The sequence below is a fragment of the Roseivirga seohaensis genome, assembly GCF_001592945.1.
Classification (GTDB): Bacteria; Bacteroidota; Bacteroidia; order Cytophagales; family Cyclobacteriaceae; genus Roseivirga; species Roseivirga seohaensis.
The window spans coordinates 57546-114307 of sequence record NZ_LRPB01000046.1 but is presented as its reverse complement, the minus strand read 5'-3'; the positions used below and the strand labels follow the sequence as shown (position 1 = coordinate 114307).

59 protein-coding genes (2 of these 59 cut by a window edge) are annotated in these 56762 nt (G+C 39.1%); 29 read left to right on the top strand and 30 right to left on the bottom strand.

Translation table 11 applies throughout. The features are described from left to right. Positions 1-593: the 3' portion of a DUF4197 domain-containing protein gene (locus tag AWW67_RS13340; protein ID WP_062302396.1), read on the top strand. It extends 118 nt beyond the left edge of the window; the window shows 593 of its 711 coding nt (coding positions 119-711); its start codon lies off the left edge, out of view; the stop codon is at positions 591-593. Between the two features lie 111 nt (positions 594-704). Here AWW67_RS13340 and AWW67_RS13335 read toward each other — a convergent pair whose 3' ends face one another. Next, complete coding sequence (locus tag AWW67_RS13335) at positions 705-1340, bottom strand: peroxiredoxin (protein ID WP_062302357.1); 636 nt, start codon at positions 1338-1340, stop codon at positions 705-707. Between the two features lie 205 nt (positions 1341-1545). Further along, on the bottom strand, positions 1546-1932 hold the full coding sequence (locus AWW67_RS13330) for a GtrA family protein (RefSeq protein ID WP_062302356.1): 387 nt from the start codon (positions 1930-1932) through the stop codon (positions 1546-1548). Between the two features lie 112 nt (positions 1933-2044). Here AWW67_RS13330 and AWW67_RS13325 point away from each other — a divergent pair, with 112 nt between their 5' ends. Next, positions 2045-3748: an ArnT family glycosyltransferase gene (locus tag AWW67_RS13325; RefSeq protein ID WP_062302355.1), complete on the top strand. Its 1704-nt coding sequence runs from the start codon at positions 2045-2047 to the stop codon at positions 3746-3748. Between the two features lie 12 nt (positions 3749-3760). Here AWW67_RS13325 and AWW67_RS13320 read toward each other — a convergent pair whose 3' ends face one another. From AWW67_RS13320 to AWW67_RS13310, 5 genes are all read right to left on the bottom strand, one after another. After that, positions 3761-4141 (bottom strand): SdpI family protein, encoded by a 381-nt coding sequence (locus tag AWW67_RS13320; protein WP_062302353.1) that lies wholly within the window; start codon positions 4139-4141, stop codon positions 3761-3763. Further along, entirely contained in the window at positions 4141-4311 is a 171-nt protein-coding gene (locus tag AWW67_RS18635) for a type II toxin-antitoxin system antitoxin (RefSeq protein ID WP_071387139.1), read from the bottom strand. The genes AWW67_RS13320 and AWW67_RS18635 overlap by 1 nt, the downstream gene beginning before the upstream one ends. 5 nt (positions 4312-4316) lie before the next feature. Then, on the bottom strand, positions 4317-4463 hold the full coding sequence (locus AWW67_RS19095) for a hypothetical protein (RefSeq protein WP_176700056.1): 147 nt from the start codon (positions 4461-4463) through the stop codon (positions 4317-4319). Positions 4464-4507: 44 nt separating this feature from the next. Beyond that, positions 4508-5359: an SPFH domain-containing protein gene (locus AWW67_RS13315; protein WP_062302352.1), complete on the bottom strand. Its 852-nt coding sequence runs from the start codon at positions 5357-5359 to the stop codon at positions 4508-4510. 191 nt (positions 5360-5550) lie between these two features. Continuing rightward, the gene (locus tag AWW67_RS13310; RefSeq protein WP_176700055.1) at positions 5551-6408 is read right to left on the bottom strand and encodes a DUF4349 domain-containing protein; all 858 of its coding nucleotides are present in this window, start codon (positions 6406-6408) and stop codon (positions 5551-5553) included. A 39-nt stretch (positions 6409-6447) separates the two neighbouring features. Here AWW67_RS13310 and AWW67_RS13305 point away from each other — a divergent pair, with 39 nt between their 5' ends. The 7 genes from AWW67_RS13305 (at position 6448) to AWW67_RS13275 (ending at position 15327) form a co-directional block, all read left to right on the top strand. Continuing rightward, positions 6448-7551, top strand: a complete 1104-nt coding sequence (locus AWW67_RS13305) for an alanine racemase (protein ID WP_062302349.1) — start codon at positions 6448-6450, stop codon at positions 7549-7551. A gap of 89 nt (positions 7552-7640) precedes the next feature. Beyond that, a complete protein-coding gene (locus AWW67_RS13300) occupies positions 7641-10055 on the top strand; it encodes an ABC transporter permease (protein ID WP_071387141.1) in 2415 nt (804 codons plus the stop codon). Between the two features lie 111 nt (positions 10056-10166). Further along, on the top strand, positions 10167-11162 hold the full coding sequence (locus tag AWW67_RS13295; protein ID WP_062302347.1) for an endonuclease/exonuclease/phosphatase family protein: 996 nt from the start codon (positions 10167-10169) through the stop codon (positions 11160-11162). Between the two features lie 23 nt (positions 11163-11185). Continuing rightward, positions 11186-11374, top strand: coding sequence for a PspC domain-containing protein (locus AWW67_RS13290; RefSeq protein WP_053224232.1), 189 nt, complete (start codon positions 11186-11188; stop codon positions 11372-11374). Positions 11375-11401: 27 nt separating this feature from the next. After that, the gene (locus AWW67_RS13285; protein WP_062302345.1) at positions 11402-13030 is read left to right on the top strand and encodes a hypothetical protein; all 1629 of its coding nucleotides are present in this window, start codon (positions 11402-11404) and stop codon (positions 13028-13030) included. A gap of 8 nt (positions 13031-13038) precedes the next feature. Further along, entirely contained in the window at positions 13039-14403 is a 1365-nt protein-coding gene (locus AWW67_RS13280) for a DUF5723 family protein (RefSeq protein ID WP_062302344.1), read from the top strand. A 129-nt stretch (positions 14404-14532) separates the two neighbouring features. Continuing rightward, a complete protein-coding gene (locus AWW67_RS13275; protein ID WP_062302342.1) occupies positions 14533-15327 on the top strand; it encodes a thymidylate synthase in 795 nt (264 codons plus the stop codon). Here the strand turns inward: AWW67_RS13275 and AWW67_RS13270 are convergent. Next, a complete protein-coding gene (locus AWW67_RS13270) occupies positions 15305-16111 on the bottom strand; it encodes an aminotransferase class IV (protein ID WP_062302341.1) in 807 nt (268 codons plus the stop codon). The two genes, AWW67_RS13275 and AWW67_RS13270, sit on opposite strands and share 23 nt — an antisense overlap. A gap of 82 nt (positions 16112-16193) precedes the next feature. Here AWW67_RS13270 and sdaAB point away from each other — a divergent pair, with 82 nt between their 5' ends. From sdaAB to AWW67_RS13255, 3 genes are read left to right on the top strand one after another with little or no spacing between them, the layout of a single operon-like run. Then, positions 16194-16871, top strand: coding sequence for an L-serine ammonia-lyase, iron-sulfur-dependent subunit beta (gene sdaAB / locus AWW67_RS13265; protein WP_062302340.1), 678 nt, complete (start codon positions 16194-16196; stop codon positions 16869-16871). A gap of 13 nt (positions 16872-16884) precedes the next feature. Next, positions 16885-18333, top strand: a complete 1449-nt coding sequence (locus tag AWW67_RS13260) for a TolC family protein (protein ID WP_062302338.1) — start codon at positions 16885-16887, stop codon at positions 18331-18333. A gap of 1 nt (position 18334) precedes the next feature. Continuing rightward, positions 18335-19702, top strand: a complete 1368-nt coding sequence (locus AWW67_RS13255; protein WP_053224225.1) for an efflux RND transporter periplasmic adaptor subunit — start codon at positions 18335-18337, stop codon at positions 19700-19702. Positions 19703-20015: 313 nt separating this feature from the next. Here AWW67_RS13255 and AWW67_RS13250 read toward each other — a convergent pair whose 3' ends face one another. Then, a complete protein-coding gene (locus AWW67_RS13250; RefSeq protein WP_062302337.1) occupies positions 20016-22478 on the bottom strand; it encodes an ABC transporter permease in 2463 nt (820 codons plus the stop codon). Between the two features lie 288 nt (positions 22479-22766). Then, entirely contained in the window at positions 22767-23981 is a 1215-nt protein-coding gene (locus AWW67_RS13245) for a DEAD/DEAH box helicase (protein ID WP_062302336.1), read from the bottom strand. A 66-nt stretch (positions 23982-24047) separates the two neighbouring features. On the opposite strand from AWW67_RS13245, the gene AWW67_RS13240 reads away from it, so the two are divergent. Then, complete coding sequence (locus tag AWW67_RS13240; protein WP_053224221.1) at positions 24048-24281, top strand: heavy-metal-associated domain-containing protein; 234 nt, start codon at positions 24048-24050, stop codon at positions 24279-24281. Here AWW67_RS13240 and AWW67_RS13235 read toward each other — a convergent pair. The 4 genes from AWW67_RS13235 to AWW67_RS13220 all read right to left on the bottom strand — a co-directional run bounded on the left by AWW67_RS13235 (position 24278) and on the right by AWW67_RS13220 (position 29566). Continuing rightward, a complete protein-coding gene (locus AWW67_RS13235) occupies positions 24278-25735 on the bottom strand; it encodes a TrkH family potassium uptake protein (RefSeq protein WP_062302334.1) in 1458 nt (485 codons plus the stop codon). The genes AWW67_RS13240 and AWW67_RS13235 overlap by 4 nt on opposite strands. A 14-nt stretch (positions 25736-25749) precedes the next feature. Further along, positions 25750-27090, bottom strand: a complete 1341-nt coding sequence (gene trkA, locus AWW67_RS13230) for a Trk system potassium transporter TrkA (RefSeq protein ID WP_062302333.1) — start codon at positions 27088-27090, stop codon at positions 25750-25752. 85 nt (positions 27091-27175) lie between these two features. Beyond that, entirely contained in the window at positions 27176-28330 is a 1155-nt protein-coding gene (locus tag AWW67_RS13225) for a mechanosensitive ion channel family protein (protein ID WP_260311454.1), read from the bottom strand. A gap of 27 nt (positions 28331-28357) precedes the next feature. Then, on the bottom strand, positions 28358-29566 hold the full coding sequence (locus AWW67_RS13220) for an S-adenosylmethionine:tRNA ribosyltransferase-isomerase (RefSeq protein WP_375596904.1): 1209 nt from the start codon (positions 29564-29566) through the stop codon (positions 28358-28360). 102 nt (positions 29567-29668) lie between these two features. On the opposite strand from AWW67_RS13220, the gene AWW67_RS18820 reads away from it, so the two are divergent. After that, the gene (locus tag AWW67_RS18820) at positions 29669-29785 is read left to right on the top strand and encodes a 30S ribosomal protein THX (protein WP_071426786.1); all 117 of its coding nucleotides are present in this window, start codon (positions 29669-29671) and stop codon (positions 29783-29785) included. A 269-nt stretch (positions 29786-30054) separates the two neighbouring features. After that, entirely contained in the window at positions 30055-30396 is a 342-nt protein-coding gene (locus AWW67_RS13210) for a hypothetical protein (RefSeq protein WP_141655458.1), read from the top strand. A gap of 77 nt (positions 30397-30473) precedes the next feature. Here AWW67_RS13210 and AWW67_RS13205 read toward each other — a convergent pair whose 3' ends face one another. The 8 genes from AWW67_RS13205 to AWW67_RS13170 all read right to left on the bottom strand — a co-directional run bounded on the left by AWW67_RS13205 (position 30474) and on the right by AWW67_RS13170 (position 36661). Then, on the bottom strand, positions 30474-31349 hold the full coding sequence (locus AWW67_RS13205) for a 5-oxoprolinase subunit C family protein (RefSeq protein WP_062302328.1): 876 nt from the start codon (positions 31347-31349) through the stop codon (positions 30474-30476). Further along, complete coding sequence (gene pxpB / locus AWW67_RS13200) at positions 31342-32049, bottom strand: 5-oxoprolinase subunit PxpB (RefSeq protein ID WP_062302326.1); 708 nt, start codon at positions 32047-32049, stop codon at positions 31342-31344. Before pxpB ends, AWW67_RS13205 begins: the two co-directional genes overlap by 8 nt. Then, entirely contained in the window at positions 32046-32810 is a 765-nt protein-coding gene (locus AWW67_RS13195) for a LamB/YcsF family protein (protein ID WP_062302325.1), read from the bottom strand. The genes pxpB and AWW67_RS13195 overlap by 4 nt, the downstream gene beginning before the upstream one ends. After that, complete coding sequence (locus AWW67_RS13190) at positions 32807-33280, bottom strand: nuclear transport factor 2 family protein (protein WP_062302324.1); 474 nt, start codon at positions 33278-33280, stop codon at positions 32807-32809. Before AWW67_RS13190 ends, AWW67_RS13195 begins: the two co-directional genes overlap by 4 nt. A gap of 19 nt (positions 33281-33299) precedes the next feature. Further along, the gene (locus AWW67_RS13185; RefSeq protein WP_053224213.1) at positions 33300-34289 is read right to left on the bottom strand and encodes an NAD-dependent epimerase/dehydratase family protein; all 990 of its coding nucleotides are present in this window, start codon (positions 34287-34289) and stop codon (positions 33300-33302) included. 53 nt (positions 34290-34342) lie between these two features. Beyond that, on the bottom strand, positions 34343-34714 hold the full coding sequence (locus AWW67_RS13180; protein ID WP_053224212.1) for a hypothetical protein: 372 nt from the start codon (positions 34712-34714) through the stop codon (positions 34343-34345). Positions 34715-34823: 109 nt separating this feature from the next. Continuing rightward, the gene (locus AWW67_RS13175) at positions 34824-35891 is read right to left on the bottom strand and encodes a D-alanine--D-alanine ligase family protein (RefSeq protein WP_053224211.1); all 1068 of its coding nucleotides are present in this window, start codon (positions 35889-35891) and stop codon (positions 34824-34826) included. 104 nt (positions 35892-35995) lie between these two features. Continuing rightward, positions 35996-36661: an SRPBCC family protein gene (locus AWW67_RS13170; protein WP_062302322.1), complete on the bottom strand. Its 666-nt coding sequence runs from the start codon at positions 36659-36661 to the stop codon at positions 35996-35998. 93 nt (positions 36662-36754) lie between these two features. Between AWW67_RS13170 and AWW67_RS13165 the strand changes: the two genes are divergently transcribed. From AWW67_RS13165 to AWW67_RS13155, 3 genes are all read left to right on the top strand, one after another. Continuing rightward, on the top strand, positions 36755-38050 hold the full coding sequence (locus AWW67_RS13165; RefSeq protein WP_071387138.1) for an NRAMP family divalent metal transporter: 1296 nt from the start codon (positions 36755-36757) through the stop codon (positions 38048-38050). Between the two features lie 17 nt (positions 38051-38067). Continuing rightward, the gene (locus AWW67_RS13160) at positions 38068-38574 is read left to right on the top strand and encodes a hypothetical protein (RefSeq protein WP_062302321.1); all 507 of its coding nucleotides are present in this window, start codon (positions 38068-38070) and stop codon (positions 38572-38574) included. A 107-nt stretch (positions 38575-38681) separates the two neighbouring features. Continuing rightward, complete coding sequence (locus tag AWW67_RS13155) at positions 38682-39572, top strand: endonuclease/exonuclease/phosphatase family protein (protein WP_176700054.1); 891 nt, start codon at positions 38682-38684, stop codon at positions 39570-39572. Between the two features lie 82 nt (positions 39573-39654). Here the strand turns inward: AWW67_RS13155 and AWW67_RS13150 are convergent, their stop codons facing one another. Both AWW67_RS13150 and AWW67_RS13145 read right to left on the bottom strand, forming a co-directional pair. Then, positions 39655-40236, bottom strand: a complete 582-nt coding sequence (locus tag AWW67_RS13150) for a MiaE family protein (protein ID WP_062302318.1) — start codon at positions 40234-40236, stop codon at positions 39655-39657. A gap of 67 nt (positions 40237-40303) precedes the next feature. Next, a complete protein-coding gene (locus tag AWW67_RS13145; RefSeq protein ID WP_062302317.1) occupies positions 40304-41161 on the bottom strand; it encodes a M28 family metallopeptidase in 858 nt (285 codons plus the stop codon). Positions 41162-41478: 317 nt separating this feature from the next. On the opposite strand from AWW67_RS13145, the gene AWW67_RS13140 reads away from it, so the two are divergent. From AWW67_RS13140 to AWW67_RS13095, 10 genes are all read left to right on the top strand, one after another. Then, positions 41479-42888, top strand: coding sequence for an anthranilate synthase component I family protein (locus AWW67_RS13140; protein ID WP_062302315.1), 1410 nt, complete (start codon positions 41479-41481; stop codon positions 42886-42888). A gap of 62 nt (positions 42889-42950) precedes the next feature. Next, on the top strand, positions 42951-43322 hold the full coding sequence (locus AWW67_RS13135; protein WP_053224269.1) for a four helix bundle protein: 372 nt from the start codon (positions 42951-42953) through the stop codon (positions 43320-43322). A gap of 49 nt (positions 43323-43371) precedes the next feature. Further along, positions 43372-44001, top strand: coding sequence for an anthranilate synthase component II (locus AWW67_RS13130; protein ID WP_062302314.1), 630 nt, complete (start codon positions 43372-43374; stop codon positions 43999-44001). 39 nt (positions 44002-44040) lie between these two features. Then, the gene (gene trpD, locus AWW67_RS13125) at positions 44041-45027 is read left to right on the top strand and encodes an anthranilate phosphoribosyltransferase (protein WP_062302312.1); all 987 of its coding nucleotides are present in this window, start codon (positions 44041-44043) and stop codon (positions 45025-45027) included. Between the two features lie 91 nt (positions 45028-45118). Next, complete coding sequence (gene trpC / locus AWW67_RS13120; RefSeq protein WP_062302311.1) at positions 45119-45919, top strand: indole-3-glycerol phosphate synthase TrpC; 801 nt, start codon at positions 45119-45121, stop codon at positions 45917-45919. A 161-nt stretch (positions 45920-46080) separates the two neighbouring features. After that, a complete protein-coding gene (locus AWW67_RS13115; RefSeq protein ID WP_062302309.1) occupies positions 46081-46695 on the top strand; it encodes a phosphoribosylanthranilate isomerase in 615 nt (204 codons plus the stop codon). A 340-nt stretch (positions 46696-47035) separates the two neighbouring features. Further along, positions 47036-48217 (top strand): tryptophan synthase subunit beta, encoded by a 1182-nt coding sequence (gene trpB / locus AWW67_RS13110; RefSeq protein ID WP_062302308.1) that lies wholly within the window; start codon positions 47036-47038, stop codon positions 48215-48217. 75 nt (positions 48218-48292) lie between these two features. Continuing rightward, on the top strand, positions 48293-49066 hold the full coding sequence (gene trpA, locus AWW67_RS13105) for a tryptophan synthase subunit alpha (RefSeq protein WP_062302307.1): 774 nt from the start codon (positions 48293-48295) through the stop codon (positions 49064-49066). A gap of 134 nt (positions 49067-49200) precedes the next feature. Then, positions 49201-50211 (top strand): 3-deoxy-7-phosphoheptulonate synthase, encoded by a 1011-nt coding sequence (gene aroF / locus AWW67_RS13100; protein ID WP_062302305.1) that lies wholly within the window; start codon positions 49201-49203, stop codon positions 50209-50211. A gap of 118 nt (positions 50212-50329) precedes the next feature. Continuing rightward, the gene (locus AWW67_RS13095) at positions 50330-50893 is read left to right on the top strand and encodes a hypothetical protein (RefSeq protein WP_141655457.1); all 564 of its coding nucleotides are present in this window, start codon (positions 50330-50332) and stop codon (positions 50891-50893) included. Between the two features lie 46 nt (positions 50894-50939). Here the strand turns inward: AWW67_RS13095 and AWW67_RS13090 are convergent, their stop codons facing one another. Further along, positions 50940-51365, bottom strand: coding sequence for a response regulator (locus AWW67_RS13090; RefSeq protein ID WP_062302302.1), 426 nt, complete (start codon positions 51363-51365; stop codon positions 50940-50942). Between the two features lie 4 nt (positions 51366-51369). Continuing rightward, positions 51370-52569 (bottom strand): sensor histidine kinase, encoded by a 1200-nt coding sequence (locus tag AWW67_RS13085; RefSeq protein WP_062302300.1) that lies wholly within the window; start codon positions 52567-52569, stop codon positions 51370-51372. A gap of 325 nt (positions 52570-52894) precedes the next feature. On the opposite strand from AWW67_RS13085, the gene AWW67_RS13080 reads away from it, so the two are divergent. Then, positions 52895-54343 carry a DEAD/DEAH box helicase gene (locus tag AWW67_RS13080; RefSeq protein ID WP_082794047.1) on the top strand — a complete coding sequence of 483 codons (1449 nt, stop codon included), beginning with the start codon at positions 52895-52897 and terminating at the stop codon, positions 54341-54343. Positions 54344-54447: 104 nt separating this feature from the next. Here the strand turns inward: AWW67_RS13080 and AWW67_RS13075 are convergent, their stop codons facing one another. The 4 genes in view from AWW67_RS13075 to AWW67_RS13060 are tightly spaced (each overlapping or abutting the next) and all read right to left on the bottom strand, a layout consistent with a single transcriptional unit that may run on beyond the window. Beyond that, positions 54448-55152 (bottom strand): hypothetical protein, encoded by a 705-nt coding sequence (locus AWW67_RS13075; RefSeq protein ID WP_062302299.1) that lies wholly within the window; start codon positions 55150-55152, stop codon positions 54448-54450. Next, complete coding sequence (locus AWW67_RS13070; protein WP_062302297.1) at positions 55145-55825, bottom strand: hypothetical protein; 681 nt, start codon at positions 55823-55825, stop codon at positions 55145-55147. Before AWW67_RS13070 ends, AWW67_RS13075 begins: the two co-directional genes overlap by 8 nt. Further along, complete coding sequence (locus AWW67_RS13065; protein WP_141655456.1) at positions 55809-56456, bottom strand: hypothetical protein; 648 nt, start codon at positions 56454-56456, stop codon at positions 55809-55811. Before AWW67_RS13065 ends, AWW67_RS13070 begins: the two co-directional genes overlap by 17 nt. Further along, a protein-coding gene (locus tag AWW67_RS13060; RefSeq protein WP_062302294.1) for a hypothetical protein crosses the window boundary here: on the bottom strand, positions 56453-56762 show its 3' end. 371 nt of this gene lie beyond the right edge of the window; 310 of the gene's 681 nt are visible here — the last part of the coding sequence; the start codon falls outside the window, past its right edge; it ends in the stop codon at positions 56453-56455. Before AWW67_RS13060 ends, AWW67_RS13065 begins: the two co-directional genes overlap by 4 nt.

The window sequence follows — 56762 nt, the reverse complement described above, 5'->3', positions numbered from 1 at the left end:
AAGAAGCGGCCAATGCGCTTAAAGAAGCTTTGGAGCAAGGTACTTCAAAAGGGGTTGATATACTTTCTAAAGTAGATGGTTATTATAAAAACCCTGAAATCAAGATTCCTTTTCCGCAAGAGGCGCAAGCGGTTGAAAGTAAGCTAAGAGCACTCGGTTTGGGGAATCAAGTTGATCAAGCGGTGGAGTCTTTGAACCGTGCAGCAGAAAATGCTGCCTATGAAGCCAAGGATATTTTTATTGCGGCCATTAAATCTCTCACCATTAACGATGCTATAAACATTGTAAAAGGTGATAAAGATGCGGCTACTCAATTTTTAGAGCGAGAAACAACCACTTCGCTAGAAGGAAAATTTAACCCAATTATAGAGGCGTCACTGCAAAAGGTAAATGCTACTAAATATTGGTCAGATGTAATGGGTACTTACAACAAGGTGCCATTTGTGAAGAAAGTAGAAACGGATTTAACGGCTTATGTTACTGCAAAAGCCATTGATGGCTTGTTCGTGATGATTGCCAAAGAAGAGCTTAATATCAGAGAGAATGCTGGGGCTCGTACTTCGGAATTACTTAAAAAGGTTTTTGGGAAATAATCAAGCTACTAGTCGTCCTGATTCCAAAGTCTCGGAAGTCTTAATATCCTTTTTTGTGACAATGAATAAATTAAAGGACTTCATTTTGAAGTCCTTTAATTTTGCCCAAACTTACTTATTTGGCTGTGGTGTGTATCGTAAATAAGGTTTTACTACACGGTGCCCTTTAGGGAATTTCGCAGGAATATCTTCCGTAGCGATAGCAGGAGAGACCACCGTGTCTTCTCCATCTTTCCAATCGGCAGGGGTAGCAACACTATAATTTGCTGTCAGTTGAAGAGAGTCGATTACCCTCAAAAGTTCGTGAAAGTTTCGGCCAGTAGAAGCTGGATATGTCAAGGTCAGTTTTACCTTTTTGTCTGGTCCAATAATAAATACAGAACGCACCGTTAACGTATCGTTTGCATTGGGGTGAATCATGTCGTACAAATTGGCTACGGTTTTATCTTCATCGGCAATGATGGGGAAGTCAACAGTGGTGTTTTGAGTTTCCTCAATGTCTTTAACCCAGCCTTTGTGCGACTCCAGTCCGTCAACCGAAACCGCTAAAACCTTTACATTGCGCTTCTCAAATTCTGATTTAAGTTGCGCGGTTCTGCCTAATTCAGTGGTGCAAACGGGTGTATAATCTGCCGGGTGTGAAAACAGCATTCCCCAGCTGTTGCCCAACCACTCATGAAAATTAATGGTGCCCTCAGTAGTCTCTGCTTTAAAATCTGGGGCAATGTCTCCTAATCTAATGCTCATTTCATTTGCGTTTTATAGTGAACTAATCAATACGCAAATCTAAATATTTTGATTAATAAATATAAAGTCTATCGAAAAAGTAGGGTAATAAAATTTAAGAAAACATACTCAATCGGAGAAAGGCTGTTTTGTTTAAAGTTTGCATGAAAGAGAGAGGCCAGCTAAGATTAAAGCAATTCTGATTTTTATAGCTCTTAAAACAGGATTAATTGGCAACAAAAGTGAAGTTGTAATTGGCGATGAAATTCCATAACACCACAATTCCTATGGCTACTAATTTCGCCCAATAAAAGCTTATTTCTTTCTTATTAACCAATAAGTAGATGATTAAATTGTTGATAACAAGGCCAATAAGGGCAATGAGAATATACTTTGAGAATTGAGTGACCGCATATGGATTGGTGTCCTGAAAAGTCCAGGTTTTGTTGAGTAAATAATTGGAGGTAGCGGCAAATACAAAGCCGAGGCTATTGGCGAAATATTTATTTAAGCGCAGTTTTTCTTTTGTTAAAAAAGTGATGCAGAAATCTATAGCGAGGCCAGAAAGGCCTACTGCGCTGAATTTTAAAAATTTGAAGCCTAATTCAAACATGAAGTATGCTGAGGTCTGATTTTTTAGGTTAAGTCAAATACAAATATGCTGAACAATTTTCGTAACGCGAAAACTTGTACTTTTGAACTCCCATTTAAACTTGACTATTGGAATGACTTCACTGGATACGCAGCAGAACGGTAAACATGAACGGTTCTTTTTCTATTTTTTAATCCTTTGGACAATTGCAGGCCTAATACAAAACTATTTTACAGAGGTAAGTGGTGAAGAGGCTTATTATTGGTTGTTTTCTCAGTTTTTAGATTGGAGTTACCTAGATCATCCGCCTATGGTAGGGGTGGTTACCGCTCCTGGTTATTGGCTTTTTCCGAACGATATGGGCTTGAGAATGGGAATGTTGATTACGAACATTCTTACCATTATTGTGCTGCGCAGAACACTAGAAGTTAACGATGATAAGCTCTTTGTCTGGATGATGCTGGGGCTACTGCCTTTTCACCTAGGTGCTTTATTGGTAAAAACAGATGTGCCTCTTTTATTCTTTACAGCCACTTTCTTCTATTTCTATAAACAATATTTAAAAGAAGATAATTGGAAAACCGTAGTGCTTTTGGCTTTAAACATTGCCTTGGTGATGATGAGCAAGTACCATGGCGTTTTGGTGGTCTTCTTTACCGTGCTTTCCAATTTGGGGCTATTTAAGAAGAAATCATTTTGGGCCATTGTAGGTTTAACAGTAGTATTCATGCTGCCACATACCTATTGGCAGTATTCTCACGATTTTGCGAGTATTAAATTCCACCTGTACAATCGTATTGATTTAGGTTTCAGTTTCGGTACAATCCTTTATTATATCAGTATTCAACCGCTTGTTTTTGGTCCTCTAATTGGCGTAATGCTATTTGCAGCGGCTTATAAGCACAAGACTGAATCGGCTTTTCATAGAGCGCTAAAATTCAATATTGTTGGGGTGCTTATCTTCTTCTTAATTTCTGCTTTTAGGGTAGAAGTTCACAAGCACTGGACAAGTGTAGTTATGATTCCATTAATTCTTTTAGGGCATGAATATATTTCTAGCCGTGAAAATTGGAGAAAGTGGATGATGAAGCTGTGCGTGATTTCATTGGTGTTATTTATTCCCGCGCGTATTTATTTGATGTATGATTTTCTTCCTTCAAAATGGACTGAGGGATGGGACGTACTTCATGGCTGGGATGGCTGGGCCGAAGAAGTAGAAGACCTTTCTGGTGGACTTCCCATTGTGTTTATAAACCACTATGAGCGTGCTTCGAGATATAGTTATCTGACTGGCGATATTGTTCATTGTTATAACACTTTTGATTACAGAGAAACGCAGCACGATTTATGGCCGTTGGAAGAGAATTTACAAGGCAAAACCATTTTTTTAATAGATAGGCATAACCGTAAAGGGGAGTATGAAACTTTTACTACTTCAATTGGTAAGGGAATTCATTACAGGGTAGTAGAGAATTTCAGGTCGTTTAGAAATGTGAATGTTGAAGTAGATAAACTTGATGACAATGAGTTTAGGCCTGGTGAAGAGGTAACGCTTAACATTACCATGAAAAACAACTACGATTATGCGGTTGATTTTTCTGACGTGAATGGAAGGGAAGTTTATCTAAATGCGCATATCCTAGAAGGGTTAAACCCAATACAAACCGATGTACACGAGCTATTGAAAATTAGTCTTGCACCTGGCGAAGAGTTGATTAAAACGGTAACAGTGAAACTGCCTGATATTGAGGGTAAATTCGATTTGCGCTTTTCTATTCAGGTAGAAGGAATTGAAGCACCAATTAATGGAAGAAAACAGCGGGTGATTATTAAATAATCACCCCTGCTTTTAGTTTCCTCTAATAATGGTTTTAGATTTTGGATTGCCTTTTTTGTCGAATCGCTTTTTAAGTTCTAATTCAGTGAGTATAATTACTACTGCCAAACCTATTACTAATACTCCTGATGTAATGAGTATTGATGCATCGGGAGGAACCGTAAAATAAGTAATCACTTGGGTTAATAATGTGGCGCCCGAAGACCAAAGCATGAGGTTAGCACTATAAGGCTGGGCAAAATCCCATGCTTCTTTACTCCTCAACGAGGCCGGAGTTCTATACCCCACAAATGTGTTTGGGTATTCTGATACGACCAATTTCATCAATACTGCGGGTAGTATGACGGTAAATGCGATCACCAAGTGTACTATGAGCAATTCATTTCCTTCCATTATTCTTCATTTTTAGATTTGTTTTTTAATCTGCCAGCGTCTTTCAATGCCTTATTGATCAACCACTCCAACTGCCCATTTGTACTACGAAATTCGTCCGCAGCCCACTTTTCAACAGCCCCCAATAGTTCAGGGTCAAGTCGTAGTACAAATGGCTTTTTCTTTGACATAAGCTTTAGTGTTTAGATCGGCCTAGTATGAGATATGCACCACCACTATACGAAGTAACAATTCGCCATCCTGATGTGGCTAGGGTATTGAGCTTTTTCTCAAAGCTCTCTATTTTCTCAAATGGCCCTTTATGTATAATTTTATATTCCATAGAATTAATGTTTTAATCGATTAATGTGAGAATGAACTTTGGTATTAATGATTTAGTGTGCCGGTATTGACTACTGGGGTTACGGCCCTGTCGGAACAAAGCACTACCATTAAATTAGATACCATTGCGGCTTTCTTTTCTTCGTCTAATTCTACGATACTCTTTTGGTTCAGTTCATCTAAAGCCATTTCTACCATTCCCACAGCACCTTCAACAATCTTTTGTCTGGCTGCAACAATAGCAGTAGCCTGTTGGCGCTGCAACATAGCACTTGCAATTTCTTCAGCATAGGCCAAGTAACCAATCCTGGCTTCAATTACATCAATTCCAGCCATGGCCAATCTTTCACGAAGTTCTTCTTCAAGGTCGTGGTTTACTTCGTTCATGCCACTTCTTAAAGTAATTTCACCATCGTCTTCAAAGTTGTCGTATGCGTAGCTTCCACCTAATTTACGTACAGCGGCATCGGACTGAACGCGGACAAAATGTTCGTAATCATTTACTTCAAACATGGCTTTGTAGGTGTTCTTTACCTGCCATACTAAGATTACCGAAATCATAATTGGGTTTCCTAGTTTATCATTCACTTTTAGTCTTTCACTATCAAAATTATAAGCTCTGAGCGATACTTTCTTTTTAGAATAGAAGGGGTTGGCCCAGAAAAAACCATTTTTCTTAACGGTTCCGCGGTAGTCTCCAAAAAATACCATTACGCGAGATGAATTTGGGTTAATTACGAAAAAGCCTAAAAGCATAATAAAGAATACGAGGAAGAATAATGCGAAAATCGGCATCCGTGTAACAATCAATGCGGCTATTGTTCCGAATAAAATAAGGAAGCTCAATAAGAGCATTGGGAAACCCGACCTTGGTTCAAAAGTTTTTTCTTCTTTCATGATGTATGTGTTTTGAGTTGATTTAAAGTGATATTAATTTAATATCAAAGTAACTCATTTTACGGAAGAACGAAAGAATAGGTTCTGAATATTTTTACTACGCAGTATAAAAAGGGCTTGGTCTTGATTTTTTGGGCATAAAAAAAAGTGGCTTTTGCCACTTTTAAAATTCTTATTCGAGAGATAACTAATTACGCTTTTCTCTTTTTTGCCACCAACACCACTAGGCCAACTACAAGGAATAAAGGCCATAGACCTATGATCCACATGATTCCGTTGATAAGACCTGCCCAGCCATTCGCTAACGATTTCAGAATACGCTGGCCAAAGTTGTCTTGGTTTTCGGGCTCATACACATAAGGCTTTACTTCATAAGCATTCAATTGAATAGTGCTCATATCTACCTGATCGTTGAGGTATTTCAGTCTTCCTTCTTGAGATTCAATTTCGGAACGCACTTGGTTCAATTGCCTTTCGATATTCAGCATATCATTCACATTGTTGGCTTTTTTCAGAAGTTCTAAATAACGTGCTTCTAGTGCTTTTCTGTTTTTCAACCTAGTTTCAACATCAATAAATTGCTCAGTAACATCTTGCTGATTAAGCGACTGATGTTCGATTTTTTTAGCAAATGGTTTTAAGCCGTCAAACAGATTATTGAATTGATCTTGTGGAACACGAATAGTAAAATAAGCATCCAGCCTTCTGTCCGAATCATTTCGGCTTTGGTTGGTTACATTGGCTTTGTACTTACTCAATAGTTCGCTTAAACTAGCTTCGAATTTTTCTAAACTGGCCACTTCCATATTTAGGTCGGCTGTGGTTATAATTTTTGAGGTTTGGTCTTGCTCTACAAAATTAGAGGTAGCCATTGCTCTACCTGAATAACTATCGGCAGAAAGCTTCATGCTTTCATTTGGGTTTCCATATCCTACCGCAACCTTTTCGCGCTCTACATCTGCAAGTTCTTGCCCAAGGTAATTGCTATTGCCAGATTCACAACTACTCAAAATAAGTATGGACATCAGGATAAAAAGTGGTTTCTTCATGGCTATATTCATGTTAATGTTTTTAATCGTTCGAATCCAATGATTGCAATTACCAGACCAACCTTATTACTAAACGAAAAACAGTGCAAAATTAATATTCAGCGAATGGCCGACAAAGCCAAACGTTTGAATGTGCAACTGGTTCCTCACTTTAAAACCCATCAGTCGTCAGAAATTGGGGAGTGGTTTAAGGCCCATGGTATTGAAAACATCACGGTTTCTTCTGTAAAGATGGCTGAATTTTTTGCACGTTCAGGTTGGAGTAATATTACTGTAGCTTTTCCTTTCAATATGCATGAAATTCCGGCCGTGAATAGAATGTTGAAGCAAAATATCAAGCTTACTCTTTTTGTGGTGAATACGGAGGTGATTGATCGGTTGAATGAAGAACTGGAAGCTCCGGTAAACTTGTTTATCGAAATGGATGCTGGATATGGTAGGTCTGGTGTTTCTACAAAAGATATTGCTAAAGTAAAAGAATTAGCTGCATTGATTGAGGCTGGAAGTATGACTAGCCTTTATGGTTTGTATTGTCACCCCGGAAATACGTATCACGCTAATTCGGTGGAGGAAATTAAAAACATATGGGCGGGTGTAATTCAAGAAATGTTGGCCGTTAAAACTGCTTTAGAACCCATTGGAGCATCATTGAAAATTAGAATGGGAGATACGCCAGGCTGCGCTGTGGTAGAAGAAATGGAAGGGATAGACGAAATTGGGCCTGGCAATTTCGTTTTCTACGATTTAGTAATGAATTACCTAGATGTATGCACCGAGGGCGATATTGCCGTAGCCATGGCCTGCCCAGTAGTGGCTAAAAATGGAAATAAAAGCGAAATCATTATTCATGGCGGAGCAGTTCATTTTTCGAAAGATCACCTCTTTGATGAAAACGAAGAAAGATTTTTTGGAGAAGTAGTAGTGTTAGAAGAGGAAGGTTGGTCGCCAATTCTAGAGGGGATTAAATTGGTTTCTCTTTCACAAGAACACGGTGTGCTTAGGGCAACGCCTGAAGTATTTGAAGCCATTGAAGTAGGTGATATTTTAGGTGTACTTCCTATCCATTCATGTCTTACTGCCAATTTAATGAAGTCATACACCACGCTCAATGGTCAGGAAATTAAACATTTAGAAAGTTTTTAGCTCGATGCAACCAATCCACTATTGGTGTCGTCTTGTTTTTGAGCCTGTTGGATAGCAGGCTAAGGTCAAACAACTCAAACAACAACCCTATGCTTAAAAATTACCTCAAAATTGCATTCCGCAGCCTTTTGCGTGATAAGTTCTTTTCATTTTTAAACGTCACCGGACTTGCTATAGGCATTTCTTGTGTGCTGTTAATCATGACTTACGTAAACTACGAACTGAGTTTCGATAAACACTTCGAAAATCAGGAACAGATTTACAGAGTAGTGATTGAAGGCCGCTTTAATGGCCGTGATTTCACAGGTTCCCAAAATCCATCCCCAGCCGGACCAACATTTAAAGAGCAAATTCCTGAAGTCGAGGAACGCCTTCGTTTTAGGAATACTGGCGACTGGGTGGTGCAGTATGGCGATAAAGTGTTCAACGAAGACGACTTAGTTTTTGCAGATGAAACTTTCTTTAAAGTGTTTTCTGTAAACCTTGTTCAAGGTAACCCCGAGGAAGCTTTGTCGAGACCAAATCATTTGGTGCTGAACCAGACCCAGGCCAAAAAATATTTTGGGGAAGAAGACCCAATGGGTAAAGTGCTCAAGCTGGATAATGACGAAGAATGGATAGTTAGTGGAGTGTATGAAGACATTCCAGATAACAGCCACTTTCATTTTGATTTTATACTCTCATTTATCACTAGAGGAGGCGATTATAATAATCAGGAATGGTTGAGCCAGAATTTTGACACCTATTTGGTGATTAATAAGAATGCTGACATTGCTTCTGTTGAGAACAAGATCAACGAGATTGCTATTGAGAAAATGGGCTTGGAGCTTCAGCAATACCTTAATATGAGTTTTGAGCAGTTTAAAGCTGGAGGAAATAACTTCAATTACTTTTTGCAGCCATTAACTGATATTCATTTGAGGTCGAATAATTATGGTGGCTTTGAACCTGAAGGTGACATTACCTATGTCTATATATTTACCTCAATTGCAATTTTTATTCTTGTAATCGCTTGTATCAATTTTATGAACCTATCTACCGCGCGTTCTGCCAATAGGGCAAAAGAAGTAGGTGTTAGAAAGGTTTTAGGTTCATTTAAGTCTCAGCTAATTGGTCAATTCATTTCCGAATCTATACTTATTACGTTTATCTCTGGCCTTTTGGGGCTTTCACTAGCTGTGGTCGTTATCCCATTTTTCAATGATTTTACCGATAGACAGATGGTTTTGGAGTTTATTCCCAATTTGCCAATTGTGGCTATTGGGTCGGTTTTAGTTGGGTTTTTAGCAGGGTTATATCCAGCATTTTTCCTTTCAGCTTTCAGTCCGGCTAAGGTTTTAAAAGGCGATGTGAGTACTGGCGGGAAATCGGGCGGTCTTAGAAAAGCCTTGGTGAGTTTTCAGTTTTTTGTTTCCATACTCTTAATCATCGCTACTTTTAGTATTCTCAACCAACTGAATTTTATTCAGAATAAGAAGTTGGGTTTTGAAAGAGATAGGGTTTTGGTGATTCATAACGCTTATATGTTAGGCGATAATTCAGATGCCTTTCGGAACATGATATTACAAAGCCCAGATGTAGAGCAAGCTTCATTTTCTAGCTATTTGCCTACATCAAGTAGTCGTTCTTCTACCGTGTTTTTTCCTGACGCAGTGATTGATAAGGACCGAGGCATGGTTTGTCAAAACTGGCGAGTAGATGAGAACTATCTTAATGTTTTTGGCATGAAGATGAAACAAGGAAGGTTCTTTTCTAAAGAATATGGATCGGATTCTACTGCCATGGTCATTAATGAAACTGCAGCTAAGGATTTTGGGATAGAAGAAATTGATGGCCGTATTATAGGTACCTTTGGTGATAATGCAGAAGTGCTCGATCGTTACAATGTGATTGGAATCATTGAAGATTTCAATTTCGAGTCATTAAAAAGCGGAATTGAGCCTTTGATTATGCGATTGGGTAAAACTACAGGGTATTTAAGTATAAAGTTGAATAGTGAAAATCTTAGCGCTCAAGTGAAAGATGCGGAAGCCAAATGGGATGAAATGGCTCCAGGCCAACCATTTGAGTATTCGTTTTTAGATGATCGCTTTACAAACATGTATACTGCCGAAAGTAAATTGGGCGAAATTTTTACGGTTTTTGCAGCCTTAGCGATTGTAATCGCTTGTTTAGGTTTATTTGGTTTAGCAGCATTTACCGCCCAAAAGAAAACCAAAGAAGTGGGAATCAGAAAAGTATTGGGTGCATCAGTTATTCAATTGGTGTATTTAATGTCGAAAGAAATTTCAATTTTGGTATTTATATCCTTTGTGTTAGCATCGGCCTTGGGCTATTGGGGAGTAAACTGGTGGATGCAAGATTTTACATATCGACCACCAATTAGTTTATTATCATTTGTTTTAGCGGGTGTGTCTGCTTTTGCAATTGCCTTACTCACTATGAGTTATCAATCTATTAAGGTAGCAAGAGCGAATCCAGTAAAATCGCTTCGAAGTGAATAGAGAATTATCTCATTGATTATAAAGCAGTTCGTACTTGAACTGCTTTTTTTATGCTCTGAATATTAGAATTACGACCGAAAATGGTTAGAATAGCAACAATTACCTTAATCAATGAAGCGCATTTTAAAACTTCCCATTTTCATTTGGTGTATTCTAACGCTAGTTGTTTACGGAAGTGTATGGGTTTCTCCTGAGCTGTTTAAATACTCTGGGCTGGTTTCATTGGGTATTCCTTTTTTACTGATTCTAAACCTAATTTTCTTCTTGATCTTTTTATTTGCAAGGTCAAGAATAGCAGTTATACCAGCCGTGTTGCTCCTCATTGGGCTTCCCTTTATTAAATCAACATTCTCTTTAAGTAAAAGCAATGAAGCTCCTTCATCTTTTCAAGTAATGAATTACAATATGATGAGGATGAACAAAGGAAATGAAAAGGATATGCTTCAGTGGATTGCCTCTCATCCTTGTGATATTAAATGCTTTCAAGAATTTCTAGGTTCTAAAAATGTAATGAAAGCCATTTCACAATCGGGAAAGTATAATAGTTTTACTGGAGGTTATGCTGACAGCTATGCTATATTTTCGAAATATCCTATTTTGAACAAAGGCGTGTTTTATGAAAAACAGACGAGCAACAATATAATTTTTGCCGATTTGAAAATAGGAAAGGACACACTGAGGGTGTACAATGTGCATTTGCAGTCTATGAGCATAAATGTCGATCAAGAAGTGATTGATCAGGCTGAATTTGAAAAGAAGTATGAAACAGTGCGTAGAAAGTTTCAAGATGGTTCAGTAAGAAGAACTGCCCAAATTAACGATTTACTCAAGCATGCAGAAAACATTACTTACCCGATCATTATTGCAGGCGATTTTAACGACATACCCTATAGCTACAATTACTTTAAAATTTCAAGAGAATTCAATAATGCCTTTGAAGATGCCGGAAGAGGTTTTGGGTTTACCTATAACGGAAAATTACCATTTTTAAGAATCGATAATCAGTTCTATAATAGTAAGTTAAAGGCCCTTGACTTTAACACATTAAGCGAAATAGACTACTCTGACCATTTTCCAGTAGTAGGTATTTATTCAATAAGTCACTAATTTAGTGGCTTACTTTTTTACGCATGTCATCAAATAAAAAACTTAAAAGAACTTCTGATAAAGTAATCGCAGGAGTATGTGGAGGTCTTGCAGAATGGCTCGGTTGGGACGTTAGCCTTGTTAGGGTTTTGTATGTATTCGCCACAATTTTCACCGCATTTTCTGGGCTTTTGGTCTATATAGTTCTGTGGATAGTAATGCCTCAGGAATAACTAAAGTGTGTACTTAATAATATTTTTATGTCGATAAAAAGAATAAAGAGCTTTCTGCTTGCAGTATGCGCTACAGCAATATTGGTGGGCTGTAATTTCGAGTATTTTGCAGATGCCAAGCTGAATGATTTTGTATGGAAACCTTCCTTGGCAATTCCAATTGGCGAACTTTCCTATACTGTAGAAGATCTGTTTGATGAGTTGAGTGGCGCTGGAGTAGATATCGGTCAGAATTCAGATGACATTGTAATGCTTACTTATGAAGCGCAATTGCAATCTCAAAGTGCTACTGGTTTTCTAACCTTGGCCAATCAGAGTTTCGGACAAAGTGTAGATGCTGGTTTAAATATTAACGCCCAAGGCTTTTCTTCTCTACATGATTATAATGAGGTTTTCGTATTTGATCTTGCGGCCACTCAGAATGAAGAATATGACAGCGTGAACTTTAGTGGAGGAAACCTCGATATTTTGATGTCTTCCGAATTGGATGCAGAAGTGGCATATACACTTACCTTGAACTCACTGATTATTAATGAAACTCATCAGCCATTGGTAGTTTCAGGGGTTTTGAACCCATCTAATTCCTCTGCAAGTTTTACCGATGCGTTGAACAAGTATTTGGGCGATTTTTCTAAAGACACGAATGCGAATGCGGTAAGAAATAAAATTGTTGTGAAGCTAGATTATCAAGTGAGAGTATCACCAACCTCTGTGATTCAACCAACTGATGGAGTTAGTTTTACAATGAACCTTTCAAATCCAGAGTTTGATTTGGTTTACGGTTATGTAGGTGAAAGAAGACTTGATGTGAACTTTGAGTTGCTGAATCTCGATTTCTTTGACTCCTTTAGAGAAGGAACGATAAGCTTTTCAGAACCTCGTTTTAGCTTTGTTTTCGATAATAGTTTTGGGTTTCCATTAGGCGTTAGCTTCAATCAAATTGCTGCCATTACTCAACAAGGCCAAATTATTCCTTTAACAGGAAGTGCAGCTACTACTCCAGGTATTGTTAACGGTCCGTTAATTGATGCAATTGGCACAAATGTAAATACCACTTTAGATTTAAATTCAACCAATTCTAACCTTCCAGAACTGATAAGCTCAATGCCGAAAAAGGTGATTATTGAAGTGAATACTGAAGCGAACCCTGCAAATGCTCCAGCACAGTATAATTTTGTAGATGCCGGTAGTGAATTAAATGTGGGGGTACGATTAGAATTACCAATGATTGTGAACATCAATGGTTTGGTTTCAACACAAAACGTTGAATTTGATATTGCTGACGATTTAGAGCAAGCCAAGCAATTAACGCTAAGGTTGATTGCCGAAAATAATTTACCACTAGGTGGTGAAATAGAACTTGTTTTTAAAGATGCTAATAACAATGCAGTTTTTACTGTAAGTGAAAGAGCTTTGTTTGATGGTGCTCCAGTAGGAAGTGACGGCAGAACAACTCAAGCAACCTCTAAAATTGTGGATATTCATTTTGCAGATGCTGATATTCGACTTTTAGAGAACGCAACGAGTATTGATGTGATAACTCGAATGACGACAACTGGCGCTGCTTCTAACGAGATCGTGAAGTTCTTTTCAGACTACACACTCAAAATTAAGTTAGCCGCGCAGGCCGATATTGAAATAACCTCTAACGATTAATCTAAGCCATGAAAAAACTTCTACTTACATCGTTAATATTGGCATTCGGTATTCAACTGTCATATTCTCAAGCCTACTTTTCTTATTTTCAACTAAGAGAACTAGTTCCTCAGACACAGAGTTTACAGCCAGCCTTTATTCCTAACAATACTTTTACTTTTGGCTTGCCAACTGCTGGTTTCGTGGCGCAATCAGACTTCAGACTTCGCGAACTAATTTCTAAACCTGATGGAGATATTAATTTTGAGATCAATTTTAATGTGCTTTTGGGAGCTTCCGCAGAAATAAACAGAGTAAGCACAGATGTAACCGCAAACCTTTTTCATATTGGCTATAAAACCAAGAATGGTGCGTTTAGCCTTTTTGCCAATGCCAGAGCTTCTGTAGACCTAAGGTATGGAAAGGATTTTATGGAGTTTATGGCCAACGGTAACTCAAACCGAATTGGAGGTGAAATTAACCTTTCTGAATCTAGAGTTTTTGCAAATTCTTATCAAGAAATTGGGGTAGGACATGCTCGTAAATTTTTAGGAGACCGCTTAACAGTTGGCGCTAGGGTTAAAGTTATTACAGGTTTATTTCATGCCTCGACTGCCGAAGGCGCAAGTGGAACCTTATATACCAATGAAATAGACAACAGCTGGAGGATTTCACTGAAAAACGCAACAGTGAACACTGCTGGATTAGACCTATTAATGAATAGCGATGATTACGAAAGTAATGCTACTTCTAAATATGCTATGAACAACCAAAACAAATCAGTAGCCTTTGATTTAGGGGCGAAATTTAAGGTGTTGGATTGGCTCACAGTCGAGGCTGCCATGAATGATATTGGTACCATTAAATGGAAAGAGCAGGTAAGGAATTACAACTCTGACGACACTACAGTAACCATTAATGGTGTGCAGTTAAGAGGCTTAGAAAATTCTTCTGAAGTATTTAGAGATAGTATTGAAAATAAATTCAGATCAAACGAGACTCAAAATGAATTCAGTACAAGCTTACCTACGAAAACCTATTTGGCAGCTTCGCTATTTTTGACTTCGAAAGATAAGTTTACCGTAGTGGCATTCAATAATCATGTGTTCAAGGAAATCGATCCTTCTTTTGCTGTTGCTTATAACCATACGGTGAATAAATTCACATTCGGACTATTAGGTAGTTATAGAGGTCCTCAAAACGAATTTAATATGGGGATGAACATTGCTGCTGATATTGGTCCTATACAACTTTATGTAGCAACCGATAACGCTTTGGTTTCAAACAAGCCTGAGCAGTACTCTAAATTCGATCTTCGTTTTGGGCTCAACCTTATGTTTGGTTATAAAAAATGGTTGCCAAAATTAGATATTGTTGATTTAGACTCATTGTAAAACTTTAGGCCACTATTTTTTATAAATATTGAAAAGAATAGTGGCCAAAAAGGCGCCATCAAACTTCGGATTGATCTTTAAAATAACTTATTTTGATGATCAATTCTTAATTCGAAAATACCCTTACGTATGAAGCAGTACCATGACCTAATGAAACACATTCTTGAAAACGGAGTGGACAAAGGAGATAGAACAGGAACAGGTACTAGGAGTATTTTTGGTTATCAAATGCGTTTTGATTTATCTGAGGGTTTTCCAGTGGTAACCACCAAAAAACTCCATCTACGGTCTATCATTCATGAATTGCTTTGGTTTCTTCAAGGCGATACCAACATAAAATACCTGAAAGAGAATGGTGTTTCCATTTGGGATGATTGGGCAGATGAAAATGGAGATTTAGGCCCAGTTTATGGCTATCAGTGGAGAAATTGGCCTGCCAGAGATGGTGGAACAATCGATCAAATCACTAAACTTATCGATCAAATTAAGAAAAACCCTAATTCCAGACGATTAATGGTGAGCGCTTGGAATGTTGCAGACGTAGATCATATGGCGCTTCCGCCTTGTCATGCATTGTTCCAATTTTATGTGGCAGATGGAAAGCTTTCTTGTCAGCTGTATCAGCGTAGTGCAGACGTATTTTTAGGTGTGCCGTTTAATATCGCTTCATATTCCTTGTTAGTGTTAATGATAGCTCAGGTTTGTGGTTTAGAGCCAGGTGAATTCATCCATACTTTCGGTGATGCCCACTTATACTCTAATCACTTTGAACAAGCAGAACTTCAATTGTCAAGAGATTTCCGCCCATTGCCAACCATGAAGATTAACCCTGATGTGAAGAATATTTTTGACTTCAAGTTTGAGGATTTCGAATTAGTGGGTTACGATCCCCATCCACATATTAAAGGGGCTGTAGCTGTTTAAGCACTTCCATCAGTTTTTCTTTTGGGTTTGAATACTTCTTTTTGCCAAAAGAAGTGAAGTAACGAATTCCGCTTGCGTTAGAATTAAATATAGAATCTGCTTTAAGAAGAATTTCAGGTTTAGCCAAAACTTCCTTTACTTCTAAGGTTTCTAGAATCAATCTTCTCATTATTCCTTCAATACAACCCGTTTGGAGAGAAGGGGTGAATATTTTATCACCATCAACCCAAAAAAGATTTGAACTGTGGGTTTCTGCTAAATTTCCTTGGGTATCCAGTAAAATAATTTCGTCTAAGTTTTTTTGTCGCATTTCTATGCCAGCCAATACATAAGGCAGTGCACTCATGGTCTTAGCAAAAGAGATGGCGGTATGGCTCACTTTTGATGACTCTGAAACGCCAACTGCCCCGCCTTCCATAAAGACAGGTTTTGTAGTTTCGGCTACTTGTAATAAAAAAGAAGATGCATATTGTTCAGGAGTATAGAGTCCGCCATCCTCTCTCCAAACTTGAATTCTCGCCCTTATGTTTCCTTTAAGTTGATTGATTTCAGATAGTTGTGAAATCATTTCATTTAAATTTTGACTTGAAATTTGAGGTGGGTCAAGTTCTAATACTTGACAAGCCCTTGCTAATCTTTGTAAGTGAAAATCAGTCAAATTAATTCTGTTAGGGCCTGTAACAATTGTTTCGAACAGGCCGTCTCCATAGCAGAACGCTCGGTTTTTTATATTGAGCGCTACGCTGTCAATTTCGATGAGTCGGGAATTAAATATCGCTTTCATGTATTCTATAAACCACTTAAACAGATTGCCAATTCAAGTAGGGGATTATTCTCTAATATTGAAAGTAGAATAAATTTAGGTTATGGCTGAACAAAGTAGCGTATTTGATATGATTGGCCCTGTAATGATTGGTCCATCTAGTTCGCATACTGCCGGAGTGGTAAGAATTGGGCGGGTGGCTAGAAAAATTTTAGGTTGCCAACCAGATACTGCTGAAATCACTTTTTATAATTCTTTTGCGAGAACCTATGAAGGGCATGGAAGCGACAGAGCTATTGTAGCTGGACTTCTCGATTTTAAAACAGATGATGCTAGAATTAAAACATCATTTGATGAAGCTGAGAAAGCAGGCTTTACTTACACTTTTAGGTCAGTTGGTAACTCGCTCACCATGCACCCTAATACGGTTAAGATTCGAGCGACCGCCAAGGAAGAAACCATTGAGGTGATAGGAGAAAGTAGAGGAGGAGGAGTAATAAAAATTGTTAGTGTAAATGGATTTTCTACAGGCTTTAATGCCAATTTGCACACTTTGATTATTACAGCAGACGATAGAAAAGGAGCAATAGCGTTTATCGCAAGCATTTTAGCTAATTCTGAATGTAACATCGCAAATATGTCGGTAAACCGTAAAGGCAAATCTGATATGGCTTGTCATTGTATTGAAGCCGATTCAGGATTAGATAAAATTACTATTGAATATTTAAACCATTTAAGTTGGGTCAAAAAGGTCATTTACATACCCGATATAGATTTTTAAAAAGCAATCAAACATGATTTGGAAAAGAAAAATTTACCTGAGTCTCACAGGGCTCTTTATGCTAATGGCGTCCTACGGTCAGCAGAATAACTGGACGCTAGAAGAGTGCATTAATTATGCATGGCAAAATAATTTAACCGTTCGTTCAAGCGAGCTGAACAAGTTGAATAGTGAAATAGCCTTGAAGGAATCAAAATTTGCTCTTTTACCGAGCCTAAGTGGTGGAGGTAATTTGAGTAAATCATTTGGTAGAACCATTGACCCAGTTACAAACGGTTTTATTAGTACAAGCTTTGTGAGTAGTGGGGTTTCTGCTAGTTCTTCTGTTACATTATTTAATGGAGGAGCGCTGAGAAATACCATTAAGAGAAATGAGCTTAACCTTGATGCAAGTGAATTTGATCTACAGAAGGCAAAAAATGATATTGGGGTAACTGTAGCAACAAACTTTTTAAATGTTTTATTGGGAAGAGAACAGCTTAAGAATGCTAAGTTTCAATTAGAGTCTTCTCAAGCACAGTTAGAAAGAACCAAAAAATTAGTAAACGCGGGTTCTTTGCCAATGACTAACCAATTGGATTTAGAGTCGCAAGTGGCCACAAACGAGGTATCTGTAGTAAATGCAGAAAATAACCTTAGGGCAGCTACTTTAAGCTTAAAGCAGGCTATGCAAATGCCAGCTGACGAACCTTTAGAAGTTGAAGCGCCAGAGGTTTCGGTAGATAATATGGGATTTATATCTCAAAGTCCAAATGAGATATATAACATTGCAATGGGCGTACAACCAGAGATACAAAGTGCTGAACTTGGAGTAAAAAGTAGCGAAGTGGGAGTCGATCTTGCTAAGAGTGCTTTCTTGCCTAGTTTAAGTTTAAGTGGTAGCATTTCTACTAACCATTCGGGAAGAGCTAGACAGCTAATAGGAACACAGCAAGTAACAGTTCCAGCACAGAATATTGGTTTTGTAGATGGAACTAATCAATCTGTTTTTTCTAACCCAAGCCAACAAACGGTTCCGGTATACTCAGAGAGCTACGGGGTATTAAATCAGTATGATGACAACCTTGGTCAGTCGGTTTCTATTCGTTTAAACGTTCCGATTTTCAGCAGGTATTCAAATAGTGCTAACCTGCAAAGAGCAAAAATAGCCAAGCAACGTGCAGAGATCACATCAATGAATACAAGAAACCAGTTAAGACAAAGTATCGAGTCTGCTTATAATAGTGCTTTGGCAGCTTTAAATACATACAATGCAACCCTTAAGCGTGTAGCCGCTTTAGAGGAATCGTTCAGGTCAACTGAACAAAGATACAACGTAGGTGATGTGAACAATCTTGATTACCAAATTGCGAGTAACAACTTGTTTTCAGCAAGAGCAGATTTAATTCGAAACAAATACGAATACATTTTTAGAACAAAGATTTTAGATTTCTATTTAGGGAACCCAATTACATTACAATAACATGGCAAAGAAAAAGAAAGGATCAAATAAACTAATCTATATACTGTTGGTAGCAGTAGTACTGGTTTTAGTAATTGCCGTGGTTGGCAAGCAAGCAGGCTTTATTGGCCAGCCGAAAACATTAAAAGTTCAGATGGCATCTGCCAAGAAAGCTACTATTATAGAGAAAGTAACTGCCTCTGGTGTAGTTCAGCCTGTAACAGAAATTAAGCTTAGTCCAGATGTGGCAGGGGAGATTATCGAGTTGAATGTTGAAGAAGGAGATTTTGTAACTGAAGGTATGATTTTGGTAAAAATCAGACCAGATAACTTACAGTCGGCATTAGAAAGAGCAAGAGCAAACTTAAATCAGCAGAAGGCCAATTTAGCCTCAAGTATTGCTCAGGTAGCTAGAAATGAAGCTCAGTTGCTTCAGTCTAAACAAGCTTTTGAGCGTTCGGAGCAGCTTAGAAAAGAAAATGTAATCTCAGAGTCTGATTTTGAAACAGCAAAAGCAAATTATGAAGTAGCAAAAAAGAACTTAGACGCTGCAAAAGAAAGTGTTAAGGCATCTGAGTTTGTTATTAAGTCGAGTCAAGCTACGGTAGAAGAAGCAGAAGAAAATGTTAGACTTACTGTAGTAAGAGCGCCATCGTCTGGTACTGTTTCGAAGCTAGATGTTGAAAAGGGAGAGCGTGTGGTAGGAACTCAGCAAATGGCAGGTACCGAAATGATGCGTATAGCCGATTTAACAATGATGGAAGTTAGAGTTGATGTTAATGAAAACGACATCATTCGTGTAACTCAAGGTGATACAGCTATTATTGATGTTGACTCTTACAGCTCAATGGATAAAAAATTCAAAGGTATTGTAACTTCAATTGCAAATACTGCAAATGCTAAATCATCTGCAGATGCAGTAACTGAATTTGAAGTGAAAATCAGAATATTGAACGAGTCTTTTGCGGACTTACTTTCTGAGATTCAAAGTGCTTCTCCTTTCAGACCAGGAATGACGGCTAGTGTTGAGATTATCACTAATACTAAAGCAGATGTACTTTCAGTTCCTCTTTCAGCGGTAACTACAAGAAACCCAAGCGCTAAAGCAACAGAAGGACAGACCACAGGAACCAATGCGGTTGCAACTACAAATGCTTCATCTAAGGATGAAACCAAAGAAGTAGTATTCATTGATGAAGGTGGAAAAGCTAAAATGGTTGTAGTAAAAACTGGCATTAGTGATTATGATAACATCGAAGTATTAGAAGGTTTGAAAGAAGGTGATGTTGTAGTTTCTGGTCCATTTTTAGTGGTATCTAAAACCATTAAAGAAGGCGATTTAATAGAGAAAACTGAGGCTAAGAACTTTGGTGCTGTATCTAACAATTAAGATGAACTGAAGCGCTTAAAAACCGTTTAAAAACATATTGATCTCCCTGTAAGTAGCCTTCTACTCGCAGGGAGATTTTTTTTTGCTATCCGTCATTAACCAAATGAGTTTTTTACTTCTCTATACACTTAAATTAGTTTGTCGGGTAATGAGTAATATTTAATTACGGCTTAGTAATACGGTTATATATGGTTTGACTCGTTGACTTTAAGGTAGCCTTAACTAAAAGTTAAACCAACTAATAGGGTTACCTAAAAAGCAAAAAGACAACCCCATTCGAGGTTGCCTTTTATTTGAGTTGAGATTGAAGTTCTTATTCGTATCGCAATGCTTTTACAGGGTTCTGGTTTGCAGCTTTTAGCGAATGGAAGCTGACCGTTATAAAAGAGATAACTAAGGCCAATATTCCCGACATACCTGCCGCAAGAAGTATAACTTCTTGCAAATTCATTCTATAAGCAAATACATCTAACCAATCATTGATTAACCAGTAGGCGGCAGGTGCGGCCAATACGAAGCCAATCAGTACTAGCACCATAATATCCTTGAAAATCATGAAGACCAATTGAGGAACTGTGGCGCCTAATACTTTTCTCACCCCAATTTCTTTTATTCGAGTAGCCGTAGTGAATGACGATAGACCTAATAAACCCAAGCAAGAGATCAAAATACAGATGTATGAAAGTATTCCTGTAAGCTTGCTTTGTCGTTGATCTCCACGGTAAAGCTCTTCCGCTTGTTGATCTAGAAACTCATATTCGAATGGATGATTAGGGTCTAATTCGGTAAATTTATTTTCTAAGTAATTCATGGTTGGGCCAATAGCACCATCATTCACATGAACCATTAAGGTGGGTAATCCCTGCGCTCCAGCGTTTTGTAATTGGTATCTAAAAATAGCGGTGGGTTCTACCTTTACATGAAGTGAAAACGCATTAAAATCTTTAACCACACCAATTACTTTAGTAGGTTCTGGTAAGCCAATAGGTGAAACCGTTTGTCCAATAGGGTCATCCCAACCCATAGCATCAACAACAGCTTGATTAACAATTACCCCTTGAGTAATATCGGTAGGCATTTTCTCGTCAAAATCTCTTCCCTGAACAATTTCAATGTCCATTGTTTTGAAGTAATCTTTTCCAACAGTAAGAACATTGTAGGTGTCTTGAGTAATGTTGTTTTCATTGTCACTTACACTTAATAGTCGTCTGCCAGCCCCTAAAAGATTATTACCTACATTTCCTCCACCTCTGCCTACACCAAAAGCATCAGTAATGCCTAGAATATTTGGGTTCTGCATTAATTCTGCTTTTATAAATTCCATTCTATTCCTAACTGTAGTGTCCTGCAATGGAATTAACACCACATTGTCTTTATTAAAGCCTAGGTCTTTGGTTCTCAAAAAGTCGATTTGGCTATTCATTAGTAGAGTGGTAATAACTACCGCAATGGAGATAAAAAACTGAAATGCCACTAAGACTTTTCTTAAGAAAACACTCTTAGGGCCAGTTTTCACACTTCCCTTCATAGCCACTAATACTGAAATAGCAGACAGATAAAAAGCAGGATAAATGCCTGAAAATAAACCGATGACTATAGCAACTCCCAGCGACCCAAACAATAGGAGTGGATTGCCAAAGAAGTTGAGTTGAAGGTCTTTTCCTAAGAGTGCATTTAAGTTTGTACCATGAATTAAAATGTTCACGATTAATATGGCCAACATCAAAGAAAGAAAAGTAATGATGACCGATTCACTTAAGAATTGCGCACGAAGTTTTCCTCTGCTAGACCCCAATACTTTTCGTACTCCAACTTCTTTAGATCGGTTGGTAGCCCTTGCTGTGGCCAAGTTCATGTAATTTATGCTGGCTAATAGAAGAATGAAAATACCAATGGCGGTAAAGGCTTTTGTGTAGGTTAGATTACCAGTGGGTAAATCATATTGTACTTTTGAATTAAAATGAATGTCTGCTAAAGGCATCAGTCGTGGGCTAAAGCCAGCATCTCCCAAGCCAGCTTGTAGCACCAAAGGCTTCATGTATTTTTCAAAAAAGTCAGGAAACTTGTTGTAGATGTTATTCACATCATAGTTTTTCGGAAGCATGATGTAAGAATATAGGGAGATATTCCATAACTGATTCGCTTTTTGTTGACCTGTTTGTACAGGTTGCCCAGACGTAATTGTTGAGATGGAAATCAATCCTTCAAATGTAAGATGGACGTTGTCTGGTAAGTCTTTGATTATACCCGTTACCTTTAAGTTATTGTTATCGGTTTCTATTACTTGCCCCATTGCTTCGCCATTACCAAAAATACGCTTGGCGGCTGTTTGCGTGAGCACAATACTGCTAGGCTCTACTAAGGCCGTTTTAGGGTTCCCTTCTATAAATTCATGAGTGAAAATGCTAAATACAGAAGAGTCGGCAAAGTATAGGTTGTCTTGATAAATATTTTTATCACCAATTCTGAATAATTGCCTTCCAGCCCCCATAAACCTTGTGAAATTCTGAATTTCAGGAAATTCTTCCTTCATCATTTCGGCCAATACAAAAGAGCTAAGCGCAAATTCATCATCCTTAGGAGGGATTCTGAATTTAGATTCTACCCTATAAATCTGATCGTACTTTTCATGGTGCTTATCAAAGCTCATGTCGCTTTGAACATAAAGAAGGATGATAATAGCTACAGCCAAGCCAATAGCTAAACCGAAGATATTTAGGAATGAATAAAACTTATTGCGAAGTAAGACCCTGAAGGCGTAGGAAAAATTCTTCATAGAAGTGGTTTAAAGCTGATGAACAACAGGGTTAGTACCACTAAAGATGCCAAAGCTTTATATTGGCTTTAATGATTTGTTAATCAGTGTTTTATACTGAAGATGATTGGTGTGAGTTACGATTGCTGTTCGCTATTGAACTGAATTATGAACGCATTCGTACAATTTATGTACTGTTTTTTTGATTAACAGAAGGGATAGAACTGAATGCAGCAGATGGCTAAACATCTGATTTAATGTTTTTTAGCGCTTAAATCAGAAAGTCTTGCCATGAAAGGAGGTTTTATACTACCTCCTTTTAAATCCTTTTTTATTGCCAAAGGAACGTTTGCCCTTGCTTTTATTTTTGACAGGGTCATAAACAGGAGCCTCGCCCAAAAACTCAGGTAAAGCTACTTTACGCACGGGTTTACCGATTAGATCTTCAATTTTTGAAAATTTGAATTGATCTTCTTCATTGATAAAAGTTACCGCTTCACCTTCAGAAGAAGCCCTGGCCGTACGGCCAATACGGTGGATGTAATCTTCCGCATCGTTGGGTACATCATAGTTAATTACCATGTCAATATTGTCAATATCGATACCTCTTGAAATTACATCGGTAGCCACTAAAATTTGAAGTTTTCGGCTTTTAAATTCTCGAAGAATGTCTTCTCTATCTTTTTGCTCTAAGTCAGAAGAAATTGGTTTCGCATTCATTTTTTCACGCTGCAACTCTCTGGTGAGTTCTTTTACCTTCAATTTTGTAGAAGCAAAAATTACCAAACTAGGAATGTCGTTGAAGCGCAACAAATGCTTTACAAGTCCAATTTTCTGATTATTGTAGGTATTGAAAGCTACCTGAACCACCTTTTCGGCTGGTTTAGAAATGGCTATGCTAATTTCATGCGGGTCTTGCAGAATGTCTTTAGCCAGCTTCCTGATTTTTGGAGGCATAGTAGCGGAAAACATCAGGTTTTGTCTGTTTTTAGGCAGAAAACCGATGATGCGCATTAGGTCTTCATAAAAGCCCATGTCCAACATGCGATCGGCTTCATCAAGAATAAGATGTTCTAAATGGTCAATTTTCGCATAGCCCAAATTAAGGTGAGAAATAAGTTTCCCTGGTGTTCCTACAATAATATGAGCTCCTGTGGTCAAGGCTTTCTTTTCTCTTGAAAATCCATCGCCATCACCGCCACCATAAATCGGCAATGATGTAGCCGGAGTAAAGTAGCCAAGGCCTTCAAGTTGCTGATCTATTTGCACGGCAAGCTCTCTGGTAGGGCAAATAATCAAGGTGTTGATTTGGCCGTCTGGTATTTCGTTCGAACAGATTTTGTGTAGAATTGGTAGCAAGAAAGCAGCAGTTTTTCCGGTGCCTGTTTGAGCCACAGCAATTAAATCTTTGTTTTCAATAATTACTGGAATAGCTTGCTCTTGGATAGGGGTTGGGTTTTCAAAACCCATAGCATCCAAACCTTCCAATACACTTTCGTGGAGATTAAGTTCTTTAAATGTCAAGTGTGATTTATCTTTATGAGACTTAGGGAATTGCCTAAGCCTGTTACAATTTAGATTGAAAATTAAATGAAAAAAGCCGTATATAAAACCAATATTAATTGTGGTAGCTGTCTTTCTACGGTTACGCCTTTCTTAAATGAGTTAAAAGAACTGTCCGAATGGTCTGTAGATTTAAGCAGTAAAGATAGGCTGCTTACCGTGAAGGCCGAAAATATTGATTCTGACCGAGTTGTTCAAGCGGTTGAACAAGCAGGATTTAAGGCAGAAAAAAAGCAGTCCGTTTTTGGCAAGTTATTTTAATTCTTCTTCCAGAAGTAAGGAGAAAGCAACATAAGTACGGTAAATAACTCTAGCCTACCTAAAAGCATCAAGAAAGAGAGGAGCCACTTTCCTGGGGCCGGTATATTATAAAAGTTGTCCAAAGGGCCTACATTTCCAATTCCAGGCCCAACGTTACCTAATGATGTCGCCACGGCTCCAAAGGCAGTGTCGAAGTCTACATTCATGGTAGAGAGCAAGATTACTCCCAAAATCATAACTAAAATATAGATCATAATAAAGGCCAGCACATTCGACACAACTCCTTGTTCAATGGCTTTTCCGCTTATTCTTACGGGAATAACTGCCGATGGATGGAGTTGCCTTTTTAATTCTAGAAATGAGTTTTTAAATAACACTACATGTCGAATCACTTTAACACCACCAGCTGTGGAACCAGCAGAACCTCCAACTAATAATAGAATGAAAAAAAGTGTGGTTAGAAAAGGTGCCCAAGCAGTATAGTCGGCTGATACAAAGCCAGTTGTTGTAATGATTGAAACCACCTGAAAGAGTGAATCTCTGAATGATTTTTCAAGCCCACTATCCGTAGCAATAAATACCGTAATGGTAACAATAAGCGCTATAACGATGGTGAAAATGCTGTAAACAATGAACTCTTCGTTTTTAAATACTTTTTTAAAATTCCTTTTAAGTGCGTAGTAGGTAAGCGTAAAACTAGTACCCGCTAAAAACATAAACACGATTAATACATATTGAATAAAAGGAGAGTCGTAATGTGCTGCACTGGCATTTTTAGTAGAAAAACCTCCGGTAGCCATGGTGGTAAGCGAATGATTTACTGCATCGTAAATAGTCATTCCACCGAAGTAGAGCAGAATAGCTTCTACAACAGTTAATCCTACATAAATGAACCAAAGGCGTTTGGCGGTGTCTTGAATTCTAGGTTGAAGTTTATCGGGCGTAATGCCAGGGGCCTCTGCTACAAAAAGCTGCATGCCACCAATACCCAAAAATGGAAGAATGGCTACCGCCAATACAATAATCCCCATTCCACCAATCCATTGGGTAAGACTTCGCCATAGTAATATACCCTTTGGAACTGCCTCTATATCATTAAGAATTGAAGCTCCTGTGGTAGTATAGCCAGATATGGTCTCGAAAAAAGCATTGGTAAAATCAGGGATACTATTACTCAATACAAAAGGTAGTGCTCCAAAAATTGACATGAAAATCCAGCCTGATGTAACAACAATGTATCCATCACGCTTTTTGAGTTCTTTGTCTGGAAGTTTTCGTGTAAAGAATTTCATTGAAAACCCCACCAATGCCGTAATGGCTGCTGAAGAGGCAATGGCTATTAAATCATGTTCGCCATAATAAATAGATACAGGCAGACAAAGAGCCATAAAGCCAGCATTCATCATAAGAAGAATACCGAGGACTTTTGAAATTGCTTTAATATTGAACCTCATCTGTCCTTAATTTATCAAATAAAGTAAGACTCTACTTTATTGATACTCTCTGGTTTCGATAGCACAACTACTCTGTCTTTTGGTTGAAATCTAAAATCACCAGGAGTGGTGAAACCTCTGCCGTCACGAATAACACCGCCAATAATAGCGGTTTTCGGGAATTGAAGATTTCTTAATTGTTGCTGGGTAATCTTTGAGCCTTCTTTTACTTCAAACTCAAGAATTTCAGCGTCTACACCATGAATACTGGTAATAGATACAATATCACCTTGCCTAATATGGCGAAAGATAAAGTTGGCTGCAATCAGCTTTTTGTTGATCATAGTATCCACTCCAATGCTTTGAGAAAGGTGGATGTAGTCCATGTTTTCTACCATAGCAATGGTTTTCTTTACCCCATTGTTTTTGGCTACCAAACAGGAAATAATATTGGTTTCTGAGTTTCCAGTTACTGCAATAAATGCATCGATATCGCTAATGCCTTCTTCGTGAAGTAAGTCTACGTTTCTGCCGTCTCCATTAATTACCATGGCGTCAGGAAGTTGATCGGCAAGTTCGAAACACTTCTGAGGGTCGCGCTCAATGATTTTAACATTGTAACGGTTACTTAAGATTTTAGCCGCATGAAACCCAACTCTTGAGCCCCCCAGAATCATTACACTTTTAACGGGTTCTTTTTTCTTGGCAGCCAAGAAGAGTAGTTTTTCAACCCCGTCAGGTTGTGCTACAAAATAGGCATGGTCGTTTACCTGAAACTTAGTGTTTCCGTAAGGAATTAAAGTTTCATCGTGGCGTAATATGGCCACGGTCATAAACTTCTGATCTGGATTTAATTTGGCTACCTCCATCATGGTTTTACCATTCAGAGGGCTGTTTTCTGCGATATTTACCCCAATTAAAGAAAGAAGCCCCTTTTCAAATTCAAAACTGTCGGTGAGAGCTACTTCTTTTAAAAGTCTTTTAATTTCTTTGGCGGCTAGCGACTCTGGGGAAATAATATCGTCAATCCCTAGATGTTTAAGGTTGAGTTTATCTTTTTGATAGATAAACTCGGTATTCGAAATTCTAGCTATGGTTCTCTTTGCGCCTAAATGCTTGGCTATAATGGCCGTGGCTATATTGGCGTCTTCTGATGAAGTCACGGCAATAAGTAAATCTGCTTCTGAAACTCCCGCTTCCTCCAAAACACTGTATGAAGTGGAGTTTCCTTTAATTGTAGACGCATCTACAGAGTTTGACGCAGACTTCAATTTATCTGCCACTTGGTCAATCAATACAATGTTCTGACCTTCAGCGCATAGTAATTTAGCCAAATGAAATCCCACATTTCCAACACCCGCAATTATTACTCTCATTGTCATATCCGAAAATCGCTATGTTTAGCTTAAATCCTAGTGGTGCAAGTAAATGCTTTTAACAATATGCCAAAAAGGATTTCTATCATTTTTGAGAAACTACACTTCCAGATTTTATGTGAATATCTCTTTGAGGGAAAGGTATTTCTACATTGTGCTCTTTAAATTTCTCAAATATTAAATAATACAACTGACTTTTTAATACGGTTGGTTTATTTATATAGGTGCTTGTCCATACTAACAAGTCGAAATTTAGAGAGTTATCGCCATACTCTGAGAAGAGTACATCGGGTCCAGGAGTTTGTAGTACATCTGGATGTTTGGTGGCTATGTCCAATAAAATTGATTTAATGTGCGCTGGATCTTCTTTATAAGCCACCCCCACAGGAACATGAAAACGAATATTTCTACCACTATGGCTCCAGTTGATTACTGGCTTACTGATGAATTCGGCATTAGGAATAATGATTGAAATATTATCGTTAGTACTCACAGTAGTAGCTCTGGAAGAAATCCTGACGATATCACCTGTCACTTGCCCTACTTCAATTCTGTCACCCACTTTAATAGGGCGTTCAAAAAGTATAATCAGACCCGAAATAAAATTGTTAGCAATATTCTGAAGACCAAAACCAATACCAACACCAAGTGCACCTGCCAATACATTTAAAGAGCCTAATTCAATTGTACTTTGTATTATAATGAGACCTCCAATTAAAACCGCGGTGTATTGAAAAATAGTACCAATAGACTGGTTCACACCGAGGTCATCGGAATAACGACTCATGATTTGTTTTACAAAGATGATTTTAAGTTTTCCACTTAAAAAAATGAGTAAAATCAAAAGAAAAATCACCCTGAGTAGTTCGAAGAACATTAATGGGTTTTCTCCAGTTTTGCTTAGTGCAAAATTTAAACTTGAGTCTTTATCTATTCCAATAGCGGTAAGTGCCATTAGCAAACCGAAAAACAGAATAATGTATTTGGTAGTGTTTCCTATTGAAAGAATTGTTTTTCGGTCTTCAATATACTTACCCAGCACTTTATTGATTAAGATAGACCTAACCAGATTACCCAATAGGTTAATTAATATCAAGAAAACAACAGGCAGAACCACTTCAGCGATGGTGAACTCTATGCCTAAAAAAGAAATAGGCTCGCTGATGAATGGGATATTATCATTAATAGAGGTGATTAACTGTTCATAACTAGATAATACCTCTTCTAAGTCGTTTTGCATAAGTGGTTACCAATATAACACATTTCTTTACTTAGGCAGTAAGAAAGATGAGTCGCCATAGCTTAAAAAACGATAGCCATTGGTGTCGGCTTCTTGGTATACTTTGCGCCAATCTTCACCAATAAATGCTGCAACCAGTAAAATCAAAGTGCTTCCGGGCTGATGGAAATTGGTGATCAAACCATCACAAACTCTGAATTGATAGCCAGGAAAAATGAAAATCTCTGTTGTGCCAATTACTTGGCTCAATTCGTTTTTATCCATCCATTTCAGAATGGCAGAAAAGGCTTCTAAACGACTGGCTTTTTGTGGGCTTTGGTAAGGCTCTAGCTTCTCAATCGCGAAATTTTCATTTCCATTCATTAGCCGAACACCAAACCAATAAAGGCTTTCCAAAGTACGCATGGAGGTTGTGCCAATGGCAATGATCTTTCCTTCGGCCTCAACTACACTCTGAATACTCTGTCTATCTACCACCATTTGTTCCGAATGCATGGGGTGCTCCAAAATATTCTCGGTTTTAATAGGCTGAAAAGTACCAGCACTTACATGGAGCGTAAGGAAACTTTCTTTAATCCCTCGGTCAGCCAAAGACTTCAGAATTTCTGGGGTGAAATGCAGACCAGCTGTTGGAGCCGCCACAGCACCGTCATGTGCTGAATAAACAGTTTGATAGCGGGGTTTGTCATCTTCTTCTGGCTGTCGGTTTAAGTAGGGTGGAAGCGGCACCTTACCAGAAGCTTCAACTATTTCTGAAAACGAAATAGAGTCATCACTCCAGCTGAATTGAATTTGTCGGCTTTCGCGATCGTGAATACTGGCACTGAGGGTGATGTTTTTTTCACCAATAGTAAGTTGCCTCACCAACGGAATATCATCCTTCCATTTTTTGACATTGCCAATCATGCATTCCCAAATCACGGTTTCACGTTCTTCCATTACCACACTTAGAATAGGCGAAGGGGAAATGGGTTTGAGTAGAAAAATCTCAATTTGGGCACCAGTAGATTTATGGAAAATTAATCGGGCTGGAATTACTTTAGTATTGTTAAAAAAAAGTGTGGATTGATCAGGAATGAGTGCTTCAATGTCTTTAAAACTCTTATGCTCAATTAAGCCATTATGATAATGCAGAAGCTTAGACTGATCTCTTTTGGCTAACGGATATTTAGCAATTCGTTCATCAGGTAGCGAGTAGGTGTAATTGCTTAGGTTAATCTCTTTCTCTGGTTTCATCATTTGCAGTGCAATTTATTAAGGCACAACCGTAAACGGAGATAGATTGAAACTTTTTTCTATTCGATTAGTAAAATGAGTAAATCTTAAACAATCAATATTATGGGAAAAGGAGACATAAAAACCAAGAAAGGCAAAATCGCCAACGGAAGTTTTGGCGTTAACCGTCCTCGGAAAGCGAGTAAAATCGTTAGTCCTAAACCAAAAACAAAGCGCTGAATTGAGTGCTAATCAACTTAACAAATTTATGTGAGGTCGGCAGAAATGCCGACCTCACTGTTTTTGGGTATTCGAAAGTGTTCACATGATCGGTCGTTTCCGTACACTTTTTGAGTGGTTGATTTCCTTTGTTTTGTTTAATTAGCTGATAATCAAATGGTTTGATCTTTTGGCACATCTATTGGAAAGAAGTTGGCAAGGTTAAAAACAATAAGGTTAAAATTAGCCGCCTTTGGTCGGGCGGTAACTCAAAATATCAAAGCAACAACATGAAAAATCTAGGTCAAAAAAACATCTCTGCGTTAATCGCACTTTTTTTAGCAATTACAATCGTTACATCGGTTGACGCTAAATCTAATGATTCCAACACCCCAATTTTCGAAGAAGACTTATCCTATTTAGAGGATGTTCAAGAGTATGTTGACGCATACATGGAACCAAGTCCTATGGTGTTCGAAGAAGCTCCTCAAACTGTAAAAGTATTCGATGCGGAAGGCAACTTGGTTTTGCAAGGTATGGTTTCCGAATTGAGCGAAGAAGGTTTGAGAATTTACAGACAGGCAGATTATTTGTCGTCTTTGTATAACACGAAATACTATCGATTGAAATAATAGTATAGCTAGTAGTTTAGTTTAAGGTTGATTAAGGCGATTTCAGACGGAGATCGCCTTGTCTATTTTAAAGGCTATTATTTAAAACTTATCAACTCAAACCTTACTGTATCTCCAGGTTTAAAATGAGCCAGTCTATCCAGCTCGGTTGAACTTACATTGGCAATTCTTGGATAGCCGCCAGTGGTTTGAGCATCGGCCATTAAAACGATGGGTTGACCTGAATTGGTGATTTGTATGGTGCCGGGAATTACCCCTGACGAAATCACTTCTTCCTTTTTGGTATAGCCGTTAAGCGCTTCATTTAGTCTATAACCCATTCTATTCGAATCTTGGCCAATGGTGAAGCGGTCGCCAAAAAAGCTTTGTTTTTCAACAGCAGAAAAAGCCTCAAATTCTGGCCCGGGATACACTTTTATTGGGGTTTCAATGGATAGACTTGGTCTTTCACTTTCAGAAATAGTAATAATAGGCTGATCTTTGCCACGGATAATCTCTAAGATTTGATCTTTGACGATTATACTGTCAGGTGTAGTTTGGGCTGTGTTTGTGGCCGAAGCACTAAAGCTTCCTAACCAACTTTGAATGTCCCACTTTCCATTAATGGCCAGATAAGCCCTGCAACCTATAAGGGGTTTACCAAAGCTCAATACATCCCCATGTTCAATGTTTATTGTTCTGAATAATGGTATTGTATTTCCGTTAATTTCCGCAGAAAGGTCAGCACCCGTAATCGCAATTTGACATGGGCCTTCGAATTGAATTTTCGGCCCTAGTAAAGTGATTTCTAAAACTGGGGAATTAGCATTGTTGCCAACCAACTGATTGGCAAGTTGAGCCGAAGCTTTGTCCATGGCTCCGTTGATGGGGATGCCCAAATCCTGCACACCTTGTCTACCCAAATCCTGTATGGTAGTTTGTAAACCCGGTTTTAAAAAATGCAGCCTAGCCATAATACTCTTCTAAGTTGAATGTATTGCTGGATACTTGCTTTTCTATCTCTTCAAATTCTGAAGAAGAAATAGATTTGAATTTGACAGCATCACCCGCTTTTAAAAGCGTAGGGTTTTCTGTTTTAGGGTTGAAAGTAGGGATAGGAGTGCGGCCTATAATTTGCCATCCGCCCGGTGCATTTGCTGGGTAAATTCCAGTTTGCAAACCCGCTAAACCGACTGAACCCGCCAAAACTTCTTTTCTTGGTTCTGCTTTTCTAGGGCAGAATAATTGCTCGGGCAAACTGCCTAAATAGGCGAAGCCCGCTACAAAACCGAGCATGTATACTTTGTAAGTTTCTTGGCAATGTGTATCAATAATTTCCTGCTGAGTCAGGCCAGTTTTTTCACTTACTTCATTTATGTCGAGCGCGTAAGGTGCCTCATAGCAAACAGGAATATGAATGATTTTTGAGTTTAACTCTAGGTTTTTCGATTGGATTTTTGAGTTTAGTTCTTCAATTTGTTTAGAGAGAGTTTTGAACGAAGTGTTCTCACTAAAACCCACTGTTAACGAGCAATAAGCCGGGATAAGAAAAGTAACTTCTTTGTGCTCTTGAAGTTGTTTATACAGTGAAAGCACCTGATTGTTGATGGCTTCATCAATTTTCTGCTCAAAATTCACGAGCAAAGCTGAATCGCCAAAGCGCACAATTTTCATGGTGTTGAAAAGGCTTTTTGAGTTATTCCGTTTTCTTCCAAACCTAATTTAATGGCTTTTAGAATTTCCACCGCCTGAGGATTGTCGCCATGAATGCAAAAGCTTTCCGCTTGCAATTCAACCTTTTCGCCATTCAGTGTTTGAGTATAGCCGTTTTTAATAACTGATAGCACTTGACTAACAGCGGCTTCAGCATTATGAATTACTGAGTTTTCTTTTCCTCTGCTCATCAACTTTCCATCAGCTTCATACCTCCTGTCGGCAAATGCTTCGGCAATAAAAGTCATGCCTTCTGCTTCCACAATGTGCTTCATGTGACTGCCTGCTAAGCCCATGATCATAAGGGTTGGGTCAATGGATTTAATGGCTTTCACAACGGTGGCAGCTTCCTTTTCATTCTTGGATATTTCGTTGTAAAGTGCACCATGTGGTTTTACATATTTCAGTTGCCCTCCAGCGCTTTCCACCATTCCTTTTAAAGCAGACACCTGATACTTGACAGAGGCAGACAACTCTTCAACAGACATTTGAATCACCCTTCTACCAAAACCCTGTAAATCAGGATAGCCAGGATGCGCACCGATTTGAATACCTTGAGCAATGGCCATTTCTATGGTTTTCTGAATATGGTAAGGATCGCCAGCATGCATGCCACAGGCAATATTGGTGGAGGTAATATGAGGAAAAATAGCCTTGTCATTGCCAACTGAAAAGTTGCCGTAGCTTTCTCCCATATCGCAATTGATGTCTATTTGTTTCATTTTTGCATGTACTTATGAAGTGATGATAAAGCAGTTTTTTGCACTTTGTTTTTCATAAAGCCACTCCAGCCTAAAAGCATTCCGGGTAAACCCAGTGCCATCGAACACCATTTCCACATATTGAAACGATCTTTGTGGTAAACAATCTTCCCTTCTTCAATAATAAACTCTGCAGTAATTTTGTTGTGCACCACACGCTGTGTTTTGCTGAAAGGGTACACAGCCGTCCATTGAGCTTTGGCTTTTCCGTTAGTTACCTCAAGTATTTTATGGGTCACCGTCAAATCTTTCCCACCTCTTTCTATCAACATCGACCACATAGAAGTGATTTCTGAATCATTTAATCGACCAAAGGCTGGATCTTCGAATACAGCTTGTTTGGCATAGCAGGCATTCATGGCTTCGGCATTCTTTTGGGCAAATGCAGTGTAAAACTGATCGATAAGCAGGCGGTTCTCTTGTATCGACATAAGGCAGCGGAGTTAAAATTTACTCAATATAACCTTCTTTCTTGAACCAATTGTAAGCTCTTTCGATAGCATCTTTCACGGTAAGGTCAGGTTCGTAACCCAATTCTTCTTTAGCCTTACTTCCATCCAAATGCTGACCGTAAGCTAAAATGGCCACTGCCGTTGAGGAAAGAGTAGGAGGAGAGCCTCTGAAAAGCGTATATTTTATTTCTTGTGATTTAGAAATGAATTTGGCCATGTTCAAAGGAATGGTCTTTTTGATCATGGGAACTTGGGCAATCTCACAAATCATTTTAATGATTTCTTCTATCGAAGTATTTTCACCAGTGATCAAGTATCGCTCCCCAAAACGACCTTTTTCTAATGCCAATAGTAAACCACGGGCTGCATCGCCAGCATAAACCGCATTTCGAAGCCCATGAACATAAGCCGGGATTTCTTCATTGGCCGCATCTTGAATTAACCGGCCTGTGGTAGGGGAATAATCATATTCACCAAAAGTCATACTTGGAATTCCAATTACAAGAGGCAGGCCGTCTTCAGCGTTTATTTTGGCCATATAATCCATGAGCCATTTTACCCTTAAATAGGCATTAGTGCTTTCTGGCTCTTGAGGGTAGTCTAGACTTTCGTGGCCTAAGCCGTTAGGGTTTTTGGGCAGAACAATGGAACCGCCCACATACAATGCTCGACTTACTTTTGCTTCGCGAACGCCATCAATAAAGAACTGCATTTGCAAACGGGCAGTCTTAATTTCTTGAGCGAGTGGTTTGGGAACAGTAGGGTAATAGGCAGCGCAATTGGCTACATAGTCTAATCCTTCCATGGCTCGAATCATACTGCCTCTATCGTTTAGGTCGGCAATACGGCTTTCGAACTTAAGGTCTTTAATATGGGATAGGTTGGAGTCTTTTCGATGAATAATCACTACTTCGTACTGTCGCAATTGGGCGGCTATGGCCAAATGGTGACCCAACATGCCTGTGCCACCAATAATGCCAATTTTCATAATGTATAAGAAGTAGTAAGTTTTAAGTAAGAGGTTGAATAGAGGAATGAAGATTAGTCTTCATCATCATCTTCGTCCTCATCATCTGCAATGTCGAAGCCAGTACCTTCGTCTTCGTCATCCACATCTTCAGCATGTCTTTCTTCGTATTCCTCTTTAATCTCATCTTTGAGGTTACCGTCTGCATCGTAATCATCGTCATCTTCAATGATTTGTTGTGCTTCTTCAACGGTCATTCGAACAAGGTAATATTTTTCCTCAGTTTCGAAAGGAAGGGCAGATACACGTTTACCATCTTTATTGGTAAAGTAAATAAGGTTGTCTTCAAAGCCTTCAGGATACTCAAGCTTAATTTGCTCTTGGATTTCTACGTCCAGCTTGTCAAAATCTTTAATTACCCTTGGCTTGGGACTTGGTGAGCTCATAGTTTATTTCTGATTCAATTTTAAGGCAATTTCTATTTAAAAGTTAAAAAGTCAAGGGCTAGGGCAAATAAAAAGAGAATATCTGTTTTAACCTGATTTGTCAGGGCCGTTATTTCACCTCTCGAGCAACAATTTTTAACTGTCGTTCTCTTTCAAATCTTTCCAAGCCAAACTGAATAAGCAACTCAATTAATTCAGAATAACTTACACCTGTGGCTTCCCACATTTTTGGATACATACTAATAGGCGTAAAGCCTGGAAGCGTATTAATCTCGTTGATCATAATAGTGCCATCGTTGCTGATAAAGAAATCGACACGGGCAAGGCCTTCACAACCTAATGTAGTGTATGCCCTTTTCGCCATTTCGCGAACATCGTTGATTTGCTCATCGGTGAGTTGGGCTGGAATATGAATGCTCGAAGCATCTTTACTTACATATTTGGATTCGAAATCATAAAAACCAGCTGTGTTTACTATTTCGCCAGGTAAAGACGCTTGCGGCTTTTCATTGCCCATTACCGCCACTTCGATTTCGCGCCCGTTGATATTCTGTTCAATAAGCACTTTGCTATCGTACTTTAGCGCATCTTGTAAGGCCGCATCATATTCCGTTTTGGAATTTACTTTATGCACACCTACGGAAGAACCTAAATTAGCAGGCTTGATGAAAAGTGGAAGACCAAGCTCTTGCTCTACCTTTTCGAAATTAGGTTGATGAGTCCATGTAGCGCAAACATAAGGGGCGATGGCAATGTTGGCATCGCGCAACAAACGTTTGGTTACATCTTTGTCCATGCAGGTAGCTGAAGCTAAAACTCCGCAGCCTACAAAGGCCACATTGAGCATTTTCAACATGCCTTGAATGGTTCCGTCTTCCCCAAAAACCCCATGTAATACAGGGAAGACAATGTCGATTTCTCTTAATATTTTTCCAGAGCCGTTTTCCAGCACTGCAGCTCCTTTTTCACCCTGAATCAAGGTTACAGAGGTTCCTACTTTATCATGCGTGTTTTCAGTGTCTTGTAAAAACCAATGGCCTCCAATGTCAATTCGCAGTGGAATGACTTCAAACAACGATCTATTAATATGTTTCAGAATACCTTCTGAAGATATAAGGGAAATTTCGTGCTCGGTAGATCGCCCACCGAAAACCACCGCAACTTTAATTTTTGACATCTAAAAAGTAAATGAATTTGTACACGTGAATAACGCCAAGAGAACTAAATATTCATATTGGTTTAAGAAATTTATTCAAGTGAGTTTGACAGGAATAAAGGTATTTACTGATTTCTATCTGACTTGAACTGGGTATTGGCTTTTTCCATTGGCCATGCCAGCGATTGAACGGGGTTTACTTTTTCCGAAGCCCTTACTTTTAGGTTATACAGCGTGCCGCTCAATCGTTTTCTAATTCTACTGATAATGATACTGTTTAGGTTAATTACCATTTTTTGATCCTGATATACGCCCAAGTAGTTAACCTTCACATCATTTGCCCCGTGCTTTTGCAATTTCCATTGAGCAGAATAGAAATCCACTAAATCGTAGTCCTCATTTCTATTATACTCTTTTATTTGGGTGGATCGAGTATGAAAAGTCTCGTTTTCGTACCTGACATCTACTTTTACTCGACCTGTTTTCTTGACAAAAAGCCAGGGGATGTCGACAAAGAAATCGAATGTGAAAGAGGAATCCTGTTTATCTACCAAGAGCATTTTGGATTTGCTTTCACCTTCTACCCAGTCATAACCATCTACATCTAAAATGAGGTTCATGACTTCATAGATGCTTGAATTTTTTATAATAAAGGAACCTCTTAATGCCTCATATCCATCTCCAAGGGTGTCTAATTGAGTCATGGTAATGCCTTTGTGTTCCCAAGTTTTTTGAGAAAAGGCATTGATTGACAAGAGAATGAGAAATGAGGTGATTAAAAGTCGTTGCATAGTTTTAATAGAGTGCCAAGATAACGGTTTTGATGAGTTTAGGGCAAATATTTGGTGAAAGGGTTTTTAGCTTTTACTTTTTAACTTGCTGAGATGAAATCAAAACTGTGGAGCTTACTTTTTTGGATGATCGTTGCTGCCGCCTTTATTGGGCCCGGTACTGTAACTACAGCGGCTGCCGCTGGTGCTGGCTATGGTTATAGCTTACTTTGGGCATTGGTGTTTTCGGTCTTTGCTTGTATTATCTTACAAGAATCTGCGGCTAGAATTACCATTGCTTCCGAACTCAGCTTGGGCGAAGCCATTAAGGATAGGTTTAAGTCGCAAAAAGTAGCACTGAGCATTGGAGTAGCTATATTTTTGGGCTGTGCTGCTTATGAAGCTGGAAATATTTTGGGTGCGATTTCAGGCGTTGCATTGATTTTTACTGGTATCCAACCTTCCGTTTTCACTTTGATTATTGTAGGAGTAAGCACTCTTGTATTGTGGAGCGGTAAAACGCAAACCGTAGCCAATATTATGGGCTTTGTGGTGGCCATTATGGGAGTCGCTTTTCTGATTTCGGGCTTAAGCACTCCGATTAATGGAGCAGATTTATTGAAGGGTGCTTTCATTCCTTCTTTATCAGAGGGTTCTGTTTTGATCACTTTAGGCTTGGTAGGAACCACCATTGTGCCTTATAATATTTTTATGGGTTCAGGCTTGGCGAAAGGGCAAAGCTTGTCTTTTATGCGTTTTGGTTTGGTACTGGCCATTTTAATTGGCGGATTGATCTCTACGGCCATTTTATTGGCGGGGTCTTCGGTAGTGGGGGAATTCAGCTTTGAAAATTTAGCAGCTACTTTGACAAAGAATAACGGTGTTTGGATGTCCTATACGTTTGCAATAGGCCTTTTTGCGGCAGGCTTTACTTCCAGCATTACAGCGCCATTAGCAGCAGCCATTACTTTAAAGAGTGTAGCCAAAAGTGAAAAAGGTTGGGAGGCCAATGGCTTAAAATATAGGCTGGCTTGGGGAAGCGTAATGCTCACTGGCTTGGTTTTCGGTATGACAGGCGTGAAGCCCATTCCTGTAATAATTTTGGCCCAGGCAGCCAATGGGTTAATCCTTCCTGTGATCGCTATTTTTCTTTGGCTAATCTGTAATAATTCAAATTACCTCAAAGTACATAGGAATGGGTTTGGAATGAATTTGGCCATGCTAATTACTGTTTTTGTTGCTAGCGTTCTGGGTTTTATTAACGTTTTTAAAGCGGGTTATGCTACTGTGGGAAGTAGTTTTGCTTTTGAGGACTTAAATCAAATGGTTATTCTTGCCTTGTCGTTTTTGGTTACTTTTTTGGCGGGCTGGAAAGTAATGAATGAGAGGTCGCTTAAGGTTATTAAATAAGTAAAATACGTCTAAAAATGGGTTCTCGGATTTCTTTTGGCTTGTGTACGGTATTGGTTTCGATAATACTGTTTAGTGCCCAACTTCCAAATGTTCACCACTTAAAAAATACTCCAAAAGTTACGGTTACCGAACTTGATTTTGGAACAGAAACCGTTACATTTTGCATGCACGAAGGAGTCAAAATTAGATTCAAATTGGCTTTGGATGATTTCGGAACTGAAGATGTAGTAGTGAAGAAATCAAAAGGCGAGGTAGACTTGAAAACTTGGGAAGCCGAAACGTTTACCTACTTAATCAATCCTAAAGCGGAAGCCTTTGAGGTAGAGGTTTGGGTGAAGACGAAAGATGTAGTCGAAATCCAAGTGCCGGTAGTAAATGGGAAGCTTGCAGACTATGATGTTTCTGGAGCTTTTGATACTTCAAATGCTAAATGGAAACCGATCAGTGAAGTTTTTCAAGTCGATGGAGATTATGTAAAGGTGATTTCTAATTGGAAACTATATGGCCGTATTTGTGAGTAGATCTTTGACTTTCAGCGCGAAAAAGGTAATGTTAGCTTAATACGAATTGATAGAGATTAATCATGCAATGCATGAAATATCGTTTAATTTTGCACAAAAAAAACATTATGAAGTTGTGGAGATCGGTGGTAGTGATTTGTTTTTTGGCAACAGCTTGTGGGGGAGGAGATATCCCAACGCCAGATCCGGTGGTAGAAACCCCAAATTACGATGCTTGTCTGCCGGAAGTTGGAGAGAGTACTCTAGAAGTGGTGACTTGGAATATTGAAAATTTCCCGGTGCACACCAATACTGCGGTCGCGGTAAAAACAATCATTGAAGATACAGATGTGGATGTAATCGCACTTCAAGAGATTACCTCAAAGTCAGAGTTTAATGCTCTTGTTGATGCTTTAGATGGCTGGTCGGGTCATGTTGAGGACTATGCAGGCTCACAGTGGGTGGGATATATGTATAAGACTTCTGAAGTTACAGTATTGACGCAACCCGAAAACCTATTTCCAGAAAGCAGTAATGACGATTACAATTTTGCTTTCACCAGTGTAAGAAGGCCACTATACATGAAATTTCAGCATATTAACGGCTTGACGGTGAACATCATTAATGTTCATATGAAGTGTTGTAATGGTTCAGAAGACAGAAGAAGAAGTGGGGCTGTATTACTGAAAGACTACATTGATACTAATTTGCCAAATGAGAATGTGATTTTACTCGGAGATTTTAATGATGAAATTGTAGACCAAGCAGATAATGTTTATCAGAACTTTATCGATGACAATGCGAACTATAAATTTGCTACCATGCCTATTGCTCAAGGGCCTTCAAGTGAATGGTCGTACCCTTCTTGGCCTAGCCAAATCGATCAAATTCTAATCACTAATGAGCTTTTTACAAAGGCAACAGAAACCCTAGTATTGAAACTCGACAATTGTCAAACCACATTTGAATCTCAAGTATCCGACCACAGGCCTGTTATGATTCGGTTGAATAATAATTAAAAATCAATACCTTAAAAAAACGCCCTTTCAAGTCTTTCTTGAAAGGGCGTTTTTTTATAGTCTTTACTATTGCTTGATCGAATTAACCGTGAATCGTCTCTGATTTACCGTAGCGTTGTATAATCTCGCCTTCGATTTCAATCAGTTCTTTCCATTGTTTATCTACATCTAAACCTTCACCGTATTTTTTGGCAAAACCTAGAAATGTAGTATAATGCCCAGCTTCACTTACCATAAGTTGATAGTAAAATTTAGAGAGTTCTTCGTCCTTGATATTTTCAGAGAGCACTTTAAAGCGTTCGCAGCTTCTGGCTTCAATCATGGCAGAAAATAAGAGTCTGTTTACCAAGCTTTGTTGTCTGCTGCCACCTTTAATTCTCGCTTTAAAAAGTTCATTGACATAGCTGTCTTTTCGTTCTCGCCCTAAAGTATAGCCACGTTTCTTTATGATTTCATGCACCATTCTAAAATGCTCGAGCTCTTCTTGCGCCAAAATCAGTAGTTCAGTTACCAGTTCAGTATGTTCCGAATTCCCCGCAATAATGGTGATGGCATTGGTAGCTGCTTTTTGTTCGCACCAAGCATGGTCTGTTAGAATTTCTTCAATATTAGTTTCTGCTAAATGTGCCCAACGTGGGTCTGTGGCAAGTTTTAAACCGAGCATATCAATTTGATTTTATAAGAAAGCCAAAAATAGGGTTAAGCCTCATGGATTAATAATTATGCAGCCTTTACTTCAACAACTCCTCAAATACCTTTTGTACATATACTGTAATTGTTCCTAAGTATTCAAAGTTGATGGTTTCGAAAGTATCGGTTGGTTTGTGGTAATGTGGAGTAGTGTCTTTGTTTACATATTCTTCAGTCAAACCAATGGCATTAAAGCCCACATTTCTGAAAGAACGGTGGTCGGTAGAAGTTACGGTAGACATATGGATTGGGAATTCATAACCATAATCTTTGGCTACTTTTAAGTAATGATCTTTTAGTGCTTCGGTAGGCATTTCCAATTCAAAACCGCGGTCGCCATCATTGTCCCAACCCATTTGGTCAATGGTATGTACCGAAACAATATTGAATTTCTCATCCTTTAGTTTTTTAGCGTAAGCTTTACTGCCTATTAGGCCGCGCTCTTCTTCATCGAAGAAAACAATCTTCATATTGTATTTACGTGAATTTAAACCTGCAATATGCTTGGCTACAGAATACACCAAAGCCACACCTGAGGCATTATCATTTGCGCCAGGGCAATCTTTTACAGAATCATAATGAGCACCTAAAACTACCCATTCATCAGTTTTTGTAGTGGCCATAATGGTGCCTACCACATTATTTCCCGTGGCGCTGTAGTTCTCAATTTCAACTTGATCGATAAACTCAGAAAGCTCATTCTTTAAGAAATCAGCTACTATTTCACGCGATTCTTGTGCATGACGATCCTTTAGTTTTGTATTGCCTTTGATTTCCGTATGGCCAGTAATCTTAGAAGTTAAGTCTACTTGTTCTTGAAGTTTTTGCCCCTGAAAGGCTAACGAGTTGAAAGAAAAAAGAAGAATTGCAGCAACTAAAAAATTCAATTTGCGGGTCATGGCTTAAGCGTTTTTTTGAGCTCACAATTTAAGGTATTCCTCAATGATAAAAACAAGAATGTCGGTTGAATGGCTTTTCACTTCAGTTTCTGGATAGAAAAGTAACCTCAAATGGAAAATTTTAATTTTCTGTTTGCTTTAGAAAAATCCTTTCCTAGATTTGGGGCATAATGAGAAACACAAATTTACATAGCGCATGGTGGTGGCATTTAACTGAACTCAGTTGATGTGAAACACATGCTATATGTAATATAACGATATTCAAAAGCCTGCTTCACGCAGGCTTTTTTTGTTTTAGGCCATTGAAGAACCGAAAAATGAACAAGATTATATTAAATACTACCTCGCAAAAACTATTGGCAGATACCGTCACCCCGGTGAGTATCTACTTAAAGTTGCGCGACAAATACGAGAATCCAATTTTGCTGGAAAGCTCTGATTATCATGGAAATGACAATAGCTTTTCTTACATCTGTTGCGAGCCTTTGGCCAGTTTTAGGTTGAAAGATGGTCAATTGACAAAGCAGTTGCCCGGCCAAGTGGAAATGCAATACCAAGTAGAAAACAGTAAGGTGGGTGATGAGCTCAGTGCCTTTTCAAAGAGCTTCGAGTCAGATGATAACCCTTACAAATTCATCAATAATGGCCTTTTCGGTTACATTGGCTACGATGCGGTCAAGTATTTCGAGAACATTCCAGTAAACGAAAAGAAAGAAGATCAATATGGAATTCCCGATGTGCTTTACCATGTGTACCGCTATGTCATCGCCATCGATCATTTCAAAAACGAACTCTATGTTTTTGAGCATTCGCCAGAAGGAACTGCACCTAAAGGTTTGGAGCCAATTATCAATTTGGTGAACAATAAGAACTATCCATCTTACGAATTCAAAACCATAGCCGAAGAAAGCTCTAACTATACAGATGATGAATTTTTGAACATCATTCAAAAAGGAATTGATCATTGTCACAGAGGGGATGTATTTCAGATTGTGCTTTCGAGAAGGTTTCAGAAGGGCTTTAAGGGAGATGAGTTTAACGTTTATCGTGCCCTAAGGTCGGTAAATCCTTCGCCTTACCTTTTCTACTTTGACTACGGTAGCTTCAAAATATTCGGTTCTTCGCCCGAAGCACAATTGGTGATTAAAGATGGCGAGGCCACTATCCATCCGATTGCAGGAACCTTCAAACGTACAGGAAACGATGAGGCAGATGCAGAGTTGGCCAAGGCACTTCATAATGATCCAAAAGAAAATTCGGAACACGTCATGTTGGTGGACTTGGCACGCAACGATTTAAGTCGTGCTGGATCGAATGTGAAAGTGGATACCTATAAAGAAATTCAATACTACTCGCATGTTATTCACTTGGTATCGAAGGTAACAGGAACACTGAATGCCGATGTGCTATCAACCGACATGGTAACAAGCACTTTCCCAGCTGGAACGCTTTCTGGCGCTCCGAAAGTCCGTGCCATGCAACTGATCAACGAATACGAAAAAACTAGACGAGGCTATTACGGTGGCGCTATTGGTTTCATGGGTTTCGATGGCAATTTCAACCATGCCATTATGATCCGTTCTTTTCTGAGCAAAAACAGCAATCTACACTTTCAAGCAGGTGCTGGCGTAGTCGCTAAATCAGACAAAGCCTCTGAACTACAAGAAGTAAATAATAAGCTAGGAGCATTGAGAAAGGCCATTGAAATGGCGGAGAATATTAGATAGTAGTAATCAGGGATCAGAAAATCAGTGGATCAGGAATTAGGAACGGAGAAAAAAATAATCAGATGAAGAGTTTTAAGGATTTAGAAGCTTGGAAAAAGGGTAGAGTGCTAAGGAACGATATATCGGCTTTGACAAAGACTTTTCCTGTCGAGGAGAAATTCAAACTTGTTGATCAAATTATCAGGGCTTCGCGATCTGTTACTGCCAATTTAGCTGAAGGCTACGGAAGGTTTCATTATCAGGAGAATATCCAGTTTTGTAGGGTTTCTAGAGGTTCTTTAACTGAAATACAAGACCACATAACTGTGGCCTATGATGAAGGATACATTGATGAGAAACTAGCAAAGAAGTACGATGAACAAGTGGAAGAATGTATTCGAATCATTAACGGCTACATCAATTACTTAGTTAAGAGCAAACAGGAGAAACAATAAACCCTGATAAACTGATTCCTGATATACCGATAACCGATAACTGAACAAAATGAAGATACTAATACTAGATAACTACGATTCATTCACCTACAACTTGGTGCATTACCTGCGCGAGTTGGGGGGCGATGCAGAAATGACCGTGGTACGAAACGATCAAATTGCACTAGACGAAGTGGAGGCTTATGATAAGATTTTGCTTTCTCCTGGACCAGGAATTCCAGAAGAAGCGGGAATTATGCCTGAACTGATAAAGCGTTATGGGGCAACCAAAAGTATTTTAGGTGTTTGCTTGGGGCATCAGGCCATTGCCGAGGCATATGGAGCTTCACTTTATAATATGTCCGAAGTATTGCATGGTGTTTCGAGCAAAATTAAAGTGGTGAAGCCTGAGGACAGACTCTTCAATGGCATTCCAAGCGAATATGAAATTTGCCATTACCACAGCTGGAATGTGAGTAAGGAGGATCTAGGAAGTGAACTTGAAGTAACCGCCTATGACGAAATTGGTGAAATCATGGCCATCAGTCATAAAGAATATGATGTTAAAGGAGTGCAGTTTCACCCAGAATCCATCATGACAGAGTATGGGCATAAATTGCTTGAGAATTGGCTCAATGATTCAGTAAACAGTGAAACGGTGATCAGAAAACAGGAACTCACCTCATTTACTAAATCCTGATCCACTGATTTTCTGATTTCTGATAACTAATAAAAGAAGATGAAAGACATATTAAACCAACTTATAGAATATAAATCGCTGGATAAGACCACAGCAAAGGAGATTTTGATGAACCTCACATTGGGGAAATACAATCAGAGTCAGGTGGCGGCATTTCTAACGGTGTACTTAATGCGAAGTATCACAGTGGAGGAACTCGAAGGCTTTCGCGATGCCATGCTAGAACTTTGTGTGCCGGTAGATATTCCAGAATACGATGCCATCGATCTTTGTGGAACAGGCGGAGACGGAAAGAACACCTTTAACATCTCTACACTAAGCTCATTTATAGTGGCTGGTGCAGGGCAGAACGTAGCCAAGCACGGAAACAATGGCGTGTCCTCTGTTTCTGGTTCTTCGAATCTGATGGCGCATTTCGGTTACGAATTCACCAACGACATTGGTAAGCTCAAAAAGAGTTTGGACGAAAGCGGAATTGCCTTTTTGCATGCACCACTTTTTCACCCAGCTATGAAAAACGTAGCACCCATTCGAAGAGACTTAGGCGTAAAAACCTTTTTCAATATGTTGGGGCCAATGGTAAATCCATCGTTCCCGAAAAAACAATTGGTAGGAGTGTTTAGTCTAGAGTTGGCCAGATTATACGGCTACCTTTACCAAAAAACCGATAAGCAGTTTGTGATTTTGCATGCCCTCGATGGTTATGATGAAATTTCATTGACAGGAGGTTTTAAGAAAATCACGCATTTGCAGGAAGAAATTGTTCAACCTGAAGATTTAGGTCTTACCCGAATTCAGCCCGAAGCCATTTTTGGTGGCGAAACCGTGGAAGAATCGGCCAAAATTTTCGAGAGGATATTAAAAGGCGAAGGTAAAAAAGCCCAAAACGAGGTAGTGATTGCCAATTCGGCTATGGCTTTACAATGCGGTAAAGGCTATAGCTCCGATGATGCAGTGGGTTACGCACGGGAATCGCTTGAATCGGGGAAGGCACTCAAGGTATTTAAGACATTATTAGATTTATAAAATCGAGAAAACAGGGAATCAGTAATCAGTAGAATGGATGACAATAATTCACTGATCCACTGATTAACTAATCCCTGATAACTGACATAGAATGGATATTTTACAAAAAATCATAGCACACAAAGAGAAAGAAGTAGCTGAACGGAAGGGGCTTTTTCCTCCTAAATTATTAGAGCAGAGCATTTACTTCGAGAGCAAAACAGTTTCGTTGAAAAAGTATTTGCTGCGCGAAGATAAATCGGGAATTATAGCCGAATTCAAGCGTAAATCGCCTTCGAAGGGCGTGATTAATGCCCACGCCAAGGTAGAAAGAACTACAATCGGTTACATGCAGGCAGGTGCTTCGGCACTTTCTGTATTGACGGATTCTGAGTTTTTCGGAGGAAAGAACGAAGACCTTTCTACGGCCAGAAAATTCAACTTCTGCCCAGTACTTAGAAAGGACTTTATCATTGATGAATACCAAATCATTGAAGCCAAGTCGATTGGTGCTGATGCTATTTTGTTGATTGCGGCTTGCTTGACACCAGAGCGGTTGAAGGAATTAGCGGCATTTGCCAAAACGCTTCAGTTAGAAGTGCTCATGGAAATTCACAATGAAGAAGAGTTGCATCCGTACCTCTCACCAGATTTAGATGTGGTAGGAGTAAACAACCGTAACCTCAAGACTTTCGAAACCAGTATTGAAACTTCAAAAATGTTGGTGGACAAAATCCCGAACGAGTTTGTGAAGATTTCGGAAAGCGGTATTAGCGACCCTTCTACGATTGTTGAGTTGAAAAAGGTGGGCTTCCAAGGCTTTTTAATTGGCGAGACCTTTATGAAAACCGGCAGGCCAGAGCGTGCAGCAGCTGAGTTTGTCGAACAAGTAAGGAAACAGCTTTCAGTGTAAAAAAGGAAAAAGTTGATCAGAAAATCAGAAATCAGGAAAAAATGAAATAGTTGATCAGAAAACAGAGAAACAGGGAACTGAAATCGCTGATAAAAATTCGTTTTAACTGATAACTGATAACTGATAACTGATAACTGATAACTGATAACTGATAACTAACCATGAAACTAAAAGTCTGTGGCATGCGAGAAAGCACCAATATCAGCGAGCTGTTGAGGCTACAGCCTGATTATATGGGCTTTATTTTCTACGGAAAATCGAAGCGTGATGTAGCGGATGGTTTGGATGCTCAGTTGTTGAATGCTTTTCCTTCTAGTATAGAAAAGGTAGGTGTTTTTGTAAATGCAACACTTGATTTTGTGAAAGAAAGAGTAGCTCTATTTGGTTTGGATTTAGTGCAGCTTCACGGTGATGAAACACCAGAGTACTGTTCTGACCTAAAAGCGAACGGAATTAAGGTAATGAAGGTCTTTTCGGTGGGAGAAAGTTTTGATTTCGGTGAATTAGAAAGGTATAAGCCCAATGTTAATTTCTTTCTTTTCGATACCAAAGGAAAAGAAAGAGGAGGGAATGGAGAGCTGTTTAACTGGGGGTTATTGAATGAATATGATGGTGCAGTTCCTTACTTTTTAAGTGGTGGAATTGACCTAGAAAACATTGAATCGTTAAGCGATTTGAAAGTTCAACCTTATGCTATTGATGTCAACTCAAAGTTTGAGATTGAACCTGGGTTGAAGGATGTGGAGAGATTGAAGGAGTTGAAGAATTTAATTTAGAATCGTCATTGCGAGAAGGCTTTCTTGCGATAGCAAAGAAAGGTGACGAAGCAATCTCTTTTTTAGATACAGTGAGATTGCTTCGTCACAAACCTTCACTATCGTAAGGTTTGTTTCTCGCAATGACGGTTCGAACGGACAGTGTACAGAGCCGTCACTGCGAGTTCTTTTCGACCAGCGGGAGATAAAGAACGCGGCAGTTTCGAGGTTGGAATAAACAGATTGGCGCGGTCGTAACCTTGTCTATCGACAAGTCTACTTCCTTCGCCAACGCTGAAGCTAATGCGCAAGCGTTCGCAATGACGGTTCGAATATATAAGAGTTTAGAAAACAAAAGGAAATGAAAATACAAGTAGACGAAAGAGGGTATTACGGAAATTTTGGTGGAGCCTTTATTCCTGAAATGCTTTATCCAAACATTGAAGAACTACGAGAGAACTATGAGCAGATTGTTCAGGCGCCTGATTTTCAAAAGCAATTCAATCATTTGCTGCGCGATTTTGTCGGTCGCCCAACACCGCTGTACTTAGCAGAGCGTTTGTCTGAAAAGTACGGTGCGGAAATTTACCTCAAAAGAGAAGACCTTTGCCATACGGGAGCGCATAAGGTGAACAACACAGTAGGCCAAATCCTGTTGGCGCAAAAGCTGGGCAAACAGAAGGTTATAGCTGAAACTGGTGCAGGCCAGCATGGGGTAGCAACCGCTACGGTTTGTGCTCTAATGGGCATTGAATGCATTGTGTACATGGGCGAAGTGGACATGGCGCGTCAAAAACCAAACGTAGAGCGGATGCGCATTTTAGGCGCTGAGGTTCGTCCTGCCACAAGCGGAAGCAAAACCCTAAAAGATGCCACTAACGAAGCCATGCGTCATTGGATCAACAACCCAACCGATACGCACTATATTATCGGTTCGGTAGTGGGGCCTCACCCGTATCCTGAAATGGTGGCTCGTTTTCAGTCGGTCATAAGCAAAGAAATTAAAGCCCAATTGTTGGAGAAGAAGGGCAAAGAAAACCCAGATTATGTGATTGCTTGCGTGGGCGGAGGTAGCAATGCTGCTGGCGCTTTCTATCATTATTATAATGAAGAAGACGTGCAGTTAGTAGCGGTGGAAGCCGCTGGTTTGGGAAATCATACGGGAGAATCTGCAGCAACTACGGTTTTAGGAAAACCAGGTATTCTTCACGGTAGTAAAACACTTTTAATGCAGACGGAAGACGGCCAAGTTGTAGAACCTTATTCAATTTCTGCAGGACTGGATTACCCTGGAATTGGCCCAGTACATGCCCATTTATTTGAAACAGGTAGAGCGAAATTCTACAGCGTAACCGATGAAGAAGCCATGAAAGCAGGCGTGCTATTGAGCAGAACCGAAGGAATTATTCCAGCCGTAGAAAGCGCGCATGCTTTTGCCGCACTCAATCAAATGACTTTCAATTCTTCCGATGTAGTGGTCATCAACCTTTCTGGCCGTGGCGATAAAGATTTGGAGACTTACATTAAATGGGGAAAATATTAGGAGTATGGAGTAGATAGTATTGAGTGTTGAGTGATCAGCTCAACACTGATTACGCAAGACCCAAGACACACAAAAATGAACAGAATAGATAAATTATTTCAGGACAAAAAGGAGCGCGTATTGAACGTGTACTTTACTGCGGGTTACCCACAGCTGAACGATACCACTACAATTTTAGAAGCACTTGAAACTTCGGGTGCCGACTTGATCGAAATTGGGATTCCGTATTCCGACCCTATTGCCGATGGGCCGACCATTCAAGAAAGTAATGGTGTGGCTTTGGAAAACGGCATGACATTGAAAGTGTTGTTTAACCAATTGAAAGGCATTAGAGACAAAGTTTCTGTACCGATTGTGCTGATGGGGTATGTAAACCCAATTGTGCAGTTTGGTGTAGAAAATTTTTGCGCAAAGTGCGAAGAAGTAGGAGTAGACGCGGTGATTCTGCCTGACTTACCGATGTTTGAGTATTTAGAAATTTATAAGCCAATGTTTGAAAAGCATGGCTTGTACAATATCTTCTTAATCACTCCTCAAACTTCTGAGGCCAGAATTAGGCAGATTGACGAAAACTCAAACGGCTTTATCTACATGGTATCGTCAGCGAGTACCACTGGGGCAAAGACCAGTATTTCACTCGATCAATCCGACTATTTCGCTCGCGTAAAAAATATGAACTTGAAAAATCCGACCCTCATAGGTTTTGGTATTTCAAATGCAGAAACCTTTGATAAAGCCTGTGAAAATGCCAACGGAGCCATTATTGGCAGTGCCTTTATTAAAGCCATTTCCGAAGAGGGGAATTTGGAAGAGAAGATTTCTGGTTTTGTAAGATCAGTGATTGGGTGATCAGGAATCAGTGAAACAGTATATCTGTGAATCAGAAAAACAGGGATTAGAGGCACCAAAAATATTTAAAGAAATTAGAATTCATAGTCACTGGTTACTATTGACCAATGACTATTGACCAATGACTAAATACCATGATTATACAATTCGAGAAAGACATTAATTCGGCCCAAAAAGAGGCTATTGTCAATAGAGTAAAGGGCTTGAAATATAAGCCGACCACCGTGATTACCCAAAAGGGAGAATACCTGATTGGAACCGGTAAAAAAGATTTCGATATCCGTGAAATCGGTCATATGGAAGGCATCAGCGATATTCATATTGTATCTGACGACTATAAACTGGTATCGAAAAAGTGGAAGGTAAAACCTACCATTATCGACCTTGGCGATGGCGTTGTGATTGAAGAAGGTGGTTTTCAAATTATGGCTGGGCCATGCTCTATCGAAAGTGAAGACCAGATCAGAAAGGTGATTGGTCACTTGAAAGAAAACGGCATTTCTATTATGCGTGGAGGCGTATACAAACCCCGAAGCTCGCCTTACTCTTTCCGTGGTTTGGGTATTGAAGGCTTACAGTTGTGGTATCAATTGGCCAAAGAAGCAGGTATTAAAATCATTACTGAAGTTATGCAGGTTTCGCAAATTGCTGAAATGTATCCGTACACCGATATTTATCAGGTAGGGGCGAGGAACACCCAAAACTTCAACCTGCTGGATGAATTGGGTAAAGTAGATAAACCCGTAATGATCAAGCGTGGTATTTCTGGCACCATTGACGAACTGCTTTCTTCTGCGGAATATGTTTTTAGTGGAGGAAATGAAAGGCTTTTGCTTTGCGAAAGAGGTATCCGTACTTATGAAAGCGCCACAAGAAACACCATGGACTTGAATGCGATTGCTGTTTTGAAAGAGAAAACGCATTTACCAGTGATTTCAGATCCATCGCATGGAATTGGTATCCGTGACTTTGTAGAGCCTATCGCTTTGGCCAGTATTATGGCAGGTGCCGATGGCGTGATCTTCGAAACGCATGAAAAGCCAGAAGAAGCCTATTCTGATGGCCAGCAAACGCTGAACTTTGAAGAGTCTACAAAAATGATCAACCGAATGCGCAAGACTTTCGAACTGAGAGAAAGTTTTTAGGTTGAAGAGAGAACTATGATTTTTAAACCTGTTAGTTTCTAGACTGACAGGTTTTTTTGTTTAACGAATAGATTAGTTGTTGATTCTTTTGTAAGTTCATATGGATTTAAATATGCCTATGATGAGACTTGTGATCCTTCCTCTGATTTTAGCTTTGCTATGTTTACCGCAAATAACGAATGCATGTGAATGTGCTGGAATAGATGACGCTGTGGTGAAGCGACTTATCGAAAAATATGATTATGTATTTGTGGGCAGTGCCATTGAGGTGCTCCATCCTGATGATGAGAAGCCTGATTTTACTTCAAATGAAAGTAAAGGAGGCATGAATGTTATTTTCGAAATAGATTCCGTCATTAAGGGTGAATCCAAATTAAAAACCGTTATCGTCAACCAGTTTGGTATGGACAGTTGCAACATGTGGTTCAAGTTGGGGGAGAAATACATTGTTGTTGGTAAAAGAATAGATAAACTTAACTGGAATCGTGTAAAAAAAGGAGACTTCCCATATTGGGAAGAACAACCTCCTATTCTTGGTTACAGGCACTCTCTACAAATTTTAGGAAACCGTAAAGAATATCGCTACTGGAAAAGGCTTGCAAGAAGGAACACTATTATAACGACTGATATGTGCTCTACTTTTAGGGTGGGGACTGAGGATGCAAACTTGTTTTTGAAGTAAGAGTTTAATTCTCAAACTCACTTCTCAATCAAGGTTTTTTCTTCACTTAACTATTTTCGGGAAAGTGTTTTTCCATTAGTCGGTTGATTATATCAAAGGTTAAAGGTTTCTTTTCGAACTCAGAAATCTCAGGAATCTGTAGCGCTCTTTTTTTATCGTCAGGATCATATGATGTGGTGAGCATTACAATAACGATCTGCTTTCTTATGCTTTCACTTAGTCCCTTATAGGCTTCGATAAACCCCCAGCCATCCATTACAGGCATGTTGATGTCGAGAAAAATTAATGAAGGGAGAGTATTCTCGGTATTAGCATCTTCACCATTCTTAGTTAAAAATTCAATTGCTTGTTTCCCATTTAAGGCTGTGACGATCTGTTCTGCGATATTAGATTTCTTAATGATGATTTGATGAATGAAGTTCGTGGCATCATCATCATCGATCAGCAATATGCAGTTGAGTTTATTATTCACAGATTTAAACTTTGGGAATGGTAAAAATGAAAGTGCTTCCCTTTCCTAACACAGATTCTACCCAAATGTTCCCGTTGTGTAGCTCTACTATTTTTTTACAGTTGGAAAGGCCAATCCCAGTACCTTCATATTTACTTCTATCATGTAACCTTCTAAAGATCACAAAAATCTTCTCCTTATCATTTTCATCTATGCCAATACCATTGTCTTTTACAGAGAACAACCATTCTTTTTCGAGCTCAGTGGCTGAAATTTCGATTTCAGGGATTACATCTTTATCCTTAAATTTCATTGCATTGACGATCAAATTCTGAAAGAGCTGGTTCAGTTCAGTTTTATAGCCTCGCACTATAGGTAAATTTTCAATTGTAATCTTCGCCTTGCTTTCATTTATAGTCAGTGAAATGTCAGCTAAAACTTCACTAATTACTTGGTTGCAATCCACTTCAGTAAAGTTGTCGAGCTTTCCAATTTTAGAGTAATCCAATAAACCTTTGACCAAGAGTTGCATTCTCTGAGCCGATTGGTTGATGAACTTTAAATAAGTATCGCCTCGCTCATTTAATTTCCCTTGAAACTCGTTCTGAAACAGCTGATTGATACTTGTTAAGGTGCGCAAGGGTTCCTGAAGATCGTGTGAAGCGATATAAGTAAATTGTTCTAATTCTTTGTTTTGCCTTTCTAATTCCTTGTTTTTGTTAAGCAGCGCTTGTTCATAATTGTTCCGCTCTATCTCATGAGCTACCCGAACAGCCACAATTTGTAGGATGGTCTCAATGGCCGAGGCGTTAGTGATTGGTTTTGTGTCTAATAAAGCAATTAAGCCTATTGCCTTTCCTTCAGAATCCCATAGAGGAATGCCAATGTAACTTTCAGCCTTTAGAGGCACCAACATATCGTCTTTAGGGAAAAGTTTCTGAATATTGTTAGAATAAACACACAGGTTTTTGCCTACTACGTTTTCGCAAGGGGTGTTTTGAAGAGGGTATGAAATGTTGGTTTTTATCTCACCATTTGCAGCAAATGTAATCGTTTCTACGCTCCCTTCTTCTTCGCCAATTTTGTCAATTAGCACATAAGCCATGTCTAATTTCTCGCCTAAAAACAACGCTAACGAATCGTAGAAAGAGTTTTCGTTAATGGCCCATCCTTTTTGAGCAATAAAGAATAAAGTCTCGTCAACTAATTTTTTGTAGTCTTTCACATGTTTGATTTTAATTAGAAGGCTGGAATAAGAATTCCATATTTACTAACATTAAATATAAGGGAATGATCGCTTCAGTTTGCTTAATGTATATTATTAAATTTAGGTCTAATCTGGTTTTGATTCTCATCCTTTTGTTTCCGAAACTCTCAATAAAACCCAACAATGGCAGAAATTAGGTGTACCTTTGTTTCGCACTTCGAAATGGCTTGTGAAATTGACCAGACATTTCTTCTGCTTAATATTTTAACATAGTCAAATCATCAAGTGACAAGCTCCACCATTTAGTGGGCGCTCTCGTTCGCTTGTTTCGTAATTAATTTATATGTCATTTAAGTCATTAGGGCTTTCTGATTCGCTTTTACACGCGATCACAAAAAAGGGTTATACTGAGCCATCTCCCATCCAAACAAAAGCAATACCCCCCATTTTAGAGCGAAAAGATATTCTAGCTTCTGCCCAAACCGGAACGGGAAAAACGGCAGGTTTTACCTTGCCAATGCTACAGATTTTATCTGAAAGCAAACAGCCTAAAAGAAGACCAATTAGGGCTTTGGTATTAACACCCACGCGTGAGCTTGCTGCTCAGGTATATGAAAACGTAAAAGAGTATAGTGAATTCTTAAGCATCGAGTCTACCGTTATTTTTGGCGGAGTAAACCAAAATCCTCAGGTGCGTGCTTTGCGCAATGGAGTGGATATTTTAGTAGCTACCCCAGGTCGTTTACTCGATTTATATAACCAAAGGGCTTTATCGTTAAGTCAGGTAGAAATTTTAGTTTTAGATGAAGCCGATAGAATGCTCGATATGGGCTTTTTGCGCGACATCAAAAAGATATTGGCATTAATGCCAGGAAAGCGTCAAAATCTATTGTTCTCGGCTACTTTCTCTACTGAAATTAAGCAGTTGGCTGGTAGTTTTATGACCGACCCCATTTTGGTGGAAGCTACACCAAAGAACACCGCAGCGGAATTGGTGATTCAGAAGGTGTACCATGTAGATAAGGTAAAGAAAACCTCTTTAGTAACCAAGTTGATTTCTCAAGGTAACTGGAGTCAGGTGTTGATTTTCACAAGAACCAAACACGCGGCTAATAAGCTAAGCGAAAAGCTTACGAAAAATGGAATCGCCTCTTTAGCGATTCACGGTAATAAAAGCCAAGGCGCAAGAACCAAAGCTTTGGAAGGTTTTAAGAATGGAACTACACGCGTTTTGGTAGCTACTGATATTGCAGCCAGAGGTTTGGATATTCCTTTATTGCCACATGTAATCAACTTTGAATTGCCGAACGTGGCAGAAGATTACGTGCATAGAATTGGCCGTACAGGTAGGGCAGGAGCAAGTGGTGAAGCTATTTCCTTAGTCAGTCACGATGAGCATGATTTGGTGCATGGTATAGAGAAGCTCTTGAGACAAAAGCTTCAGATTGAAACAATGGAAGGTTATGAGCCAAGTGCTGCACCACCTGCACCAAAAGATGAACCAAGAAGGTCTAATGGAGGCAGAAAACGGGAGTTCCGTAAAGGAGGTTCAAGTCAAGGTAGTAGTGGTCAAGGCGGGCAAAGAAGAAATGAAGGTCAGGTTGGTCAGCGAAGAACTGACGGACAGGGCGGGGGACAACGCAAGTCTGGCGGTACTGGAGGACAACGTTCTGGAGGAGGTGCCCCAAGAAGAAATTCTGATGGCCCACGTTCAGGCGGTGGAGCGCCTAGAGGTAATTCTGGCGGCCAACGCAGCGGAAACTCAAGACCGAATAAAGGAAATAGAGATTAAGCCAAACAGCTTGATCAAGTAAAACAGAAGGTCTGTTGATTTATTTCAGCAGACTTTTTTTTGTGGTGTTTAAACTTAATCTACTAATATTGAGGGTCTAAAAACTACACCGCTACCTCAGGCATGTACTTTGCCCATTTTTCGTTCACCGTAGCGATTCCCCATTTCATTAAATCATAATTGATGAAAACGGTAAGCGAGGTCAGAACAAAGCCAGCTATAAATACATAAGGAAAAGCTGCCGCCTGCTTCTCGTACAGCATTTGCGTGATTACACCGAAGCCTTGGCCAAAAAAGAACTGGGTAATGTATAAGCCATAGGTGCTCATTTTTGCAAAACTAGATCGCTTTTCCCATCGCTTCATTTGCTTTCTAAAAATGGAATAAGGAATTACTGCTAAAAGAAATCCATAGATCAGGAAACCCGAGTGGAGAAACATTCCTCTATCGTTTTGTGGGTATTGGGTTAGAAGAAAGTAGCCTATTATGGCCAATCCAATGGGTCTAAGTATTTTGGAACTGTTGAAATAGGATAGGAGCTCTTTGAAGAACTGTGTTTTGAAACGCTGAAGCAAACCGCCTTCGATTGATTCTGCCAAAGTAGATAAGCCGTAAACCCCGAAGGATGCATGCGCTTTGGTAATGGCCAAATCAAAGTTCATATCGGGTTTTTCCTCTAGCAAAGCTTCAACCTTACTCGCCATATGATCAAGTGCCTCCATTTCTACTTCAATGGTGTTAAAGCCACGCTTGTTGATAAAAGTCCTGATGGCTGCAATCTGTTCTTGAGTAAGAGGTAGACTAGGCATATTTTAAATATTTCTCTTCAGTGAAACCGATTGCCTCTTTTATAATGGCAAAGTTGATCAAAGCTATTAAACTGAGTGTCAGGATTACGAATGTAAATGTGATTTGCATTAATAGTGGAGACAGTGTGCCAAATTCAAGTACGAACCTCGTGATGTAGAATATGATTAGGCTTGTTCCACTGGTTCCTGCAAAAGTGTTTGATATCACAAACGATCTCTTGCCCCATTTCCTTTTTGTTTTTATGAAATAGATAGATGGAAGAATGATCATGGCTAGGACAACCGAAAAAATGAAAACAACCATAGCTTCTTCAGACCATGGTAGGTTTAATAAAAATTTTTGAATGAGAAATGCGACTGAGATTATGGCTAAAGTTATTAAAAGCTTAGGGCCTTTTAGATAATCGCGGAGTACAGCCTTGCGGATTTTTTTAGATCGCTCTTTACACCCAGCAAAAATAGCTTCTTCAAAAGTAGCAAAACCAAAAATGCCCAAGTCTGCATGAGCTTTGGTAATAGCCAAATCAAAGTTCATATCGGGTTTTTCTTCAAGCAATGCTTCTACCTTACTGGCCATATGGTCAAGCGCTTCCATTTCTACTTCAATGGTATTGAAGCCACGTTTGTTAATAAAGGCTTTAATTGCTGCTATTTGCTCAACGGTAAGCGACATGGTTTCTGAGTTTGTTGAAAGTTCGGTTTAATACCCTAAAACTTGCAATGAGGTAAAGGTTGAAAGTGCTTATATAAATAATCAAAGCCACTGGGTTTTGAACTAGCCAGTCGGTTAACAATAAGCCAACTAGTGAAGTAGAAAGTAATGCAGAAGTATAAACAGTATTGAGCCGACTCATGAAGAACGAGTTGTATAAAGGCTTAAATTTTCGATTGAAATAAGTGCGAGCAAAGAAATTTACAAAGAGGGCGGTTAAAGCCATTGTGCTAAATAATCTTAGTGTTTCCTCCAAATCGTTACTGACTGTGGTCAAAAGTACACCAGCCAAAATAGCCACCACGGCCAGGTAAATCTTAGTGCCAGAGAACAAGCCAATAATCTCTTGATAAACCTCCTTAAAAGTAGCAATGTGTTCCACCTTCAGTCTTTCTTTTTGTATTGCCGAAGGATTGATTTCTTCAATGGCTAAGGCAGCGGCCTCTACAAACTTGATGTCACTGGTTGCCATCCGATGCTCCACATTACAAATGATGTGATCGAGCAATTCACTCTTGATGTCATCGTACCAAATGCTTTGTCGATCGATATATTCCCGAATATGTTCGATTTGATAGTGTGCTAGTTTCATATCAGTTCAACTTTGAGTTTGTGTTCAGATTTATATGCTTTTTCAGCAGCAAGAAAATAGACCATATATAGAGTAGATAAAACTACTGTTACGGCAATTATAAGCTGACCGTGTGTATCGAAATGGTTGGTTACAAGTGTTCTTACATTCAGCACATTATAAGAGTTAAGAAAGAAACTTCCCAAAACAAAAGGGTAACCAATGGCCTCATTTTTAAGACTGGACTTATAAGGCAACTTCAATGCTTTACAGCTTCTTCTGTATACAATCATGTCTCTAACTCCAAAAAAGAAACTATAGCCTGTT

Bases quoted from the DNA above. Each gene is read 5' to 3' on its own strand.
- AWW67_RS13335 (WP_062302357.1), bottom strand. From the start codon at position 1,340: ATGAGCATTAGATTAGGAGACATTGCCCCAGATTTTAAAGCAGAGACT.
- AWW67_RS13330 (WP_062302356.1), bottom strand. From the start codon at position 1,932: ATGTTTGAATTAGGCTTCAAATTTTTAAAATTCAGCGCAGTAGGCCTT.
- AWW67_RS13325 (WP_062302355.1), top strand. From the start codon at position 2,045: ATGACTTCACTGGATACGCAGCAGAACGGTAAACATGAACGGTTCTTT.
- AWW67_RS13320 (WP_062302353.1), bottom strand. From the start codon at position 4,141: ATGGAAGGAAATGAATTGCTCATAGTACACTTGGTGATCGCATTTACC.
- AWW67_RS18635 (WP_071387139.1), bottom strand. From the start codon at position 4,311: ATGTCAAAGAAAAAGCCATTTGTACTACGACTTGACCCTGAACTATTG.
- AWW67_RS19095 (WP_176700056.1), bottom strand. From the start codon at position 4,463: ATGGAATATAAAATTATACATAAAGGGCCATTTGAGAAAATAGAGAGC.
- AWW67_RS13315 (WP_062302352.1), bottom strand. From the start codon at position 5,359: ATGAAAGAAGAAAAAACTTTTGAACCAAGGTCGGGTTTCCCAATGCTC.
- AWW67_RS13310 (WP_176700055.1), bottom strand. From the start codon at position 6,408: ATGAAGAAACCACTTTTTATCCTGATGTCCATACTTATTTTGAGTAGT.
- AWW67_RS13305 (WP_062302349.1), top strand. From the start codon at position 6,448: ATGATTGCAATTACCAGACCAACCTTATTACTAAACGAAAAACAGTGC.
- AWW67_RS13300 (WP_071387141.1), top strand. From the start codon at position 7,641: ATGCTTAAAAATTACCTCAAAATTGCATTCCGCAGCCTTTTGCGTGAT.
- AWW67_RS13295 (WP_062302347.1), top strand. From the start codon at position 10,167: ATGAAGCGCATTTTAAAACTTCCCATTTTCATTTGGTGTATTCTAACG.
- AWW67_RS13290 (WP_053224232.1), top strand. From the start codon at position 11,186: ATGTCATCAAATAAAAAACTTAAAAGAACTTCTGATAAAGTAATCGCA.
- AWW67_RS13285 (WP_062302345.1), top strand. From the start codon at position 11,402: ATGTCGATAAAAAGAATAAAGAGCTTTCTGCTTGCAGTATGCGCTACA.
- AWW67_RS13280 (WP_062302344.1), top strand. From the start codon at position 13,039: ATGAAAAAACTTCTACTTACATCGTTAATATTGGCATTCGGTATTCAA.
- AWW67_RS13275 (WP_062302342.1), top strand. From the start codon at position 14,533: ATGAAGCAGTACCATGACCTAATGAAACACATTCTTGAAAACGGAGTG.
- AWW67_RS13270 (WP_062302341.1), bottom strand. From the start codon at position 16,111: ATGAAAGCGATATTTAATTCCCGACTCATCGAAATTGACAGCGTAGCG.
- sdaAB (WP_062302340.1), top strand. From the start codon at position 16,194: ATGGCTGAACAAAGTAGCGTATTTGATATGATTGGCCCTGTAATGATT.
- AWW67_RS13260 (WP_062302338.1), top strand. From the start codon at position 16,885: ATGATTTGGAAAAGAAAAATTTACCTGAGTCTCACAGGGCTCTTTATG.
- AWW67_RS13255 (WP_053224225.1), top strand. From the start codon at position 18,335: ATGGCAAAGAAAAAGAAAGGATCAAATAAACTAATCTATATACTGTTG.
- AWW67_RS13250 (WP_062302337.1), bottom strand. From the start codon at position 22,478: ATGAAGAATTTTTCCTACGCCTTCAGGGTCTTACTTCGCAATAAGTTT.
- AWW67_RS13240 (WP_053224221.1), top strand. From the start codon at position 24,048: ATGAAAAAAGCCGTATATAAAACCAATATTAATTGTGGTAGCTGTCTT.
- AWW67_RS13235 (WP_062302334.1), bottom strand. From the start codon at position 25,735: ATGAGGTTCAATATTAAAGCAATTTCAAAAGTCCTCGGTATTCTTCTT.
- trkA (WP_062302333.1), bottom strand. From the start codon at position 27,090: ATGAGAGTAATAATTGCGGGTGTTGGAAATGTGGGATTTCATTTGGCT.
- AWW67_RS13225 (WP_260311454.1), bottom strand. From the start codon at position 28,330: ATGCAAAACGACTTAGAAGAGGTATTATCTAGTTATGAACAGTTAATC.
- AWW67_RS13220 (WP_375596904.1), bottom strand. From the start codon at position 29,566: ATGAAACCAGAGAAAGAGATTAACCTAAGCAATTACACCTACTCGCTA.
- AWW67_RS18820 (WP_071426786.1), top strand. From the start codon at position 29,669: ATGGGAAAAGGAGACATAAAAACCAAGAAAGGCAAAATCGCCAACGGA.
- AWW67_RS13210 (WP_141655458.1), top strand. From the start codon at position 30,055: ATGAAAAATCTAGGTCAAAAAAACATCTCTGCGTTAATCGCACTTTTT.
- AWW67_RS13205 (WP_062302328.1), bottom strand. From the start codon at position 31,349: ATGGCTAGGCTGCATTTTTTAAAACCGGGTTTACAAACTACCATACAG.
- pxpB (WP_062302326.1), bottom strand. From the start codon at position 32,049: ATGAAAATTGTGCGCTTTGGCGATTCAGCTTTGCTCGTGAATTTTGAG.
- AWW67_RS13195 (WP_062302325.1), bottom strand. From the start codon at position 32,810: ATGAAACAAATAGACATCAATTGCGATATGGGAGAAAGCTACGGCAAC.
- AWW67_RS13190 (WP_062302324.1), bottom strand. From the start codon at position 33,280: ATGTCGATACAAGAGAACCGCCTGCTTATCGATCAGTTTTACACTGCA.
- AWW67_RS13185 (WP_053224213.1), bottom strand. From the start codon at position 34,289: ATGAAAATTGGCATTATTGGTGGCACAGGCATGTTGGGTCACCATTTG.
- AWW67_RS13180 (WP_053224212.1), bottom strand. From the start codon at position 34,714: ATGAGCTCACCAAGTCCCAAGCCAAGGGTAATTAAAGATTTTGACAAG.
- AWW67_RS13175 (WP_053224211.1), bottom strand. From the start codon at position 35,891: ATGTCAAAAATTAAAGTTGCGGTGGTTTTCGGTGGGCGATCTACCGAG.
- AWW67_RS13170 (WP_062302322.1), bottom strand. From the start codon at position 36,661: ATGCAACGACTTTTAATCACCTCATTTCTCATTCTCTTGTCAATCAAT.
- AWW67_RS13165 (WP_071387138.1), top strand. From the start codon at position 36,755: ATGAAATCAAAACTGTGGAGCTTACTTTTTTGGATGATCGTTGCTGCC.
- AWW67_RS13160 (WP_062302321.1), top strand. From the start codon at position 38,068: ATGGGTTCTCGGATTTCTTTTGGCTTGTGTACGGTATTGGTTTCGATA.
- AWW67_RS13155 (WP_176700054.1), top strand. From the start codon at position 38,682: ATGAAGTTGTGGAGATCGGTGGTAGTGATTTGTTTTTTGGCAACAGCT.
- AWW67_RS13150 (WP_062302318.1), bottom strand. From the start codon at position 40,236: ATGCTCGGTTTAAAACTTGCCACAGACCCACGTTGGGCACATTTAGCA.
- AWW67_RS13145 (WP_062302317.1), bottom strand. From the start codon at position 41,161: ATGACCCGCAAATTGAATTTTTTAGTTGCTGCAATTCTTCTTTTTTCT.
- AWW67_RS13140 (WP_062302315.1), top strand. From the start codon at position 41,479: ATGAACAAGATTATATTAAATACTACCTCGCAAAAACTATTGGCAGAT.
- AWW67_RS13135 (WP_053224269.1), top strand. From the start codon at position 42,951: ATGAAGAGTTTTAAGGATTTAGAAGCTTGGAAAAAGGGTAGAGTGCTA.
- AWW67_RS13130 (WP_062302314.1), top strand. From the start codon at position 43,372: ATGAAGATACTAATACTAGATAACTACGATTCATTCACCTACAACTTG.
- trpD (WP_062302312.1), top strand. From the start codon at position 44,041: ATGAAAGACATATTAAACCAACTTATAGAATATAAATCGCTGGATAAG.
- trpC (WP_062302311.1), top strand. From the start codon at position 45,119: ATGGATATTTTACAAAAAATCATAGCACACAAAGAGAAAGAAGTAGCT.
- AWW67_RS13115 (WP_062302309.1), top strand. From the start codon at position 46,081: ATGAAACTAAAAGTCTGTGGCATGCGAGAAAGCACCAATATCAGCGAG.
- trpB (WP_062302308.1), top strand. From the start codon at position 47,036: ATGAAAATACAAGTAGACGAAAGAGGGTATTACGGAAATTTTGGTGGA.
- trpA (WP_062302307.1), top strand. From the start codon at position 48,293: ATGAACAGAATAGATAAATTATTTCAGGACAAAAAGGAGCGCGTATTG.
- aroF (WP_062302305.1), top strand. From the start codon at position 49,201: ATGATTATACAATTCGAGAAAGACATTAATTCGGCCCAAAAAGAGGCT.
- AWW67_RS13095 (WP_141655457.1), top strand. From the start codon at position 50,330: ATGATGAGACTTGTGATCCTTCCTCTGATTTTAGCTTTGCTATGTTTA.
- AWW67_RS13080 (WP_082794047.1), top strand. From the start codon at position 52,895: ATGTCATTTAAGTCATTAGGGCTTTCTGATTCGCTTTTACACGCGATC.
- AWW67_RS13075 (WP_062302299.1), bottom strand. From the start codon at position 55,152: ATGCCTAGTCTACCTCTTACTCAAGAACAGATTGCAGCCATCAGGACT.
- AWW67_RS13070 (WP_062302297.1), bottom strand. From the start codon at position 55,825: ATGTCGCTTACCGTTGAGCAAATAGCAGCAATTAAAGCCTTTATTAAC.
- AWW67_RS13065 (WP_141655456.1), bottom strand. From the start codon at position 56,456: ATGAAACTAGCACACTATCAAATCGAACATATTCGGGAATATATCGAT.